The organism is Pelagibaculum spongiae (genome assembly GCF_003097315.1).
GTDB lineage: Bacteria > Pseudomonadota > Gammaproteobacteria > Enterobacterales > Pelagibaculaceae > Pelagibaculum > Pelagibaculum spongiae.
Window position 1 is genome coordinate 56974 of the sequence record NZ_QDDL01000005.1, and the last position, 57671, is coordinate 114644.

The 57671-nt window shown below is 43.0% G+C and carries 54 protein-coding genes (2 of these 54 only partly in view); 20 read left to right on the plus strand and 34 right to left on the minus strand.

The annotated features are described in order from the left end of the window. The 7 genes from aroE to DC094_RS12780 form a co-directional block, all read right to left on the minus strand. Nucleotides 1-168 carry the beginning of a shikimate dehydrogenase gene (aroE, locus tag DC094_RS12750; protein ID WP_116687757.1) on the minus strand. Its footprint begins 645 nt before the window's first position, so only the first 168 of its 813 coding nucleotides appear in the window; it begins with the start codon at nt 166-168; its stop codon lies off the left edge, out of view. A gap of 27 nt (nt 169-195) precedes the next feature. Then, nucleotides 196-1116: an oxygen-dependent coproporphyrinogen oxidase gene (gene hemF, locus DC094_RS12755; RefSeq protein WP_116687500.1), complete on the minus strand. Its 921-nt coding sequence runs from the start codon at nt 1114-1116 to the stop codon at nt 196-198. A gap of 156 nt (nt 1117-1272) precedes the next feature. Continuing rightward, a complete protein-coding gene (gene tsaC, locus DC094_RS12760) occupies nt 1273-1878 on the minus strand; it encodes an L-threonylcarbamoyladenylate synthase type 1 TsaC (protein ID WP_339374125.1) in 606 nt (201 codons plus the stop codon). A gap of 19 nt (nt 1879-1897) precedes the next feature. Continuing rightward, nucleotides 1898-2452, minus strand: coding sequence for a DNA topoisomerase family protein (locus DC094_RS12765; protein ID WP_116687501.1), 555 nt, complete (start codon nt 2450-2452; stop codon nt 1898-1900). A gap of 60 nt (nt 2453-2512) precedes the next feature. Beyond that, entirely contained in the window at nt 2513-2977 is a 465-nt protein-coding gene (locus tag DC094_RS12770) for a Smg family protein (RefSeq protein ID WP_116687502.1), read from the minus strand. 9 nt (nt 2978-2986) lie between these two features. Next, the gene (dprA, locus tag DC094_RS12775) at nt 2987-4120 is read right to left on the minus strand and encodes a DNA-processing protein DprA (RefSeq protein WP_116687503.1); all 1134 of its coding nucleotides are present in this window, start codon (nt 4118-4120) and stop codon (nt 2987-2989) included. Between the two features lie 20 nt (nt 4121-4140). After that, nucleotides 4141-5199 carry a LysM peptidoglycan-binding domain-containing protein gene (locus DC094_RS12780; protein WP_158527319.1) on the minus strand — a complete coding sequence of 353 codons (1059 nt, stop codon included), beginning with the start codon at nt 5197-5199 and terminating at the stop codon, nt 4141-4143. Between the two features lie 244 nt (nt 5200-5443). Here DC094_RS12780 and def point away from each other — a divergent pair, with 244 nt between their 5' ends. The 6 genes from def to DC094_RS12810 all read left to right on the plus strand — a co-directional run bounded on the left by def (nt 5444) and on the right by DC094_RS12810 (nt 13472). Further along, entirely contained in the window at nt 5444-5941 is a 498-nt protein-coding gene (gene def, locus DC094_RS12785; protein WP_116687505.1) for a peptide deformylase, read from the plus strand. Nucleotides 5942-6066: 125 nt separating this feature from the next. Then, the gene (fmt, locus tag DC094_RS12790) at nt 6067-7041 is read left to right on the plus strand and encodes a methionyl-tRNA formyltransferase (RefSeq protein ID WP_116687506.1); all 975 of its coding nucleotides are present in this window, start codon (nt 6067-6069) and stop codon (nt 7039-7041) included. Continuing rightward, a complete protein-coding gene (gene rsmB / locus DC094_RS12795) occupies nt 7041-8360 on the plus strand; it encodes a 16S rRNA (cytosine(967)-C(5))-methyltransferase RsmB (protein WP_116687507.1) in 1320 nt (439 codons plus the stop codon). The genes fmt and rsmB overlap by 1 nt, the downstream gene beginning before the upstream one ends. Nucleotides 8361-8408: 48 nt before the next feature. Further along, nucleotides 8409-9782 (plus strand): Trk system potassium transporter TrkA, encoded by a 1374-nt coding sequence (gene trkA, locus DC094_RS12800; protein ID WP_116687508.1) that lies wholly within the window; start codon nt 8409-8411, stop codon nt 9780-9782. Between the two features lie 82 nt (nt 9783-9864). Then, on the plus strand, nt 9865-11316 hold the full coding sequence (locus DC094_RS12805; protein ID WP_116687509.1) for a TrkH family potassium uptake protein: 1452 nt from the start codon (nt 9865-9867) through the stop codon (nt 11314-11316). Between the two features lie 440 nt (nt 11317-11756). After that, nucleotides 11757-13472 (plus strand): hypothetical protein, encoded by a 1716-nt coding sequence (locus tag DC094_RS12810; RefSeq protein WP_116687510.1) that lies wholly within the window; start codon nt 11757-11759, stop codon nt 13470-13472. A gap of 587 nt (nt 13473-14059) precedes the next feature. On the opposite strand, the gene DC094_RS12815 is transcribed toward DC094_RS12810, so the two are convergent. Continuing rightward, a complete protein-coding gene (locus DC094_RS12815) occupies nt 14060-16726 on the minus strand; it encodes a glycosyl hydrolase family 28-related protein (RefSeq protein ID WP_116687511.1) in 2667 nt (888 codons plus the stop codon). Nucleotides 16727-17775: 1049 nt separating this feature from the next. Here DC094_RS12815 and DC094_RS12820 point away from each other — a divergent pair. Beyond that, nucleotides 17776-18384 carry a DUF938 domain-containing protein gene (locus DC094_RS12820; RefSeq protein WP_116687512.1) on the plus strand — a complete coding sequence of 203 codons (609 nt, stop codon included), beginning with the start codon at nt 17776-17778 and terminating at the stop codon, nt 18382-18384. Between the two features lie 44 nt (nt 18385-18428). Here the strand turns inward: DC094_RS12820 and DC094_RS12825 are convergent, their stop codons facing one another. The 24 genes from DC094_RS12825 to DC094_RS12940 form a co-directional block, all read right to left on the minus strand. Continuing rightward, nucleotides 18429-18779: a hypothetical protein gene (locus tag DC094_RS12825; RefSeq protein WP_116687513.1), complete on the minus strand. Its 351-nt coding sequence runs from the start codon at nt 18777-18779 to the stop codon at nt 18429-18431. Nucleotides 18780-18899: 120 nt separating this feature from the next. Next, on the minus strand, nt 18900-20603 hold the full coding sequence (locus tag DC094_RS12830) for a zinc-binding metallopeptidase (protein WP_133245540.1): 1704 nt from the start codon (nt 20601-20603) through the stop codon (nt 18900-18902). Nucleotides 20604-20627: 24 nt separating this feature from the next. Beyond that, complete coding sequence (locus DC094_RS12835; RefSeq protein ID WP_116685345.1) at nt 20628-21767, minus strand: ISAs1 family transposase; 1140 nt, start codon at nt 21765-21767, stop codon at nt 20628-20630. A 43-nt stretch (nt 21768-21810) separates the two neighbouring features. Continuing rightward, complete coding sequence (locus tag DC094_RS12840; RefSeq protein WP_116687515.1) at nt 21811-23154, minus strand: carboxypeptidase-like regulatory domain-containing protein; 1344 nt, start codon at nt 23152-23154, stop codon at nt 21811-21813. Between the two features lie 354 nt (nt 23155-23508). Continuing rightward, nucleotides 23509-24120 carry a trimeric intracellular cation channel family protein gene (locus DC094_RS12845; RefSeq protein WP_241504044.1) on the minus strand — a complete coding sequence of 204 codons (612 nt, stop codon included), beginning with the start codon at nt 24118-24120 and terminating at the stop codon, nt 23509-23511. A gap of 78 nt (nt 24121-24198) precedes the next feature. After that, on the minus strand, nt 24199-25632 hold the full coding sequence (gene menE / locus DC094_RS12850) for an o-succinylbenzoate--CoA ligase (protein ID WP_158527320.1): 1434 nt from the start codon (nt 25630-25632) through the stop codon (nt 24199-24201). A 22-nt stretch (nt 25633-25654) separates the two neighbouring features. Continuing rightward, the gene (locus tag DC094_RS12855) at nt 25655-26749 is read right to left on the minus strand and encodes a hypothetical protein (protein WP_116687517.1); all 1095 of its coding nucleotides are present in this window, start codon (nt 26747-26749) and stop codon (nt 25655-25657) included. Between the two features lie 368 nt (nt 26750-27117). Further along, complete coding sequence (locus DC094_RS12860; protein WP_116687518.1) at nt 27118-27327, minus strand: hypothetical protein; 210 nt, start codon at nt 27325-27327, stop codon at nt 27118-27120. A 53-nt stretch (nt 27328-27380) separates the two neighbouring features. Continuing rightward, nucleotides 27381-28400, minus strand: a complete 1020-nt coding sequence (gene menC / locus DC094_RS12865) for an o-succinylbenzoate synthase (protein ID WP_116687519.1) — start codon at nt 28398-28400, stop codon at nt 27381-27383. A gap of 144 nt (nt 28401-28544) precedes the next feature. Beyond that, nucleotides 28545-29630 carry an OmpA family protein gene (locus DC094_RS12870; protein WP_116687520.1) on the minus strand — a complete coding sequence of 362 codons (1086 nt, stop codon included), beginning with the start codon at nt 29628-29630 and terminating at the stop codon, nt 28545-28547. 38 nt (nt 29631-29668) lie between these two features. After that, nucleotides 29669-30466 carry a TadE/TadG family type IV pilus assembly protein gene (locus DC094_RS12875; RefSeq protein WP_116687521.1) on the minus strand — a complete coding sequence of 266 codons (798 nt, stop codon included), beginning with the start codon at nt 30464-30466 and terminating at the stop codon, nt 29669-29671. 41 nt (nt 30467-30507) lie between these two features. Further along, the gene (locus DC094_RS12880) at nt 30508-30933 is read right to left on the minus strand and encodes a tetratricopeptide repeat protein (protein WP_133245541.1); all 426 of its coding nucleotides are present in this window, start codon (nt 30931-30933) and stop codon (nt 30508-30510) included. Between the two features lie 44 nt (nt 30934-30977). Beyond that, nucleotides 30978-31328, minus strand: coding sequence for a DUF192 domain-containing protein (locus tag DC094_RS12885; protein WP_116687523.1), 351 nt, complete (start codon nt 31326-31328; stop codon nt 30978-30980). Continuing rightward, nucleotides 31328-32218 (minus strand): type II secretion system F family protein, encoded by an 891-nt coding sequence (locus tag DC094_RS12890; protein ID WP_241504045.1) that lies wholly within the window; start codon nt 32216-32218, stop codon nt 31328-31330. Before DC094_RS12890 ends, DC094_RS12885 begins: the two co-directional genes overlap by 1 nt. Then, nucleotides 32211-33062 carry a type II secretion system F family protein gene (locus tag DC094_RS12895; protein ID WP_116687524.1) on the minus strand — a complete coding sequence of 284 codons (852 nt, stop codon included), beginning with the start codon at nt 33060-33062 and terminating at the stop codon, nt 32211-32213. The genes DC094_RS12890 and DC094_RS12895 overlap by 8 nt, the downstream gene beginning before the upstream one ends. Further along, complete coding sequence (locus DC094_RS12900) at nt 33059-34807, minus strand: TadA family conjugal transfer-associated ATPase (RefSeq protein WP_116687525.1); 1749 nt, start codon at nt 34805-34807, stop codon at nt 33059-33061. The genes DC094_RS12895 and DC094_RS12900 overlap by 4 nt, the downstream gene beginning before the upstream one ends. Before the next feature lie 4 nt (nt 34808-34811). Then, a complete protein-coding gene (locus tag DC094_RS12905) occupies nt 34812-36155 on the minus strand; it encodes a type II and III secretion system protein family protein (protein WP_116687526.1) in 1344 nt (447 codons plus the stop codon). Beyond that, nucleotides 36152-37225: a Flp pilus assembly protein CpaB gene (gene cpaB, locus DC094_RS12910; RefSeq protein ID WP_116687527.1), complete on the minus strand. Its 1074-nt coding sequence runs from the start codon at nt 37223-37225 to the stop codon at nt 36152-36154. Before cpaB ends, DC094_RS12905 begins: the two co-directional genes overlap by 4 nt. A 78-nt stretch (nt 37226-37303) precedes the next feature. Beyond that, nucleotides 37304-37540 carry a hypothetical protein gene (locus DC094_RS12915; RefSeq protein WP_133245542.1) on the minus strand — a complete coding sequence of 79 codons (237 nt, stop codon included), beginning with the start codon at nt 37538-37540 and terminating at the stop codon, nt 37304-37306. A gap of 53 nt (nt 37541-37593) precedes the next feature. Further along, nucleotides 37594-38319, minus strand: a complete 726-nt coding sequence (locus DC094_RS12920) for a hypothetical protein (RefSeq protein WP_116687529.1) — start codon at nt 38317-38319, stop codon at nt 37594-37596. A gap of 1 nt (nt 38320) precedes the next feature. Next, the gene (locus DC094_RS12925) at nt 38321-39184 is read right to left on the minus strand and encodes a hypothetical protein (protein ID WP_133245543.1); all 864 of its coding nucleotides are present in this window, start codon (nt 39182-39184) and stop codon (nt 38321-38323) included. After that, nucleotides 39181-40572: a pilus assembly protein TadG-related protein gene (locus DC094_RS12930; RefSeq protein WP_116687531.1), complete on the minus strand. Its 1392-nt coding sequence runs from the start codon at nt 40570-40572 to the stop codon at nt 39181-39183. The genes DC094_RS12925 and DC094_RS12930 overlap by 4 nt, the downstream gene beginning before the upstream one ends. Nucleotides 40573-40606: 34 nt before the next feature. After that, nucleotides 40607-41299, minus strand: coding sequence for a hypothetical protein (locus tag DC094_RS12935; RefSeq protein ID WP_133245544.1), 693 nt, complete (start codon nt 41297-41299; stop codon nt 40607-40609). Between the two features lie 49 nt (nt 41300-41348). Next, nucleotides 41349-41615, minus strand: a complete 267-nt coding sequence (locus tag DC094_RS12940; RefSeq protein ID WP_116687533.1) for a Flp family type IVb pilin — start codon at nt 41613-41615, stop codon at nt 41349-41351. Nucleotides 41616-42225: 610 nt separating this feature from the next. Between DC094_RS12940 and DC094_RS12945 the strand changes: the two genes are divergently transcribed. The 8 genes from DC094_RS12945 to DC094_RS12980 all read left to right on the plus strand — a co-directional run bounded on the left by DC094_RS12945 (nt 42226) and on the right by DC094_RS12980 (nt 49720). Next, nucleotides 42226-42984 carry a hypothetical protein gene (locus DC094_RS12945; RefSeq protein ID WP_133245545.1) on the plus strand — a complete coding sequence of 253 codons (759 nt, stop codon included), beginning with the start codon at nt 42226-42228 and terminating at the stop codon, nt 42982-42984. 202 nt (nt 42985-43186) lie between these two features. Further along, nucleotides 43187-43849, plus strand: a complete 663-nt coding sequence (locus tag DC094_RS12950) for an NAD-dependent epimerase/dehydratase family protein (protein WP_116687535.1) — start codon at nt 43187-43189, stop codon at nt 43847-43849. Between the two features lie 9 nt (nt 43850-43858). Continuing rightward, nucleotides 43859-44653 (plus strand): SGNH/GDSL hydrolase family protein, encoded by a 795-nt coding sequence (locus tag DC094_RS12955; RefSeq protein ID WP_116687536.1) that lies wholly within the window; start codon nt 43859-43861, stop codon nt 44651-44653. Nucleotides 44654-45043: 390 nt separating this feature from the next. Then, nucleotides 45044-46255: a Bcr/CflA family multidrug efflux MFS transporter gene (locus DC094_RS12960; RefSeq protein WP_116687537.1), complete on the plus strand. Its 1212-nt coding sequence runs from the start codon at nt 45044-45046 to the stop codon at nt 46253-46255. 151 nt (nt 46256-46406) lie between these two features. Beyond that, complete coding sequence (locus tag DC094_RS12965) at nt 46407-47009, plus strand: hypothetical protein (protein ID WP_133245546.1); 603 nt, start codon at nt 46407-46409, stop codon at nt 47007-47009. Nucleotides 47010-47242: 233 nt separating this feature from the next. Beyond that, nucleotides 47243-48685, plus strand: coding sequence for an IS66 family transposase (tnpC, locus tag DC094_RS12970; RefSeq protein WP_116687539.1), 1443 nt, complete (start codon nt 47243-47245; stop codon nt 48683-48685). 1 nt (nt 48686) lies between these two features. Further along, nucleotides 48687-49214, plus strand: a complete 528-nt coding sequence (locus DC094_RS12975) for a hypothetical protein (protein WP_116687540.1) — start codon at nt 48687-48689, stop codon at nt 49212-49214. Beyond that, the gene (locus DC094_RS12980; protein WP_116687541.1) at nt 49211-49720 is read left to right on the plus strand and encodes a hypothetical protein; all 510 of its coding nucleotides are present in this window, start codon (nt 49211-49213) and stop codon (nt 49718-49720) included. Before DC094_RS12975 ends, DC094_RS12980 begins: the two co-directional genes overlap by 4 nt. A gap of 286 nt (nt 49721-50006) precedes the next feature. Here the strand turns inward: DC094_RS12980 and DC094_RS12985 are convergent, their stop codons facing one another. Together DC094_RS12985 and DC094_RS12990 are read right to left on the minus strand one after the other, a co-directional pair. Then, nucleotides 50007-51140: a GGDEF domain-containing protein gene (locus tag DC094_RS12985; protein WP_116687542.1), complete on the minus strand. Its 1134-nt coding sequence runs from the start codon at nt 51138-51140 to the stop codon at nt 50007-50009. A gap of 166 nt (nt 51141-51306) precedes the next feature. Then, complete coding sequence (locus DC094_RS12990) at nt 51307-51549, minus strand: putative signal transducing protein (protein ID WP_116687543.1); 243 nt, start codon at nt 51547-51549, stop codon at nt 51307-51309. Between the two features lie 648 nt (nt 51550-52197). Between DC094_RS12990 and DC094_RS12995 the strand changes: the two genes are divergently transcribed. The 5 genes from DC094_RS12995 to DC094_RS13015 all read left to right on the plus strand — a co-directional run. Beyond that, nucleotides 52198-53334, plus strand: a complete 1137-nt coding sequence (locus DC094_RS12995) for an ImmA/IrrE family metallo-endopeptidase (protein ID WP_116687544.1) — start codon at nt 52198-52200, stop codon at nt 53332-53334. Then, complete coding sequence (locus DC094_RS13000; RefSeq protein WP_116687545.1) at nt 53331-53825, plus strand: DUF4411 family protein; 495 nt, start codon at nt 53331-53333, stop codon at nt 53823-53825. Before DC094_RS12995 ends, DC094_RS13000 begins: the two co-directional genes overlap by 4 nt. A gap of 314 nt (nt 53826-54139) precedes the next feature. Further along, nucleotides 54140-55078, plus strand: coding sequence for a glycine--tRNA ligase subunit alpha (glyQ, locus tag DC094_RS13005; protein ID WP_206605654.1), 939 nt, complete (start codon nt 54140-54142; stop codon nt 55076-55078). Then, nucleotides 55078-57156: a glycine--tRNA ligase subunit beta gene (glyS, locus tag DC094_RS13010; RefSeq protein WP_116687546.1), complete on the plus strand. Its 2079-nt coding sequence runs from the start codon at nt 55078-55080 to the stop codon at nt 57154-57156. The genes glyQ and glyS overlap by 1 nt, the downstream gene beginning before the upstream one ends. A gap of 162 nt (nt 57157-57318) precedes the next feature. Further along, a protein-coding gene (locus tag DC094_RS13015) for a lysophospholipid acyltransferase family protein (RefSeq protein ID WP_116687547.1) crosses the window boundary here: on the plus strand, nt 57319-57671 show its 5' end (the start). The gene runs 415 nt beyond the window's last position; the window shows 353 of its 768 coding nt (coding positions 1-353); it begins with the start codon at nt 57319-57321; its stop codon lies off the right edge, out of view.

A 57671-nucleotide genomic window follows, 5' to 3' on the forward strand; every position in this document is an offset into this window, starting at 1 on the left:
GCCACCTTGGTTAAAAAATTCAGCTAGTGCTTGGGAAAAACCATCAACCGGAGTCAGCGTTTTGTCATACACCAGCGCTTGATTGGTTTGCGCAGCAAAATGCCGATGAATCATCGGTGATTTGCTATGTTCAATCGGATTACCGAAAACCGTATAACGATCGCTCATGATATCCACAGCCTCTTTTTATATCTGTTATGCAGATGCTTCTGCTAACCAATCACGATGTGGCAGATAATTTTCATATAAATCAGCTTCTGGCGTGCCCGGTATTGGCTGATAGTCATAGCTCCATTTAACTGTCGGCGGCATCGACATTAAGATCGATTCGGTGCGACCACCTGATTGCAAACCAAACAAAGTGCCTCGGTCATAAACTAAATTAAATTCAACATATCGACCACGACGATGCTGCTGAAAATCAACTTCTCGCTGGCTATAGGAAATATTTTTTCGTTTGAATAAAATTGGCCGATAAGCCTGAACAAAGTTATCGCCAATAGAGCGTGTCAGCGCAAAACTTTTTTCAAAGCCCAGTTCATTAAAGTCATCAAAAAATAAGCCGCCAACACCACGAGCTTCTTGACGATGCTTTAAATAAAAATAATCATCACACCATTTTTTAAATCGTGGATAAAGGTCTTCTCCGAAAGGATCACAAGCATCTTTTGCCTGCTGGTGCCATTCAACGCAATCATCGTTAAACCCGTAATAAGGCGTTAAATCAAAGCCACCGCCAAACCACCAAACCGGATCTTCGCCTTCTTTTTCAGCAATAAAAAACCGTACATTGGCATGGGAAGTCGGTGCATAGGGGTTTTTCGGATGAATCACTAAAGATACACCCATCGCTTGAAAGCTTCGCCCAGCAAGTTCTGGTCGATGTGCTGAAGCCGATGGCGGAAGCGAGTCACCAAATACATGGGAGAAATTAACACCGCCTTTTTCAATCACATCACCGCAAATAACTCGAGTCCGACCACCACCGCCAGCTTCTCGTTGCCAGCTGTCTTCGTCAAATTTAGTACTGCCGTCTTCGTCTTGTAATTGACGGCAAATATTATCCTGAAGTTGTAACAGGTATTGTTTTACAGCCTCGATATCGACAGCAGACATGCTTTTCCTCGATTTTTATATTTAAATTGTGATCGACTTATAACCGACTCGATCAAGGCGGTTATTGGTAAAATAGCTTTCAATACTCGAGCTAGTAAGCTCTAGCGGTACTGCTATGCATTTTTATATTTTTACCAGAAAATAGTGTTCTATTTATCAACCTTTACGAAAAACCTTGCCGCTTATTGCATCGCGAATCTCGCTTGGTTTGTTATTTTTTCCCAGTTCACCAATAACAATATTGGCCAATTGATTGCCAAAATATTTTCTGACTTTTAACCGATTTTTTGCCGGTGGTAAACCAGCAGGGTTAGCACTGGTTGAAACCAATGGCCCGCCAAAGCGTTCACACAAAGCTGCAGCCACCGGGTGATCTGTCACTCTGACAGCCAGCGTATTGAATTTTCCAGTCAACCAATGGGGTACATTAGGTTTTACTGGCATTACCCAAGTCACTGGCATGGGGCCGCTTTGCCGAATTTGCTGCAATTGCAGCTCTGATAATTTAGCAACGTCGATTAATGGAGCAACCTGTTCAAAGGAAGCAGCGATTAAAATCAGCCCTTTTTCCACTGGCCGGGATTTAAGCTGCAATAATTTTTCGACTGCCTGCTCATCAAACGGGTTACAACCCAATCCAAAAACAGATTCTGTCGGATAGGCAATTAACTCACCGCGATACAACGCAGCAACTGCTCGTTCAATACTAAATTTATGGTGACTGGCGACCCACTCAAGTGCGGATCTACTCGGCATTTTCATTTCACTAACTTCCGCCTAGTTATGCCTCGCCAGCTTCACTGGCACTTAAATCTACCGCTTGACGATACTTACAGATTTTTCTGGCACAGACTAATTCTTTACCACGGCTTTTGTGGTCTTTTAGCAGCATCACTGGCCAGCTACATTCCGGGCAACTCTGATCAACCGGATGATCCCAAACGCTATATTTGCACTCAGGAAATTCACTACACGACCAGAAAATTTTTCCATGGCGTGAGCTACGTTCAACCAAAGCACCTTTTTTGCACTTGGGGCAGGCAATACCGGTTTCTTTGGGTTTATGCACAGAATCTATGTGCTTACATTGTGGGTAATTAGCGCAGCCAATGAATTTTCCATAACGACCAGATTTAACCTGCAATTCACCGCCACATTCTGGACAATTACTGCTGGTATCTATCTGCTGATGAAATAATTCAGGATCACCGCCTTGGGGGTAAATCAGAAAACTGCACTCGGGATAACCGGTACAGCCGAGAAAATGTCCGCCAGCACCCGATCGCCAATGCAATGGCTTGGCACACTCAGGGCAGACTTCAGGAATATCCTTCACAACGGTTTACTCCACAGCAACCACGTCAAAACAATTAAAACAGCTTCGCTTATTTGGCGATTACTGCATTAATAATTCGCGGCCTTCAAACACCATGTCTTCCATCCACGCTAATGCGGCTTCCTGCCCTGGAATTGAACATAACACTAATAAAGCGGCCCATTTAACATGCTCAACATCCAAAGAGCCGTCAAACGCCATTAAACGATCCATTACCATTTCACGAATCGCTGGGTCCAGCACACCTTCTTGCTCGAGAAACACCAGCATGCCACGGGATTCTGTATCCAGTCGCTGCTGTTCATAACCATTAAAAATACGCACGCTATTTAACGCAACCGAAGAACCCAGCATGGCTTGTTGGCCGTAGCTGTCTAGCCCATCAATCCAATCAAGGGCATGTCGAATGTCTTTTCCTGGAAATCCGGCCTGTTCTAATTCTTGAATTAACTGGTCATGTACCGGGTGCCATCCAGATTCACTTTCCATAAAGTGATCAAACAAATACATTAAGACGTCGAGCATAGAGTTCCTTCAGAAATAACTTGCGGGAGCGCGATAAAAGCCGCCGGGTGTTGCAATAATTAATCCCCTCAGCTCAAGGGTGAGAAGGATGGAGGAAACCACGCCCGCCGTCAATCCGCATAGCTCAATGATCTGATCGATTGCCGACACCTGGTCTGTCAGGCATTTCAAGACTTTGGCTTCTTCTTCAGCCAGTACTTGTTGCTGGGAATCTTCATTGGAAATTGGTTGGTTTTCAGCGGCACTCATCTGCTGCCATTCCAAGGTTTCTAAAACATCCCTACTATTTAAAACCAGCATCGCGCCTTGTTGAATTAATCGGTTATTACCGGCATAGGCTGGATTCCATGCTGGCCCAGGAAGTGCCATCACTTCACGCCCCTGATTCAATGCATGGGCCGCAGTTATCAAAGAGCCGCTTTTTTCTGCAGCTTCAGCCACTAGAACACCTAGCGATAAACCAGAAATAATTCGATTTCGTTTAGGAAAGTTAGCCGGAAAAGGTTTGGTGCCAGGGATAAATTCAGAAACTAATACACCATCATTTTGCAAAATTTGTTCTGCTAGCGCTTGGTGGCGCGCCGGGTAAATCACATCAACACCGGTTCCCATCACCGCAATCGTGGGCTTTCTCGCCTGCACTGCTCCCGAATGTGCAGCAGCATCAACACCCAGCGCTAGGCCACTGGTAATAACCAATCCGTGCAGGGCAATTTCTTCGGCTATTTGGGTGGTGAGATCTCGGGTCGCCTTACTGGCTTTTCGACTGCCAACTACTGCAAGCTGCGGCTGATTAAGTAGCTCACTATTACCTCGGGCAAACAGCAAAGGCGGCAAATCGGTTAAAGCACCCAGCGCACGCGGGTAACCATCTTGATCATGAAGTAATAGGGAAAGCTTCGATTGCTGGATTTTTTCCAGTACCGGATCGGCAGAACTCAGTTGAGTTTTGAGCAACAGCCGTACCAGTTTTTCCGAACACTGCTCAGCACGTAATTGAGCGCTGTCAGCTTGGACTGCGGTAAGTGCATCACCAAAGGTTTTTATTAGTGCCAGATAAGTTAACGGGCCAATCCCAGCGCATTGTATTAACGCCAGTCTGGCCCGTACCTCATCAGCAGAACATCCATGTTCGCCGATCATTGGTTATCTCTTTTCGTTACTTATGGCTTAGCAAAACGGTCATTCACGTGCATTGGACGTTCTGCTTTCATTACCAGCGCAAGGCTCACCCGATCGAAAGTACGGAATACCATAGCAACACCGGCTTCTTCATCAGGTAACTTAGTTTTTTCACGAGTTAGTGGATCTTTCACCGTGTCACCAACCTGGTGTAGAGCGAATACATGGCCCGCTTCCATACCGTCATTTTCACCCTTGCTCAGAACAATCACATTGTGCTGACCAATCAACTTATTGCCGCCGTAAACTGAAAGGATTCGACCGTTCAAATCTGCATTAGCTGTATGGGGCTGATAGTAAGGACGGATATGCTGTGCCAATGCTGGAACGATAATATCGCCCGGCTTAGCTTCGATCTTCGAGGCATTAATTCGCACAGTAACTAAGTCACCACCACGAACTACCGTTGCTTGAGCAACGTAAACCATTTCACGACCAAGCACTTCACCCGTCTCAGGGTCTTTATATTCAACACCTGGACGGTAAATTGAATAGCCCCGATTATCGGTATCAACCAAACCTTTTACATAACCCTTCTGTGAAGTCGACATGTAAAAGTTCTTTTCGCGGCCAGCGACCAAATGTGCGGCATTGGCAATTTCTTTATCGCTCATCACCACTGCGCCCACTAGGTAAGGCTGAATATCTTCTAGTGGAATGCTTGGAATAGCGCTATCGATTGGGCGAACTCGAATTTGTGGTTTGAGTTTAACGACCTTACGACCTTGGCTATCAACAGATACTTCTTTGCCGCCACTTGTTGGAGGATCAACCAAAAGTCGAGGCTGGCCATCCTTGTAAACCAGTTGAACATTATCCCCAGGGTAAATCAGATGCGGATTCTCAATCTGTGGATTTGCTTGCCAAATTTCTGGCCACAACCACGGATCTTGTAGAAATAATGCTGAAATATCCCAGAGGGTGTCTCCTTTAACTACGGTATAGCTGTCCGGATGATCTGGTTTCAGTGCGACGGACTGAGCCAGGGCACTGGCACTTATCATTAGTCCCATCGCCCACGCTAGACACTGCCTCTTCATAGTGATTCCCTTTTTGTGTTGTTGTATCGGCCTTTCCATTACGCTCGTCCTTGAAGTAAAACCTGTAAAACGGATGACAGGTAAGTCCGTCACGAACTCTGGATTAGGCCAGATGGTCAAATATCCAGTAACATATATAGCAGGCTCTGTCAGACGATAATCGCTCATTTCCCTCAAGATGGCGAGAAAAGTGTGATATCAGACAGGGTGTTATTCATTCACCAAGGCTCAGCTAAATAGATCAATGGCTAAATTAAACATTCTGCATTACCCGGATGCAAGGCTGCGAACTGTAGCAAAACCGGTAAAAACGGTAAATGATGAAATCCGCCAGCTGGTGGATGACATGTTTGAAACCATGTATGACGCTCCAGGCATTGGTCTGGCGGCATCTCAGGTTGATCAACACATTCGTCTGATGGTAATTGATATCAGCGAAGATAAATCTGAGCCGTTGGTATTTATTAACCCAGAAATTCTCGAAACACGTGGCATAGAGGAAATGGACGAAGGTTGTTTGTCTGTTCCTGGCTATTACGAAACGGTTCAACGAGCCGATTGGGTAAAAGTGCGCGCCTTAGATCGTAATGGTGAAGAATTCACCATCGAGACTGGCGATATGTTGGCAGTTTGCATCCAGCATGAGATTGATCACTTGGATGGCAAGCTATTCGTTGACTATCTGTCTCGCCTGAAACAGAGTCGCATTCGTAAAAAACTGGAAAAATTAGCTAAGTCTTAATTTGCCAGTTTTGAAAGTTTCTCAAACACCGGAGCCTTTCTCCGGTGTTTGTCATTTCTGCACCTTTCGCTTCTCTATACAGTTGCAACCTTGCACCCTGAATACCCAGTTTGAGTAGGAACTCCATGACCCAACCGTTAAGCATTGTTTTTGCCGGAACACCAGATTTTGCTGCCATCAGCCTAAAAGCCATGCTTGATGCAGGCCACAAGGTGATTGCCGTCTATTGCCAACCAGACCGACCTTCAGGTCGTGGAAAAAAACTGGCGCATGGCCCGGTAAAAAAATTAGCACTGGAGCATGAGATTCCGGTTTATCAGCCAAAAAGCCTGCGCAATGAAGAAGCGCAAGCTGAGCTGGCAGCACTCAATGCCGATTTAATGGTGGTTGCTGCATATGGTTTGATTCTGCCTCAAGTAGTTTTAGATACGCCAAAACATGGTTGTATCAATGTTCACGGCTCCTTGTTGCCTCGCTGGCGCGGTGCTGCGCCAATCCATCGGGCAATTTTGGCGGGCGATAAAGTAACTGGCATCACCACCATGCAAATGTCATTGGGGCTGGATACCGGCGATATGCTCGATGTATTGCAAACTGAAATCAGCCCGCAAGACACCGGCGCCAGCTTGCACGATCGAATGGCAGTAATGGGTGGCGAATGTTTATTAGTTACCTTAGAAAAGCTGAAAAACGGCCAGATGCAGCCACAAGTGCAAGACGATTCACTGGCTAACTACGCCAACAAACTCACCAAAGAAGAAGCGCAGCTGGATTGGAATCAATCCGCCGCTGAGCTTGAGCGCACGGTGCGCGCCTTCAATAGCTGGCCAGTTGCTTTCACTAAGTTGAATGATTTAACGGTGCGAGTTTGGCAGGCTTCAGTAGTAGAAACGATTGCTTCAGAACAACCCGGAACGATTATTTCTGCCGATAAATCTGGCCTAACCATCGCTTGTGCTAAAAATGCACTGCGGCTGGAAGTGCTGCAATTACCGGGCAAAAAAGCCCTGTCGGTTGATGACATTCTGCGAGGCCGAGCCGATACCTTCACGGTCGGTACTCAATTCGCTGAAGTGATTAACCCAGGAGCAAACAGCTAATGGCTGATAAAAAAACTGCACCTGAACTAACCAATGCTCGAGCGATTGCCGCTCAATTAATTCAGCAAGTGATTGGCAATGGTCGCTCACTCAGCCAATTGCTCGATCAGCATACTAATGCCCAAGACTCAGGATTAATTCGTGAGTTGTGTTACGGCGTATTACGCCACCACCGCTATTTAAACGCCTTAGTTAAACCGCTCATCAGCCAACCTTTCAAAGGCAAAGAACGCATTGTTCAGCAATTAATTCTGGTCGGTGTTTATCAGCTAGAATTTACCCGCGTACCAGAACACGCTGCGGTTTCAGCAACCGTCGATGCCTGCCACAACATGAAAAAACAGTGGGCTAGTAAGGTAGTTAATGGCGTATTGCGAAGCTACATGCGCCAAGCCGATGAGCTGAAAAAACAGGTGCCAAAAAAGAACCTGTCGATTATGCACTCCTTCCCAGACTGGCTGACCGCAAGCTTGAAAAAGGGCTGGAAAACCCAGCTGGCAGGCATTATGGCGGCATCGAACCTGCAAGCGCCGATGACCTTGCGAGTCAATCAGCAGCATAATTCTCGTGACCAATATTTAGCCAAACTGGTTGAAGCTGAAATCCCAGCAATTGCCCATCCTTTTTCGCCAGTGGGTATCACGCTGGAAAAACCGGTTCAGGTTTCGGTACTGCCCGGCTTTACTGATGGTCATGTTTCGGTACAAGACGGCTCTGCTCAAATGGCCGCGCCTTTGTTGGCACCACAAGCCAGTATGAAAGTCCTCGATGCCTGCGCCGCACCCGGTGGAAAAACCGCCCACTTGTTAGAGCAACAACCAGAGCTGGATTTGATTGCACTAGATAGCGATGCCAAGCGACTGGAGCGGGTTAAAGATAATTTCCAACGGCTGAAGCTGAACGGAAAAATTGTCGCCAGCGATGCCAGCGATTTGGATAACTGGTGGGACGGCCAACCATTTGACCGAATTCTGTTAGATGCGCCTTGTTCTGGCACCGGTGTGATTCGTCGTCATCCCGATATTAAATGGCTGCGACGCGCCGAAGATATTCAGCAGTTGACCGAAATTCAGCAACTTTTGCTGCAAAAATTATGGTCTTGCTTAAAACCCGGCGGAAAAATGCTTTACGCTACCTGCTCGATTTTACCCGCAGAAAACAGCCAACAAATCGAAAAATTTCTAGAAAATACCAGCGATGCTAAAGAGTTACCGATTGAAGCCGCATGGGGACAAAGCTGTCAGCATGGTCGACAATTGCTACCGGGAGACCAATATCTTGATGGCTTCTATTACGCACTGCTGGAAAAAGCGCAATAATAACCAGAGTATTTACCAACGAAGCTGCATTAGGCTTCGGAAATTAATATGAAAATCATAATTCTCGGTGCAGGCCAGGTCGGCGGAACTCTTGCAGAAAACCTGGCGAGTGAAGCCAACGACATTACAGTTGTCGATACCAATCGTAAATTACTGCAAAGCCTGCAAGATCGACTCGATCTTCGCACCATTTGTGGCTATGCCTCGCATCCCACTACCTTGCGTAAAGCCGGTGCTGAAGATGCTGACATGCTGATTGCAGTCACCAACTCTGACGAAACCAATATGGTTGCCTGCCAGGTGGCTTACACCTTGTATCGCACGCCAACTAAAATTGCCCGGGTTCGCTCACAGCAATATATGACCCGTAAGGAATTGTTCGATGAACGCGGACTGGCGATTGACTATGTCATCAGCCCAGAGCAGTTGGTGACCAACTATATCCGTCGTTTGATTGAATATCCGGGTGCACTTCAGGTGCTCGATTTTGCTGGCGGCAAGGTTCAGCTGGTAGGCGTAAAAGCCTATTACGGCGGACCATTAGTTGGTCAGGAAATCAAGGCGATTCGTCAACATATGCCTTCAATTGATACCCGCGTTGCTGCAATTTTCCGCCGCGACCGGCCGATTGTGCCCCATGGCGATACCATCATCGAAGCCGATGACGAAGTGTTCTTCATTGCCGCGCGTAATCACATCATGATGGTGATGTCTGAGCTGCGCCGACTGGAACATCCTTACCGGCGGATTATGATTGCCGGTGGCGGTAATATCGGCCATCGACTGGCACACACTTTGGAAGATCGTTACAACGTCAAGCTGCTGGAACGCTCACCGGAACGTGCCGAAGCTTTAGCATCTGACCTGCACAAAACCATTACCTTAATTGGTGATGCGGCCGATGAAGAATTGCTACAGCAAGAAAACATCGAAGATATCGATATTTTCTGCGCGGTCACCAACGATGACGAAGCCAATATCATGTCATCGATGTTGGCCAAGCGAATGGGCGCACGTAAGGTAATGGCGCTGATTAACCGCACCGCTTACGTCGATCTGGTTCAGGGTGGCGAAATCGATATCGCGATCTCACCGCAACAAGCGACGATTTCGGCACTACTAACCCATGTTCGTCGTGGTGATGTGGTTAACGTTTATTCGTTGCGCCGCGGTGCTGCCGAGGCGATTGAAGCAATTGCCCATGGTGATAAACGCTCATCTCGCGTGGTCGGCCGTCGAATTGATGAAATCAATTTGCCTGCTGACACCACCATTGGTGCTCTGGTGCGCGGCAGTAAGGTATTTATCGCCCATGATGACCTAGTCATCGAACAGGACGACCATGTCATTTTGTTCCTGCTGGACAAAAAACATGTGCATGAAGTCGAACGGCTGTTCCAAGTCGCAGTGACTTTCTTCTAACAAAAAAAACATGCTACAGATTGAATTGCTTTAGCTGCCGCAGTGGCGGGCAATTCAATCGGCACAGGGAGACAGCCAGTCCATGCAATTGGCGACCATAATTCGAATTCTCGGCGTATTGCTGATGTTGTTCAGCTTTACCATGCTGGCGCCCTTTGCGGTGTCTTTGTGGTACGGCGATTCGGCGATGACCGCATTCGGCGCCGCTTACCTGCTGATCTTGATTAGTGGTTTTATCCTATGGCTTCCTTTCAGGGGGCATCGACGAGAACTCAGGGTTCGCGATGGCTTTTTGATTGTAGTGCTGTTCTGGACGGTTCTCGGTGCTTCTGGTGCCGTGCCTTTGATGCTGGCAGATAATCCCGGCATGAGCCTTACCGATGCGATGTTTGAGTCTATTTCAGGCCTAACTACCACCGGTGCAACTGTGATTACCGGCATTGATAGCCTACCTAAGTCGATCTTGTTCTACCGCCAGCAGCTGCAGTGGATGGGTGGCATGGGTATCATCGTTTTAGCCGTGGCAATTCTGCCCATGCTCGGTATCGGTGGTATGCAGTTATATCGAGCTGAAACACCCGGCCCGATGAAAGACTCCAAACTCACCGCACGGATTAGTGAAACCGCTAAAACCCTCTGGTATATCTATGTCTGGCTAACGGTAGCCTGCGCACTGGCTTATTGGCTGGCGGGCATGGATCTGTTTGATGCGATTTGCCATAGCTTTTCGACCATCGCGATTGGTGGCTTTTCAACCCACGATGCCAGCATGGGCTATTTCGATAGCGCATTAATCGACTACATCGCGATCTTCTTTATGGTGGTAGCTGGGGTCAACTTCTCATTGCACTTCGTTACCTTTCGCAGTGTTTCACTCGGTCATTACTGGCGAGATCCAGAACTCAAAACCTATTTGATGATTCTTGGCGCAACCTCGGCACTCGTCATTGGTGCACTGTCATTTACCAATGTTTATGACGGTGAAATGGATACCTTCCGCCATGCATTATTCCAAACCGTTTCTATGGCGACCACTACTGGCTTTGCTACTCAGAATTTCTCGGCCTGGCCAATTTACCTGCCAGCGTTATTAATCTTTGTTTCGTTTGTCGGCGGCTGTGCTGGTTCTACCGGCGGCGGCATGAAGGTGATTCGGATATTACTGCTGTTCAAACAGGGCATGCGGGAAATTCGCCGACTGATTCATCCTAATGGGGTTTTCCTAATCAAGATTGGTGGCAGCCCATTACCAGACCGAATTTTAGAAGCGGTATGGGGCTTTTTCGCCGCCTATGTACTGCTGTTTGCCATTATGATGGTCATGCTGATGGCGACCGGTTTAGACCAAGTCACTTCGTTTTCTGCAGTAGCCGCCGCATTGAACAATCTCGGCCCGGGTCTGGGAAGTGTTGCAGCCCATTACGGTGAGATAAACGACTTCAGTAAATGGATTCTTAGTTTCGCCATGCTAATGGGACGTTTGGAAATATTTACGCTGCTAGTGCTATTCACGCCAACTTTTTGGAAGAGCTAGGCAACGACAATTGGACTAGATTAATAAAATTAAACATTAGCCATATAAAAATAATCTATGAAACCAAGTGTGATTAATATGCTGTAAGTTTGTATGCATCTCAAGCTTACAGCCAATCCAGTAAACTTTTTATCTATTTTAAATCTCAATGACATAATAAATTAGCACTGCTATGTAGGCATGGATTCTAACTTTTTCATATTTTAAGATTAGTAACATTCACTGTTAAACATCAATAACACTAAATAATCCACGTAACCTCACAAAACTCTAAATTTATAAACACCGAAAGCAAACCTTCATTCATTACTCATTTCTTTGATCTAATATGAAACCTAGCTATTCTTTCTTGACAAGAACAATATTGTTTAGATTGTCTTGAACTATAACAAATTCACTGTTTTTTGAATATATAAAATTATGTGCTAAGGGACTACATCATGGATCAAGGTGACAAAAAAAATCTATGCAACAGGCTGAATATTCTTGACAGCAGTAATGATTATAAACTTCCTGCAAGGATTCCATTTCAAGTAAACCCTCTCCATCATTCATTGGTTGTAAGGGGTGGCTCAGAAAATTATGCACATGTCAGAACTGTTTTTCGATTTTTTCAACAATGGATTGCAGGTACTTGGATTACCTACATGCTCGGATTTGGTGTGGTTTTGTATTCAGTATTCTATGCTCTCGATTTAGAGACAAGTCAACCAAATCCCCGGCCAGCAGTAATTTCCGTACTCCTCATGATGCTAACATTAGCAGGTTTTTTTCACTTTGGAGGTGGTGCAGCAGCAGGCAAACTTACACGTGCGAAACTTGCTCATGTACCGCGAGGCGGAGCGCTAGAAAGAAAAATATATAAAGACGTATTGAGAGGCTTTGCAATGCAAGGTAATTGCCCTAAGGCAGTTACTGAAAGCATAATGCAAATGTCTGAAGATATGGATATTCGATTAGATCAGCGTTTTTTAACTGGCAGACTAAAATTACCTACATTATATGAAAGTGGTAATGTTCGAGATTTAATGCTTTCAGCTTCAGAAAATGATATTGCATTTGTTGGATTTACCGCTTGGTATACTTTATGGGATTTTCTTAAAGTTGCAGAGAGTCTAACCAGTGAATCAGCCGCAGGTAGTGCTCCAGCAAATACTACATCATCTATTAATTTGGGCGGAGATCCAACAACTCAAGCAATGACAACAGGTATTCCTTCAGCAGATCAAGCATTTCCTTCACCAGCAGAGACTATTTCTTCTAGAGGAACTCGAATTATGGTTGCCGGTGCGGCATCTGCTGGAACATTTGTCTTGGGTAATTTTACACATAAAGTAGTCGAGCACAGAATTAGACATAAAATTGCAATCAACAAATTACGATCAGTTAAATCACAATTACTCACACAAATAATGCAAAGTAAAGATATAATTTCACAGAATCCAAATAGTGAAGATTCCGTACGTATTCTTGATACTTTTGTGCAGGAACTAATGAAAATCGATATGGTACTTGCAGCATACGAAAACGCAGTAACAATAAATCAGGAAAGTGCTCTACTTGATTTAAAAAAATATTTTGCAGCATTTACATCTCTTGAGAATGCTATCGACGTCGCAGGAAGAATGTGCAGCATGGTGCCTGTTGCAGCATATCTTGCATTTGCAAGATCCAGTTATGGATCAGAACACGGTACAAAACAAGCAGCCTACCTTGGTGAGATCATTTTAATTATGTTGGGTTGGTGGTGGAGAAGGGCAATATCTTCTGTCATAACAGCACCATTAAGGGCTATGGACATTATGCTTCACAGAGTATTTTCAAAACAAAAAGCAGGTGTACTAGCAACTGCTGATGATGGTGATGGTGAAGCAGCTCTGGACGGTATAAAGTACCAAAAATCTACACTAGAAAATATACCAGAAGATTACAAAGGCTTAATACATTCTCTTGAACGTGCACAAACGCCTAAAGCGTTTTTAAATTTAGTTAGTACATTTGCCTTACAAAATAAAGGCAACCAAGTTGAACAAAAAGTTTTTCATAGTATGATTGAGAGTTTAGATTCCGCAAAAAGAGATCTTCAAACCAGCTATTCGGAAGAGGATATGGAAGCAACTTTAACAGAAATAAAAAATAAATTAAAGCCAGCATAAAAACAAAGATAAAATAAGAAACCATTGGCGTTAATCGATTCAAGTAGTACCAAAAGTAAATTTATGGCTCAATTTGTTAATTCTTTAGGTAGAGACGGACAATTTTTTTCATAAGATTACCTGTTGGAATAGGTCTACTTATTCGTAAAAGTGCTGAATAAGTCGTCAGCACTTAGAATTTTTAAGATAAATTTCACTTGCGTGGTAGAAAAAATTAGAGAGCGGCCGCTACAGTTTCTTAACTATATTCAAGAGATTGTCGAACTCGCTTCACTGGCTTGTCCCGCACTTAGTAGTACCCAAAGCTATACCACAATCACTGCGGATATAGTTCGTAAGCAATTAATTTCTCAATTTAAATGCAAATCACTCTCTTGTTAAATAACAATTTTAAGAAAGAAAACAAACTAATTGGATTATCACTCTGAAACTTTTAAATGGTCACTAATAGTTGCATGTGTTTTTGCACTATTTAACTGATGTGGCATATGTAGAATCAGCTGCGTTAACCAAATTAAATTTGGTGATTTTAACTTTAAAATTAAAAAATAAATTAGCCACTAAAGATAGTGGCTAATTTGTATTTATTATTGCGAAGTAATTGTTAATGGAATCTGTAAGTCCAGTACATCCATTAAATCTTCAGGAATTAACACTTGAGCTGCATCACTAGTGATTTCATTAAAGTGATTACTAATGAAGTTTGTTGCTACTTCTGAACAAGTATCATTAGGAGATAACTTAAAATTATCTGCTGAATTAATAACTCGCCAAGTTCCATGAACGGCAACAGCGTCAGAGTAACAATTATCATGAACAAGAATCAACGGTATGTTAGCAAAAATATCTAGGTTATCAACAAAGTAATGCCAGTAATTAATAGCACTATTATGAAGCCGGTTATTAATAAAATAAGCAGGTCCAAAAACATTTGACGGTGCGCGTCCAGAATTCACTCTCAATGCAAAATTAGTAAAGTTAATATTATTTCCAGCAAAGATTGTATCTCTAGCATCCCAAAACCTTATTTCATTTCTCGAGTTATCATCAAGACCAGAAAAATAGTTTTGTGTTGCTACCAAACGTTGATATTTTGCGTGAACAAAGATCCATGATTTATTAATGCTGTACTGTTCATCGTCTGGATTATACAGTCTCTTACTTGCAGAGCTTGTTACGTAATTTTTATTAAAATTAAAGCTTGTTCCTCTTATTGAAAACCATCCTTTTCGATAACTGCTTTGAAACTCATCTAAAACACTACCATCACGATTAGTTAATTTTTTAGCTTCTCTTAATCGTATATTCGCAGAACTATCAAGAAATCCTTGAACAGACGAAGTATTTTCAGCAGTGAGATCCCCTAAAAAATTATTAGTAACATTGGTAGTTTTAAGTTTGTATCCATGAAAAACATCTCCAGGGTAATCATTTCCCCGTAAGTATATATTACGATTTACTTCATATCTTCCATGAGTTATAGACATCTGAGCATGTAGAGATTTTGTGTTATAAAAAATATTATTAGAAATATCTATATTATCTTTTATTCCATAAAACAATACCCTAACATTTTCAAAAGATAGGTTTTGTATGACTTCACTATTGTATCTATCAAAATAATGAACATTACCAAGAAATGGAGTGGTTTCAGAATAGCTACCATCTAATATACTCAATCCATTTTCATCACCAATTATACTATTTCCATTTTGTAAAATTAAGTTATTATCCATTCTGTAACGCCCAGGCGGTAAGTAAAGCGGCCTATCCATTGCAGCTAATTCGGTTAACACTGTTTGAATCGCTCCACCTTGATCTTCTTCTGGAAATGGTAAAATCCCTTTGTCTGCGGCACACACAGGCGTTCGGTCAGCTACAATTACAGGCATTTGATGACAATAGAAATCATTCGCTAACCTGAAATCAATGCTGTCTTCATAAAAACGATACTTGCTACAACTATTAACATTACAAGCAGTTAATCTTAAAGAACTAATACCATTGTTTATTTTTTCACTTGGAATTATGAACTCAAGTCCAGAAGAAATGTTTCCATATAAGTGATCTCCTTGATGAAATTCAACCGAAATATGGTAATTGATTGCTGAAGAAACGTCTTTCCAGCGAACTGTCACGTCTTGGTTTTGATCAGTTGTAAAATAAATAGGCGCATCACGAGGAATAATTGGAGCATTTAACACTGGAGCAAAGCTATGAAAATTTCTAACTTCAAAGTAAGTTGAAGCGTCAGAGTTATTCCAAAATCCATCTTCTGAAACGTCAGATTTATCGCCCATACCTACAAAAACTTGCTGATCAGGCGCTTGGCAAACCGTATAATTACGATATTCAAAGGTACGGTTCTCACCGCGGTAGAGCTCCCAATTCTGAGACATATCAGTACAAGCAAGTGCACTGTGGATTAGAAGGTCACCCTGTGTTCGTCCTTCGCCGTTAACAGAAGTTGCTACAACTCGCTGGCCAGAGGCTGCGCTTGTTTGTTCCCAGAAATGACTAATTAACGTACTGTGGCACGGTAAATCATATTGCAATATTTCAGCTGATCCAGAATCTTCCGGATGACCAGAAGTGAATTGATTACCATGAGTTTCGCAGCTACCATCCACATCACGAACACCATGCGCAGCATGAATATTGGCAGGATTATTCTCATGCTGGATAAAAATACGATCTGTATCTAAAGCTACATAGTCAGAGGGCAAAGTATAGCGAGCGATATTCTGATTACGCTGGCTATTAGCACCGCAATAATCTTGTGAATTATCCCAGCGCCCATTTCGTGTACCACTACAAACATATTGAACATCGCCCTGCACAGCCCATCCCTTATCAGAATCACTTATATCATTAGTCACATATTCACTTCCTCCAGTGCGACCAGATAAGCTTTGACTTGAAAGAATACTTAAGAGTGGAACAGAATTTGCGATATCATTTTGAACTTGTGCTTTTGTTCTTTGAGACAAATCACCTCGAGCACACGTGCCAGAATAATGTGAAGAGTGATTATATGCACCATCAGAAGAGCTTGCATGAACTTCACACATTGAATTACTAGTATCTCGGTATCTTTTAAGCGTCAGAGTTATACCATCACTTCTTTGCAAATTAACTTCTGTGCCAATAATTGAAGTCCAAGAATTGTTTATTGGCTCTTGATCTTGTGCAATACTCTGCTGACTTATTAATGTCAGCATTAAAAATACAGAAAAACTCACAAGCTTATTCATTTAAAACTCCTATTAAATACCCATTTATTTTTGAAGCAATACTAAAATCTATATCTTCTTTAAATTCTGGCCTACATCAGTAATAATTATATTTTTCACTAACTTACACTTTCCCAGACTATATGTGACAACTCACTGTTAAAATCAATATACTCAGCATCTTAAGCTAGCAATTGAGGTGTGAATTATAAAATCATTCTAAAAAATATTTAATCTTCTTTAATAGATACTATATAGTTGTTTGATTTTTTATCTTGGGACAATAAGGTCACATATAATTAATTATTCAATAAAAAATCATTTTGGCAGGGGTTTCTACACTAGCGTGCAATTTACATAAAACACATTAATAGTTTAAGACGCAATGAATTTAATTATCTATCATCACAATAGCGTATCCGTTTCTATTTTCAAATAGATTGTTTTTATAAAGAGAACTACTAGACATAATCGACTCTCTAATTTTACTAGTAGACCAATAAATTTTATCAGACTTGTTTTTACTTGGGTAAACTAGGTATTCAATTTCAGGTTTAATTTTGCACTACAAACTGAAAGATATCGACCTCAAAGAGGTTAAACTAAAATCCAAATATTCAGTAATCAACGCCTTCTTTAACTACAAGTTAACCGATAGAGTAAAACCCTGAACTGTTGTTCAAACTATTGCTTTTAAAGAATATTTTTATTAAAAATCCATATTTTATTTTTAATATTGAAACTAGGTATGAAATCATGCTTTAGGAAGATTGGCGGAAATTTGCCGAATAACTATCACATTCGATAGACGTCAACCTCCATTGGCTTTTTGATCGACATCCCAAAGAAATATGTAGCTTTCTATGTTTAAGTTACTGTTGCTTGCTAAACCTCAGCTAATGAACAATGAACGGTTGTAATTTCACGATAACAGGATAAAAAATATATCAATCGTACTTATGATGCTGATATTTGACTGATAATCGGTCACAATTAAGCCACAATAGGTATATCAATATTACAGGTTTCAATAAATAATGCTTTTAAATAAAAGCCAACGAATATATTCAATGACCAATCATCCCTTTTCTCAAGCCTGTCTTAATAACGCTCCGTTCATATTGGATGTATTGAAGAAATACCTATCAGAACCTACAAGTGAAAATCATACTATTCAAATGCTTGAAATAGGCTCGGGTACTGGCCAACATGCTTCATATTTTTCTAGTGAGTTTCCATGGTTGAAGTGGCAAACCAGCGACCTACCCGAAAACCATGATGGTATCCGTAACTGGATTGAATATAGCCAGCAGAACAATATCTACCAACCGATCGTTCTTGATGTGCAAGATATTTGGAACCTCGGCAGTTATGATTTTTTTTATAGCTCAAACACCGCTCATATCATGAGTTGGCGAGAAGTGGAGTGCTTTTTCGAGAAAGCTCGAGTGCATTTAAAAGCTGGTGGTTTGTTCTTTTTATATGGCCCATTTAAATACAATGGTGCATTCACTAGTGAAAGTAATGCGGCCTTTGATAAAAAAATTAAATCTGATGTATCACATCGAGGAATACGAGATTTCGAAAGCATTCGTCAGCTTGCAGAGAAATCTCAGCTGCCTTTAATCGAAGACTGTGAAATGCCGGCTAATAATCGTTTATTAGTATTTGAAAAATAATTTATACGCTCATTAATTTGGGCGTATTTTATTTAAATACTCGATTAATCTCCACCATCACCATCTCCACCGCCATCACTTCCTCCATCAAAAAAATCAAATTCAAAACCACCATCGCCCCCACCGACTCCAGATCTTGAATGATGATTCTGGCCAATAAGAAACAACACAGCACCAACGCCCATCAACCCCATAATTAATGGGTCGAACTGATTGTGATAACCATATGCCGCAGAAGCGCCAAACATAACCAGGCCAGCTCCTAAAAAATTGATGCCAGACATTTTGGAGAGAAAGCCGCCGACAAATAGCAAAACACTACCAACAATTAGCTGGTTCTGCTCAAGCAGATAGCCACTGAAACATAAAATAACCAGCCCTAGTAATTGCAGCACCACAAGATTCCTTTTGTTATTTTTTAGCTATCAAACCATAGTGATCGCTTTTTCTCCAGCACAAAAAAACGGCCTCTAATGCAGAAGCACCAGAAGCCGCGATTGGAACCGCTCTTAAAACTATTTCACTTCGATAGGTTCAAAAATGACTGTGTCAGTAAAATCATACTCGGCTTTATTGCCAGCTTTATCCAACAGGGTCATGGAAATCACACCCCACTTACCAGGTGCAGAACCCACCGGCAGTGTTTGGGTAGTAGTGTATTCCTTCCAAGCAGTTGGATCACCGTTGAAAAACAAAGTATCCATGTTGTCGTGATAAGCGTAATAAAGATACTCATCACCTTGAGGATTTCTTAGCTTGTAAGAAACCGTCCCCAAACCAGATTTATCATCTTTAGCCCAATAAGTAATAGTTACCTTGGTCTCACCATTTGGCTGATCAGGGTTGGTCGGTGTTGCAACAACCTTAATGCAACGACTGTCATCAGGAGCATTACAATTACTGATGTTCAATTCAGGCGCTTCAGTATCCACATTGGCACCGATTGGCAAGCTCTTTTCAGGTGAAGCCTCCAACTCGGAATTTCCCTTGGCAAACCGCTCACTTTGCCGATTTAACGCCCGATCTTGCATAACGATCTGTGCCACAGAGTATTTTCCAGAGCGATAATATTCAGTTGTCACTAACTGCACTGAACAGCGACCATCAATTTCGCCATTTACCTGCTGGGTAAATTCACCATATTCATCTGCCGAATAAACGCTGTAATCCTGGTTAGCAAAGCGAGAAAAACAAGCAAAGTCTTCTCGCATTCCTACATCTTCATCAACATCCCACTGTGCAGTAATGGTACGAATTTCACGGCAATCTGCTTGGCCGATGCAACCTTCTGGATATGTGCCCACCCGCTTTCCCAGAGAGATTTTTGCAGCAATTGGGTCACTTAACTCCAACATCATTGATTCATCAATATATTGAGGTGCAACAGTATCTTCACCTGGATTGTTGATAAACATTTGCCAGCCATAATCAGTACTGCGCTGGTAACGCTCATTACCTAATGGATCGGTAATGGTAATTTGTTCCGGTGCCCACCAGCCATTCTTGGCTGTTTCTGGCAGGGTAAAGCTAGCCTGCAAGTGATCAGAAATGCGGCCACCTACTGGACGGAAATAAACATCTTTATAGGTATCGCCCTGAGAGAAGATTCGAGTGAATGCCGAAGACGCGCCTTCTAAACACTTGTCCAGCTGACAAGTAGATTTAGTGGTATGTAGGCGTAAATCGATAGTTACTCGTTTGCTTTGACCCGCTTCGCCGTTAACGGTCACTTCTATCTGTTTGATTTTCCCCGGGTAAATATAATCCGGGTGCAAGTTCAAAACTTCAAAAGTCAAATCATCGCGAATGCTTTGTAAATAGAAAATACCGCCCATAATTCGATTACGGATAAATTCATATTTTTGTGGTGCACGTGAACGCAGTTTATCTGGGTTATTTAAGAAGTAAGAAATACTTTCAGCCATATCCTCATTAGGATTTTTCAGCTGTGCATAACCAGAAACAAAATTAGTGGTTTTTACTGCAGACCAACCATCACTTGCATCAACCGAGATGTTTTCAAGGTCTGGGTTATATTCCGTGCCATGGCTATGGCGAGGACCACTCTCTACTACTTCGCTGCTGTAAGGTGGTAAAGAAAGGTAGTCGTCAACACTTTCATCACTATCAACCCGATACCATTGGGATAACTGCAACCATTCTTTTTTCATCTCACTGGAAAAAACATAGTGCCATAAGAAGTGCGCCTTCTCATGCAATACCAATCCAGGGCAAACGCATGATCAGGTATTTAAAAACAACAGCTTCTCAAGGTAGCTTTCATTCATGCAAGCTACCAGCCGTTTTCTTTTCATGCTGAGCCTTGGTGTCTTATCGTGCTTCAATAAATTCATTGATACTTGCCGCATAATCGTCATATTTTCTGCACTATAGTCTTTTCTAGCACGTTGTTCGTCTTCTCTGAAACACATGTCCAGCGTCCAGTGCATGATTTCCACCTGCCAATGCTGCCGGGCTGCTGAAAGAACCTCTTCTGCTGATAACTGATTGTTACTGCAAATATAATAATGTGTTTCGAAAGATGTTTTTTCATCGATTGTTCGGCTTCTATCTATCCGGACAATGCTGTTTAGCGATGTCCATTCTGCTCGATTTGGTATTAAGTCAGAGGCATCTGCCACCCAGCAACGACGAATTTCATCCCGGTTTCGATTCTTTTCACTACTTTCAAAAAAATTAATCTCTGGGCGCCTGTAAGCTTTGGGTTTCTTTTTTTCAAAATAATCATGAATATACTCGTGTAATGTAGGCTGATTACCTTTTACTGCCAGCAAATAATCTGCGCCCGATTCAATACACGCTTGAGTGATATCTTTTTGGCAATTTAGCGCATCTGCAGTAATGATACTGCCTTGTGCGTCGATCAATTTCAGTAGGTCGGGTAATGCAGTAATTTCATTAGTTTTTTCATCTACCACTAATTGCCCCAGCACGAGCTGATTTGCGCAACACCAGGCATTCATCATGTGCATTGCGCTCTTGCTATTTCTTTTGTCTTGGCTTCTTCGGGCTGTTTTCCCATCGAGTGCAATGACAGACAATGTTTCTTTATCTACATCTTTGTGTTGTTCAATAAATCCTTGAACCCACTCAATAAAGCATTGCGTGAACTGCTCAGGCCGTATTCTTGAGAATACTCTTCCAAGGGTGTCGTGACTGGGAACGCCATCACTCATATCAACAAACTGACCAAGCCATGCTTGTTTATTTTCAGCAAATGTTTCAATGGTCTCCCAGTCATCTGCACCGCATAGCATGCCGCATAGACTGATCAAAAGAATTTTATCTAGGGAATGAGTGACCTTACCTTTTTGGCGAGGATCTTCGATATCTGAAAAGTAATCAAGAACAGTAGGTGACATGGCTAAACACTAAGATTAAAAATGCCTGTATTCTAACATTTTTTTATGCGTTTGCCCTGAATACCAATCGCTGCATATGTTCAAGGTTATTACCCTTGAAAGCTTTTTCCATGAATTCGATATAACCTGCACTCGGCCAGGCAACTGCAGGTGCATCGGGATATAATGGATGATCATGGCCATTAGCACGACGCAATAATTGCTTTAAACCACGGCTAGAATCGTTTTTATCACGAATAATATGCAAACCAGTCGGCATTTCTTCCAGCTGGTTAATCACAACCATAATTTCTTCAGGTGTGAATGATTGCCATGCTGAAGGCTGGCGGTCCTGAACACCAGTCACTGGGGTGTTGGAATAGAAGCTTCCCATACGGTGGTTGCTGCCATTACCGCGCTGGTCGATAGTGACGCCAAAGCGCTCCTCTAAAATATAATTGGCTGCAATCAGGTTGGTGCCACCAGTAGTTAAATAATTAACCACGGCATGGTGCAAATTTTTAGAATAAAAACGACCACGCTGACCATCAACATTTGCAATTTGTGGCTCTGCATAACTAAATGCATCAACACTAATGTTTATCTGTTTGCCATCAATCGCAATGTTTTTATTGATCGGATCTTTATCTAAAGTCCAACGAGTTTCTTGTACATTATTGTCATTTGGTTTACACGGAAGCGCCTGAACTAATTCATTAAATGAACAATGCTTTTGCGGTAACTGTCGCATGGTTTCCAGCAAGCGATAGGCATGGGCTTGAGTCCATGGCAAGTCACCTGCATCATCAAGTACCACTCGATAATCACGATAGAGCATTTGTGCAGCAGCAATATTAGGGATTTCTTTTTCCAGCCCTTCTATTTCAACAGTAATGGGATGGTTGACTGCTGAGGCGTATTCTAAGCCACTGACACTTTGACCGTCGTCTTGCCAAACATAATGGAATTTCCCATCTAGCTCTGGCGTTGGTTGGCTGTCGACTACTAAATTGGATGCTTGGTTACTTGGCTGTTCAAAAGCAGTAGATTGCTGGCGATAACCCCTTGCCTGAACTTTGAGGCTGTAATTTACACCGGGCGTTAAATCAGCAAATACATACCCGCCATCCGCAGCAATTCTTTGTGTGTGTAATTCTCCACCACCTGATGCAGTAATAACTACATTTTCTGCTGCGACCAAACCACTAACCTGCCCTTGAATATTATTAGCAGTTGGATCTGGTGTAACGACTGGAGGCGTTGGGTCTGGTGTAACGACTGGAGGAGTTGGAGTGGTCGTTCCAGTAGTCGTATCTGTACTTGAATCACTACTGGAACTGCCGCCACCGCCGCAACCAGCTAAAATAATAGATAGCACCGCAGCGCTGACCAGATGTAACTTTTTCATCCCGATTCTCTCTCAAGTATTACTGTTACTTAATGCTGGAAAACAAATAACCAACAAGACCATTCGGCCTTAAGAACTACCAAAAATATTGAATATTTTGCGTTTATGGCAGTGTTAATTTTTAGCAAATACAACATGCCCTGCTTCAGCAGCAAATTCCAGCCAAGCTTGCTAATATGTGAGAGAGATCAAACTATTATTTACAATCCAAGAAGGTGAAGAAAAATTTTATACTTTATTTTAATGACTAATTTAAATGAATGTTTGTCACGTTTTTTAAGAAGGGGCGTAATCTATTTAGTCAGCAGCAGTTTGATAAAACAGCAGCAACAGTTTGCTGCTGTTTTTTATAAATTAGAGCAGGAAGCTGGGAAGAGAAAGTGAACGTCTTAATGCAACTAGGCGCATACCCAAAACAACCGCCATACAGATGATTGCTGAAATGCCTACTGGAATTTGTACATAAAGCAGTAGTTGGTAAATACCGGCACCGGCAATAATCGCTGTCGCATAAATATCTCGATAAAAAATCATCGGCGACTGTCCAGCAAGCACATCACGAATCAGACCACCGCCAGCACCTGTCAGTACGCCCATCACCACTGCAACTATCGGCGCACATTCAAAAGATAACGCTTTATCAACACCAATCACGGTGAAAGCTGCCAAACCGAGGGCATCGGCCAACAGAAGCCATTGCTGCTTGGATTCTATTCGTGTGCGCATTGCCAGGGTGATAATCGCTGCGGCAACTGCAATCCATAAATAGATTGGCTGCTGCATCCAAAAAATATCGGTACCTAACTGCAAGTCACGCACAGTACCACCGCCCATAGCGGTAACGATGGCTAAAACGAATGCACCAAAGACATCCATACCCTTACGGCAAGCAACCAGAGCGCCTGAAATGGCGAATACAACCGTACCAAAAAGATCAAGAAACAGCATGGCATTAACAGCAGACATAAAAATCGGTCGCGAAGTATAACTACAATGCTAAGCCATTGCTATAGATGAATTTTTATAAACTTTTGGTGAATCAATTCAACTTTGTTGTTGTTTGCAGTTACTGGCCTGCAATGACTCAGCGATTACTGCCAGCGCTTTTCTGTCTGGCTTCATGCCGGTCATTTGCTCAGGCCACGGCAGAAATACATCGGGCAACATAAAATTAGCCAGTTGTGGTTTTAGCTGAATGATTAAATCGGCTTGGCTAAGTTGCTTTTCCTGATCAGCCCATTGAATAAAAGCGACTGGTCGCTGGCCCCACTGCTGATGGCTAACCCCGACTACCACCGCCTGAACTACTCCAGATAGCGATAACAAACATTGCTCAATTTTCTGAGGTTGAATATTTTCACCACCAGAAATCAACATTTGATCTTTGCGGCCCAGTACTTTTAACCAGCCATTTTCTAACTGGCCCAAATCATTGGTATGGAACCAACCTTGCTCATCACAGGCTGGGTCAAGCTGACCTTTGCTCCAATAACCAGCAAATAAGGTATCGCCCTTGAGCAATATTTCACCATCATCGGCCAAGCGCATTTGCCGACCTGGCAGTAGTTGTCCCGACAAACCTGCTTTCGCTCGACCACTACAAACCTGAGAAGCCATTTCGGTTAAACCATAGCTAGTAAAGGCTTCAATTTGCGGATAATTCTTTAGCTGGTCAAGCAAATCGTCAGACACAGGCCCACCGCCTAATAGCACGCGCATTTGCCGTTCTGGTAATTTGGGCTGCTGTTGTAGCAAACGAAAAAGCTGAGTATTGACCAGAGATAAATAATTAATCGGGTAGCGCGCTAATAACTCAGGCAATGGAGTTTTAAAGCTATCCAACACGATGGTCGCACTTGCCACAATACACCGCGCTACCAGCGCATAACCGCCAATATGAAACAGTGGTAAAGAGGCCAGCCAGTGGTCTTGTTGTTTCAATGGCAGCACTTTTCGGCTCCCCATCGCACTAGCCAAATGATGCCCAATTGAATGCAGCACTGCTTTGGGAGATCCAGAACTGCCCGAAGTGAGAATTAAACTGGCTGGTGCATCAATCGATACCTGAGGAGCAACCTCATTCTCGCTTTCAATCTCAGCCCGCACCTCAAAATCGATATTAACCTTATCACCAGAAAAACTATCTAATCTGCTAGTTTCTGCGCTCCAAAGTTGCTTAACACCCATTTTTTGGCACAAGTCGATAATTTTTTGATCAGGAAATGCAGGATTTATTGGAAAGAAAATTCGACCACAATGCAACGATGCCAATGACAGCAACAGCATTTTTAAAGAATTTTCTGAAACTACCGCGATCGGTGTTTCAGGTAAGACTTGCTGCTCCACTTGCAATGCAATACCACAGACATTCTGATACAGCTGTAACCAGCTAATGGCATAACCATCAGCCAGTATGGCCGTTTCATCTGGACGGCTTAATGCATGTTGATAAAGCGGGCAACCGGTCCAGTCTGTCATCAAAACCTTCTTTCTAAAACAGTTAAAGTGAGACTTTAGCATCCAGAATCAAGCGATAAAAATAGCTCTGATTCTTGAAATCATGTTCATCTTCTACATGTCGATATAAATATAAATCTTGTAACTGCTGGCCAACCCATAGCGCTTCGGACTCTGTAATAGCGCAATGGCGCACTAAAGCCGTTACCGCCTGATCTCCAGTAAAGCAACGCATGAACGATAAACCACGCCAATGGCGATCTTGAAGTTGGAAGATTTCTTCGATTTCTTTAGCTAGCAGAGTAAAGTCCAACTTTGCTGTTGCATGCGATACCGATTGATATCGGTAGAACCATCCGTTTTTATCAAATGGCTTTTCACGCGTTACGTGGTCAATCAGCCGACAGTGTAATAAAAGATTACCAACATCAACCGCTTGATCGACTGAAATTCTTAAATAACCCGCAAGCCAATTGGCTGCTTCACTGCCCAAAAAGCATTGTTGATAAAGCTTCAATCGGTAGCGACGATTAGCAACTGGTATCTGCGGGTTGCTCGCAGCCATTTTAGCCATCAGCTGCGCCGGTGAAATATTCATTTCATCGAGTAATGCCCAGGCTTGCTGTTCACTATCTCTAGGATCTTTGGTCGGGTCTTCGCTAACCAACATACCGCTGGCATAACTTTTTAATTGCACAGCGCTATATTGCAAATCAAATAGCTTGGCAACACAGTCCATCAGAGGTGTAACACTTGCAACATAACGCCTGCTAGACAAACGACCAATCAATTCTAATCCGCCAGCCTGCTTGACCCATTGAACCGTTTGAGCTTGCGGCAACATCATTTGGCTGTTGGTGGCAATCAAGCCGGCATGGGGAATTTGGCTTTTAATTTGCTTGCAAAAAGCCGTCCAACTTAGGTTTTCCTTAGCTAAACGAGCCAAATCAGCACAAATCAGCAGCGGTCTGTTTTTGGCGTTGCCAGAAGTGAGCATTTTCAGCTGTGAATCAATTGGATCGATAACCGATATTTTTCGAACCCGCAAGCTCATAGATTGCAGCGCGGTAGCGATTAACTTTTCCTGAATCGGATCAAGTTGCAGCAAAATAACAGTAGCGTCAGCAGCAGTAGACATTTATCCCTCGAACATCAAAATGCTCGAATTATCATTCGAGCTCACATGACTTAAATTGAGTACTTAGCCATAATCTACTTTTGGTGATATTTCTTTCAATATTTAAGATGGGTTGTCCGGCCACCGGGTGATCTTTATTGCTGTGAGGTAGTTCTAGAGTTTTTTAAAATGATTTTAGCGAGTTAAATGGTCTGACAAGTTGTTATAAAATACGGCTAAGAGCGTGTATACCCATCATATTCGAAGGTGCAGGGACGTTGATTATAAAGATGAGAGAAGAAAATAAACGTGATAAAGGTTCAGCTTCTAATTAAAAGCTGAATCCGCATAATTTGTTGGATAACTAAAGTCATCACTCCACAATTTTTTCAATCAGATAGCCAGCAACCATTTTTCAAAGGCATCGATCCTTCGACATAACGTACCTTGGATGTTGCTTCACCACGCATCGGCATCACCATGCTGCGACGGCCTTGTCGTAATTGCTGCTCTTGCTCCGATAGCTCTCGCTGACAACTCGATGGCTCAGATTTTACCGTAGAACTATCTTCAGCGGCTTTGGTTTTCTGCTCTGTCATAGTTAACTCCGAACGGCTACAAAAAAATGAAGAGATCGATAACAATTAAAACTTTATAACAAATCGAGCAATTCGGGCTCTAATAAAAAGCTATGTTGCTCGGTTGTTTCGGTTAGCTCGGCTAAATCAATCAATCGCTTTTTACTGCCTGGCCATGGCCGTAATAAATCACAGTCAAACCGGCGAAGTGTGTCTAGCCCAGCTAGCTCGTGTGGTACTAAATGCTGTGCCATTGCAGCAATTTGCCCCACCGCTAATGAAGATTCAAAGCTGCTGGAAAAAATAACCTGTAATTGTTGTTGTAACGCTTGTTCGGCTAATGAACAGCAGCGGCTAATACTTCCCACCAGCGTCGGTTTAATCACTAAAGTTCGCAAGCCTTGCAACATTTGCAGCTTAAAACCTGACTGTTGCACTGTCTCATCTAAAGCAAAATGCATTGCAGTTTTCTGATAAAACGCTTGTAACTGAGCATACATCCGCTCAGTGTCAGAAAAATTTTGTAATGGCTCTTCTATAAAACTAATCCGCTGAAGCGGCAGGTCTTTGGCAAACTGTAATGCTTGTTCAAAGGTCCACTGTTGGTTGGCATCCAACCTGACTTTTCCAGGAAAATACTGCAACAGCTGCAATAGTTTTTGCCGATCTTCCGATGGATCATTGCCAACTTTCAGCTTCACCTCACCCAGCTCAGTCCAATGCTGTAAAAGTTGCGGGTCAAACGGTTTATCAACCAATAGCTGGTCTTTCAATAACAAAGGGCAACACTGAATATCGGCCGGAGCGGTTAGCTCAGCTTGCAGCAATTCATTGACGGCCGCAGATAAACCAAAACTGGCAGATGGGGGAAGTTCGACTTGTTGAGGGTTTTCTAGCCACTGTGCCAAACGCTCGGGAATATCCTGAGCTCGCTCTTGGCTAAACCCCGGTAAGGGCGCGATCTCGCCCCAGCCTTCACTATGTTCGTCTTGCAAACGAACCAACCAACCATTTCGACGCTGTAATGTGCCACTTGCTAGTTTTAGCTCAGGAAACAGATCTAACTGATAGGGAAACAGCGTCAGAATAATCATAGTGACACTCGTTGGATGCGGTGGGTGTGCAACAATTTTATGGCCTAAAACTGCTACTGGCTATGAAAATTGCACATTGCCAGTTAAAAATTCTTCTATCAGCAGCCGAACTAACTTCGGCTGCCAACCTAGAAAAACTACAAATTATTCAGATTGTGTAGTGATTATTTTTTGATCAGATTCCGGCTGTGCTTCTTTCGCCATTATCTGAATCTGCTGAATTTCAACTCGGCGATTGATCTTGCGGCGATCGGTTCGATTGTTTGCTGCTATTGGCCCAAATTCACCGGCGGCATGCAACTTCAATCGCTCAGGATTAACACCATAATGATTGACCAACCTCTGATGAACCGTCTGTGCACGCCTTTCAGATAGCTGATTATTATGTGCTTCTTCACCTGTGTCGTCGGTATGGCCGACAATTTGAATTTGCGCCTGTGGATTTTTAACTAAATATTCTGCTATTTGCCGAATCGCTTGGTCTGAAGCAATCGTTAATTGGTCGCTATTAAATTTGAAAAAAACTAGCGGAATGCTGGTCTGCCCAGTCAATTCAACCGAAACATTTTCCGCTTGCGATGCAACATCTGCAGTTTGCGTGGTTTCAGCAACCGGACGCCCTTTAATTACATCAACCACGCTGCGCGGAATGCCGCCAATATCATTGGTATAAACAGCAACAAACCAATCTTGGCCACGGTCAATCGGCCCACGCGCTAGCAAGTAATGCTGGTTTAAATCATTACCATCAATTCGCGGTGATAAGAACAATGACCATCCCGCAGTATCACCGCAATCTTTGCCGCTACATTGGTACAAAATATCAAAGCCTTTTTGCTTTAATTGATCCAATGTTTTCTGGCTAATTTGCAATGCAGTGTCTGCTTCGGTGTAGTCCCAAACGGTACGTTGCAACTCACCCAACAGCTGAATTTCACTGGTCAGCGTATAGCCTTCTTCTTGATCTTCAGTAACTTGATCTTGATAAATAATCGGCCCAGCAATTGCCGGGTAACGAAGGTATTTTTTATATTCAGATTCAAACTGGCTGGCACCTTTAATCATCGAGCCATTAATGATGCTGCCATTAAATTCTGTCAGCGATGATATGACTAATTGTGATTGCTCTGATGATTGTGCATACGCCAAATTAATCCCGCTAACCGCCACCGCTCCTGTGAAGATCCATGCGGCAGCCCTGCTTGCCCAGTTCGTTATTGCTGGATTCATAAAACTATCCTTTTTTTATTTCTGTTTTATTTTTATTTTTACTGCAGGTTGTCGCAGTTGCTGCCGCCACGTGGATTATTTTCACAGCGTAATGGACTTTGCATTCGCACTACGCTGGTACTGGTTAAAGGTATCCAATAGTCATGTCGGCTAATAACCCGCCGATTACGACATGCGGTCCATTGCTCATGTTGATAGCCGCCATCTGCGCGAAAGGTTTTCATCGCCTGATAAATAATTGCATTAATAAAAGGCACTCGCAGTGGATAGCACCAAGTGCTTTCTATTTTTAATAAATTGGCATCTTGCAGGTTTATCGGTCGACCATTGATGCTTCGCTGTGCATCGCTATACACATTCAAATTATCATTGGGAATTTGCCAAATCGGTTGGCTTTCCCGAAACTTGCCACCGCTAGGACAGCCGACGCCACGGCAGGGTTCTAATGTTCTAACCCGCTGACGAAATGAATCAAACATTTGCTGGGTTGGCGACAACACATTAATTTTTACACCACCCGCACCAGAACCTCGAATGGTTTCGTTAAACCGAAACAATTGCTGGAAGGCAAAATACGACAGCATATTTGGATCTTCATTTGGTTTAACTCGATATTCAGCAGGCGCCAAAGTCTGCGCCAAAGCGTTACGCATTGGGTTTAAAAAACCATTTTCAGTAGCGCCAGCTCTGGCAGCCTGCACCGTGGCATGATTAAGGGTTGCCTTGGCTTTGTACATTTGAGCAACCTGAATTAAACCCATAATTAACAGCACTAGAACAGGCATTAAAATGGCTGTTTCAGTTAATGACTGCCCCCGCTGCTGTTTTTTATTCATTATTTTTGCTCAGGGTAATTATTTTATTTAACGACTTTTGATTATTTACTAACCAGTTTGCTGAGCAGTTTGCTCATCTGCTGATAACCAGGATCACTAGCATCCGACATGCCAACTCCTTCTTCCAAGGTCGATATAGCCTGACGAATTCTGGTCAGCGCCATATTATTCCAGCCTTTACTTTTTTCTGGTGAAAGCTGAATACACTTTTCAAAGGCTCTTATTGCCGCATCTAGCTGGCCAGTGCGCACATAAATATTACCGAGCCGAAACCAGGTTTCATACAAGGTCGGGTTTTTATCAACAATCTTTAAATAATAAGCTTCCGCGTCGACCAATCGCCCTTGCCGATATGCCTGATCCGCTTTGAGCAATATATCGGTATCTAGCGTTTTCTTAGCTGGCGCTGAACTACAACCGGCAATAAGTAAAGCCATTCCGATTGCCATCATTATTTTTTTATTCACGCGAATACTCCACTGCTTTTATTATTCGTTGGCTAGCTACTGCTTTAACCTTTCGAATATTGATCATGCAATATGCCGATACGATCTACCGTACCCGCCGCTACTTCAATCACCGAACGCGCTTTCAAACAAGTAGCAAAATGCCAGGGTTTGAAGTCTCGATCGATTCGCAGTATTTGTTGGTTTTTATCTAGCCAGATTAGATCTAGCGAAAACTTCATAAACAAGCTGTGTACCGAGTTACACGGGATAATCCACAGCCCTTTATTATCGGTTAGGCCAGTTTGCCCCAGTAGCCCTTTCATTCGGCTCCAAGGTTTATCTGCCAACTTTAAATCCAGTATTTGTAATAAATCTGGTGAGTTGTATTGGTCGATTTTACTGGCGGCCTGCATCAGAACGACTCCAACAACATCATGCCAATCGGGAAGAAAATGATGATAAAAGTCACCGGGAAAATAAACGCAACCAATGGAAAGATTAATTTAACCGGTGCTTGCATTGCTTGTTTTTCTGCAATCTGAAAACGCTCGGTCCGTCGCTGGTCGGCTTGAATTTTTAAAGTTTCACCCACACTAGCGCCTGACTTTTCAGCTTGAAGCACTGCGTTTACAAAAGTAGTTACTGGCCCCATATCTAATCGATTAGCCATGGCACGCAAGGCATCGGGCCGGGACATACCAGCACGCGTATCGCGCACTACTTTAGAAAACTCCGACTTTAAAGGCCCGTCAGGTCCTTTTTCTACCGCCTGAATAATCGCCCCTGAAAAATTCATACCGGCCTGAATCGCCATGGTCAAGAAATCCAGATAAGTCGGTAATGCCTTGATCATCTGTTTTTCTCGTTTATTTCTCAGATCATTAATTGACAGCATCGGCATAAAATAACCAAGTAATGCAGCCAGACCTAACAATAACGGGTCACTGATTTCCAGCATTGCCAAGCAAAGCCAGCACACTAGCATTACCAAGAGCGCTGAGGTCATTTGCAAGCCTACCAATTGTTCTGGCGACATCAAATAACGCATTCCGGCGCGATTGAGCTTTTTATTTAATCGTTCGATTAATTCAACCGGTAAAAAATCTCCCACGTAATGAGAGAAAAAACGAACCAAAGGCCAGATCAATCGCATTTTTCCGGACAGTGGATCGAGGTATTGCCGATCTTCTCGTTTAATTCCTGCCGCCGTTTGAGTGATCGCCACGACCAAAAGCACTATTGCTAGCGGCAATAACAGCATAAACATCAGCTTTAGAAATTCTGGGTTATATGATTCAGACATCGATAGTCACTATTTTTTTGATGAAGAAAAAACCCTGCAACTCCAGCACAACAATCACTGCACATGCTGCCCATCCCCAGGCAGTATCAAACAACTTGGCCATTGCTTGGGGTTCCATTTGAAACAAAATCACCCCCAAAGCGAATGGCAACAAAGCCATCACATATCCTTGCGCCTTTCCCATTGCCGTCAGCGCGTTAATTTTTCCTTCCAGTTCTAATTTACGGCGGATGGTCTCTGCTAACCGAGACAAGACTTCTGCCAAGCTGCCACCGACTTCACGGGAAATTTTCATCCCGGCAACCACCATTTTGAAATCATCCATTGGCATGCGTTCAGCCATGTTTTCCAATGCGTCTTCAAAATCGACACCCACACGAATTTCTTTTAATAGCAGCCCAAATTCCTGGCGAATTGGCCCTGTAGATTCAGCCACTAGCATTTCCATCGCCACCGGAGTACTGGTACCGGCTCGCATCATTGACGACATTGAATTCAATGCATCGGGTAATTCCAGCATAAATTTATCTTGCCGCTGTTTGCGCAAAAATTGATAAACTGCTCTAGGGAAAAATGCCATTAATGAACCACCGATAATCGCTGGCCCCCAATGTCCGGCGACTAACCAGATAACAAAAAAAGAAATAAACATCGCAACCAAGTTTAATAAATATAACCGGCTGGGATCGATAAAAATAAACAGCTCTGCCAACCCCACATTGGCAGTTTCATTCACCGAACTTTGATAGCGATCGATTAAATGTTGTGAGCCTTGGTAGCCTAGGTAGAGCAACAGCAATACCGAAACAAAAATACCACCGCCCATTAAAATTATCTGAGTCATAAGCGATGGCCTTTTTCAAATAACGAAAGGTCAGTTTCTAAACCACGGCGCTTCATATCTTCACAGAAATCTGGAATTAATCCGGTAGCTTCAAAATATCCACGCACCCTGCCATTTTCATCAAAACCATCTTGACGAAAACGGAAAATCTCACCCAATTGAACAATTTCACCTTCAATACCATTCACTTCACTAATGCTGGTCACCCGGCGGCTACCGCAAGAAAAACGAGTCTGTTGAACAATAATATTCACTGCCGATGCAATTTGCTCTCGAATGGCTTGCACTGGTAATTCCATACCAGACATCAACACCAGAACTTCCATTCGGGAAATACAATCACGGGGAGAATTTGAGTGAATCGTAGTTAAAGAACCATCGTGACCGGTGTTCATTGCCTGCAGCATGTCCAGTGCTTCACCGCCACGACACTCACCAACCACAATTCGGTCTGGGCGCATTCGCAAACAGTTTTTCACTAACTCTCGAATCGCTACCGCACCTTTACCTTCCTGGTTGGGCGGTCGAGCTTCTAGAGAAACCAAATTAGGCTGATAAAGCTGCAATTCCGCAGCATCTTCTACGGTAATGATTCGTTCATTGTCTGGAATGAAATTGGAAAGCACATTTAAAAGCGTGGTTTTACCAGAACCGGTACCACCAGAAATCACCAAATTTTGTTTATGTGTCACACAGGCTTGTAAAAAAGACACCATTGGCTGACTTAACGAACCAAAGCCAATCATGCGATCGGCAGTTAAGCGCTCTTTCATAAACTTTCGGATGGTAATACTCGGGCCTTTTAATGCCAGCGGAGGAATCACTGCATTAACACGAGAACCATCTTTTAAGCGACCATCAACCATCGGTGAGCTTTCATCAATACGACGACCTAAAGGCGCCACTATTCGCTCTATCGCAGAAATAACTGCTTTGTCATTGGTGAAGGTAATCGCTGATCGAATTAGCTGCCCGTCTTTTTCGAAAAAGATCTGGTCTTTGGAATTGACCATAATCTCGCTGATAGCATCGTCTTCTAATAAATCTTCCAGCGGCCCAAGACCAATCGCTTCATTTAAAACCTGACGCGATAATTCCTGTTTATTAAGGTGCGTTGGAAAATCATTAAATCCAGATAATATTTGTTGAATAGTATTGTTAGTAAATTTGCGTAACTCATCATCTCCCATTTCATTGAGATCGATACGCCGCAAATCCATAAATTCAATCAGTTTGTCGTGGGTTCGCTTTCGCCACTCGTTGAGTAGTTCAAGGTCAGGCAAAGCCTCTGATGTCGGCGTTTGCACTGATTTTTCTTTCTTGCCTTGGCCAGATGTCGACGATGATTGAGACGTCGCTGCCCTTGTGCTAGTCGAGATGTTCTGCTCACGGCTTTCCCCAAAAAGGTTACCCGCTAGATTGTTATTAACAGGTATTACAGGCGAAAGTTCGGCTGTAATTTTGGTTTGAATCAGATAATCGCTGATTTGAATAATATCTGATTCACCGACCGGGCCATAGTTTTTTATCTTTTCGCCATTAACTTGAGTGCCCGTTCTTGATTCAAGATCAAACACATAAATACCATCTTCCTTTAGGCAAATTTGTGCATGACTACGTCCGACCTTCCAACCATGTAAAACAATCAGGTTATTTTTATCTTTTCCCAGCGTGCAGTGATCACTTTCACAGTGTAAATCTGCAACGCTGGTCCCTCTTTTGGTGGTTACCCGAACTTCAAACATCAGACTACTCCATTAGCGCCTGATTCAGGCTGAATTTACCGTCAAAATCTTCAATCCATTTATTCGCTTCATTAAGTAATTGCTTATTTTTATCGCTGGATGAATTAACCAAATGAGGGGTGACGGTAATCAATAAATCTTTGGTGCGGCTGCGTTCATTTTTAGAGCGGAATAACGCACCAATCCATGGTAAATCACCAAGGAACGGAACTTTATCGGCACGGCTGGAAGTGGTGCCATAACTTAAACCGGAAATAACCAAAGTATCGCCACTGGTTAAATTAATGTCAGTCTCTGCAACATCTTTAATTAAACCGGGGGTTCCTTGAGTGACCACCGAGAAATCAATGCTGCTGACTTCAGCTTTAACCATGGTGCGAATTCGGTCACCAGATACTTGGGGCTTAATGTCCAAAATCACCCCATATTCTTTAAACTCAACCGCAAAACCGTTATCGGTTCGAATCTGATAAGGAAATTCACCACCAGAAGCAAAATGCGCTTTTTCACCACTTCTTGCCATTAACTTAGGCGAAGCAATCGAACGCGCTTTACCTGCTTCAGCCATTAAATCGAGTGTTGAACCTAAGCCGGTGGTAATGCCGAAATACTTATAGAACTTATAATCAAATCCAGTTATGGCACCTGAAATACCTTCTGCAATACCGTCATTATTTTCTGAATAATTCCTGAAAGTTCCGTTATTTACAAAAGATTTATGCAAACCAATTGCCGGGCCACTAGCGGTAGTATTCCAACGAATACCCAGCTTTTTAACATCATCAATACTGACTTCAAGAATGCGTACATCCATCCGCACCATTGGCTTGTCAATAAAGCCATCCAGTCGAGTTAAATCGACTGCATTGGGAAAAATCTGGATTAATGATTTAATTCTGGTTTCATCTGAAGGCGCGACATTACCAAAAAATGCGATGTTATCGCCTTGCCTAACAACGCTCAGTCCGGGCACCTGCTTAGATAGTTTTTGCGCATTGGCTAAGTCATTTTGAGTATTAGAACCCGACACAGCGACTCGAACTACTGACTCACGATCGCCCTTTTGCCAAATATGAACATCGGTGTTGCCGATTTCACTGGCAATTAACAATAACTGGCCATTTTCCAAGCTACGATAATTAACAATTTTTCCGCTACCCACTGCCACTCGAGTGATATTTTTAATATCCATGACTCGAACTTGGCCAACCACCATTTTCACAGTAGGCAAACGTTTAACCGAAGCCTGCACAGAAAAGGCACAGCTTAAGCAGACTATCAAAACCAAGGTTTTTATCACAGCGGCTTTAAAGCTTTTCAGCGCTAAAAATGATTGATTTAAAATCATGAATCATCACTCCCTTGAACCGATTTTGCATTCAGCGCCGTCTCTAAAGGAGAACTGTTGTTGCTACTGGAATTAGGCTCTTTATTTTCAGTATTGGTTTTTATTGTTTTTGCTCTAACCAGCGGCAAAGTATTATGTGTTTGCTGATGACGGCTAGAAATTAAGCCGGTACCGGGCGTAGCAGTATTATTTTGAAATTTTTGATATTGACGGCTGCTATCAACCAATTGCTGTTGCCACTCTCTACTCGGCATCGTTCTAATCGCTTGCCCTGAAGATTTCAAAACACCATTTTCTGCTTTACCGCCAACAAAACTTTCCACTACTGCAAAACTGCTATCAGCTCGCTGATCGGGGTAGCGCCCTTTTGCCTGATCTTCTGGATTACGCAACAAGAAGCGCAATTCTCCATTTTCATTGGCCAGAGAAACACGCGGGATATCACGCATATTCAAACCCAGTGTGATCGAACGATAATCACCCTGCTGTGAATTGCCTGATGTATCGGTCATTCCGGCATCTGCAATGGTTTGCTTACCGGTTGCTAAAACCAACACCTTATCTAGCAGATGATTGAAACTAGCAGACTGCTTCTTACTACCCGCGGTGACCAGCGCTAAATCTATATAATCTCCAGTCTGAATAAGACCTTCAATTGAACTCAAGTTATCGACTTCCAGCGTGATCGCTCTTTGGCCTTTTTCCAGTAACTCAGAAAAACTACCAACACCACTAACGCCGCGAATAAAATGGCGCATTAACGGCTTACCAAAAGACACTGGCTCGCTGAGCATTAAACCTCTGACGTAATCAAAATCAGCCGGGGTTAAAGCGCCATCAGGTACGAATTCAGTTGGAATTTTTCTAACTTGTAAAGTGTCAGAAGAAAGATGATCACCGGCCACTAGATCTCTGGAAGCAACCAGAACTTTCATTGGCCTTTTTTCAGCCTCCAACTCCGCCCGTAAGGAATTTTCCTTCTGGCGTAGATAAGAAGTACCACTCCAGGTTGCAACACCGGCCAGCAGAACTGCAACCAGTAGCATAGCCAGAGGCTTAAGCTTCTCCATGTAATAGCTCCTTGAATCCCTGTATTTGTTTTTGTTATTTTTTTCAGGTTATTTTGAGTAGCTTTCTGCTGGATGACATCAGCTGGGAAGCGATGAAGCATAAATATACGCTGAATGATTCGCCTTGAATGCAGCAACGATATAATCAAGCAGGCTCATATTGTCCAACATGGGTAATGGCGTAATAAAAGCGATAATCAAAACGCTGGTCGCCAGCACATATTCATACATTGCCTGCCCCGATTCTCTTGCAGGTTTTCTACTGCATGGGCTTTTCAGATTGTAACGCTGCTTTTGTTGCAGCTTTGTTATCACAGACTTAACCATTACTTTTTAACTCAGTTTTAAACGGTTATTGTTTTTATTTTCTAACCATCAGTCGTTTCAATTACTACAATCCTGGTTTTTCCTCTTTCCCGGATCATCGCCAAGTTGACGATCTTGTTCTTATTTCGATAAACCGCGCCTTCATTAATTAAACCCTGCCGTTGCCAGCCTTTTTGCTGGTAGTAGCTATCATAAAAACGCGCGACCGTTTTCAGCGGGTGAGCACTTTCCATAATCAAGGTTCTAGAAAAAACATCACCATCGGTAGATTCGATATCATTATGAACTTGAGTTTTGCTTGGCTTGGGGAAGTGTTTTCCTAATCGAGGTACGCCCTTGAGAGTAGGTAGATCGCTGATTGCCAGCATCCCTTCACTGCGCTTTTTACCTTTTCCCTTAACCTGCACTGTAATCAGGTAATCACCGTCAAGACGGCTAATAACCTGCCATTCTCCTAAATTACTTTCTACAAAACCCGGTGCATTTTGCACCGCTGGCTCTTGCCATTGATCTCGATAAAACTGCAATGTTTGCTCAACTGACTTAGGGAAGTTGGCTTTCCAAGCAGACATTCCAACCTTGTTTAATTCGATCCCATCAGTAACTACCGTGATAAATGTTCTTTTGGGCAGTGGAATATTTTCTAGATCAAACCCTGACGTAGCAGCAGATAAAGTGCTAGTAAAAGAGCTCATGAACAATAACGCAGCAAATAAAGCAGCAATGTATTTTTGAGATAGCTTCAGCAAAATTATTATATTTTTCATATTAACAAGCACCACTACCCGATTGACCGCCAATCCTTTCACAAGGCACCAGATTAGGATCTATTTTTCCTGGTTCAAACCATCCTAGTTCAGGAAAAATATTACCGGCAAAATCAAGAATACGCCGAGTAACATCTCCAGATAACAACGAACCAGGAACCACTAAAGGCCGACTCAAATGATTTAATGCATCATTTGGACCTGACGCATTCCAAGCACCCACCTGAATCGCGCTGGCCACATTGGAGCGAAAAGGATCAACCGGTAGATCATCCAATCGGTCCAATTTCATTAGTTGCATTCCGACTCGACTGCGGTGAACCCCTTCATTGTTCAAATCCAAAACATTGGCAACCGTGTTATATACACCGGTAAGCGCCGCAGTATTTCTACCCACCGAAGCCTGCATCGTCACCAAATTATCTAATGCGCCGCCAGAGTTTAAAGCCACGGGTTCAACTACTTGAGTTTTTACACCTGATGACTGAAATGAGCTGTACAACATCGGATCTAAATCAAAAGTCGAAGGTAGCGTTACTCGGCTGTCTTCGCGACTATTAAATCGGCGCTGATTCTGTGAAAACAAACGCACGGATATTTCTCGAGTGATTTGTTGATCACTTTTGTGATTGGTTGCTGCAGCATCACGCTTCCAAACCGTTCTTTCCCAACTGGAATATCTGGCAGCTTGCATGAGTTTATGCCGGCTCTCACCGACATTGGCCAGATAATTCATACCGATTAATAAAGGCACTAAAATCGCACCAGCGGTGACTAGAAACCCTGCTAGGCTTTGTCCTTTTTGGCTCGATAGACCTACTTTATTTGGCTTCATTGGGCAGTTTTTCATAAGGCGTATGCTCATAAACCTACTCCCAAAGAAATACCGGCAATCGCCTTATCTGCCGCAGTTAAAGCCGCCAGTTTTGGTTGCCAATAAGGGTTATATAAATTGCCATATTCGCGTCGGTCATCGGTAGCACTTCCCAAATTAATTAAATGACTTTTGGGTCGAGCATAATAAACTGTCGCTTTAGACCATGACGCTGAGCGACCGTATAACATATTACTTTCTGACTGTAGATCGAGGCCATCTGGCGTAGCGTCATTATTAACTGTGCCGGTAGTGCGAATTTTATCTTGTGGTTTAGTCGCTACCAATACAATACCCGGCCCAGTTTCTACATAGCCATCTTGCTTAATATCATTGAAATCAGCCAAGCCACCATAACCACGGTTTCCGCCTATTAGCGGCGCAGTTCGAAATTCAAGAACCGCTAAATTTGAAGCTCGGCTATTGCTTGTAAAATAGTCTTCCCGACGGTGCGTTCGAAGGTTTTTTCGTTCGCCGGCTTGCGCGGCACCCCAACCAATTGGGACTTCAGTGTCGTGCCAGCCAAAAAACCAAACACCAAAATAAGCTGATAACGTATCCATGCCGGACCAGGTATAATAAGGTGCTCGGCTATTCGGGCCATAAAATTCAGTGCCACCGGCTCGTTTCATTTCAAATCGTGCAGGGCCAATAGTGATTCTAGGAATTAAGTTATAAAGATATTTATCACTGAATTTGTCACGGGATTGCAAAGTGATATTTCGAAATGCATCGGCACGTACTTTATGGTCACGCCAATTGCGCCTGCCATCGCGTACTCGATCTGGAGAATATCGCTGGGTAAATAATAAATGTTGTTGGACATAGGTTGTCCAGGTTGCCAGATTAAGCCCGGCCCAATCAACATCTGGATCATTCTGATTCAAGACCCTACCTAAAGAATCATAAGCAACCGTAATATTTAAAAAGTGCATTAACTGTTGCGCGACCGATATAACTCTTATCCAACCATTCAATATTGGCACTAAAATATTAGCGCCCGTTTCAAAAACTTCTTTTATCGCATTAACACCTTGTTCCAGAGCTTGTACAGCGGTGCCTAAATAAGGTATCCAGCCGGTAACTGCCGATAAATTTCTAGCAGTGTTATCTAGAAATCGAATCCACGACAACATGCTAACAACTTGGGCTACTGCAACATGGTTCGCCACCATGGCACGGTTGGTATAAGACATAAAATTCAGATCACGCGCTTCAATCACCGCCACTGAATAAGCAGCATTATCGATGGTATTTTGCAGGCGGGTTTTTTCGTTACTAACTTGATAACTATTGAAAATATAAGCAGCAGACAATAGCACTGCAGTCATCATTAACAATGCATAAACCATTGCCTGACCAGATTGTTTTTTTACCATAGTAAAAATCCGTTTTAGTTGACAACTGTTACTGCTATTTCCTCAATGAGGAGTCGATTGGCTTTCCAACGTAAGTCGCTTCAAATAAGGGCTTAGAAAAAATATCGTTGGTAAAGAAGCCCGGGTTGGCACAAATATTAGTCAGTAAAACAATTTCTTGGCGCATTTGTATTCTGGCAATGTAATCGGCATTGAATACCCAAAGCACTAAAAACTTTTCTGCTTTGTAATAATTTTTATATTTTTTTAAATGCTCAATCGTTTTCTGAATTTCTCTGAGCGTATTTGTTTGGTAACTGGAAATACTACCTAAGCACATATCATCGATTTGAGGTAATCGCTTTAGCTTAGATATCAGATTTTTTTCCAGACTAACTTCTTTTTCTAGCCACTGAATAACATCTGTCGCTAGATCATTTTCAATATGGGTGAATTTACTATCAATAATTTCTGCTGCTTTTTGACTGCTAGAAGTAAAAATTTTGTTGATATCTAGCGTTGTCATTTCCTCAGGCTCACCTTCAACCTTCGGTATCGCTTGAATGTGACGTATAAAGGGTTCCAGTAACTGCTCAGCTTGAGTGCTTCTTATTGCAATATCGGCATCACTGGTTTCTTCAATGACTAATGCTTGAACAGGCATGCTGGCAGTCACCATAAATGATGTCAGCAATAATCCACCAGATAAGTTAGCCCTGATACGGCCAATCCATGACGAGTTTTTCATAATCATCAACTAAAAAAGCAGCCATTGAATTCAATGGCTGCTTTTTAAATTAGTTATTACCGGTAAAGTCGTTCAAATTACGTTGAGTCTGGCCATCAGTATCTGCTTGGCCTGCTGCTGTAGCTGCTGCTGCCTGAGCTGCAGTACCATCTTGACCACCCAGCTCCATCGCCATAGCGGCAGTTTGGCCACGAACCGTGTCACCAAATAAACGATAAACACCGATCGCTGCAACCGCGATCAAGGCAACAATAATGATGTATTCAGTCATACCCTGACCAAACTGACGACGAGCAGAAGTTCTGGTTAAAGCCATTGGAAACTCTCCCTGTGAGCACTTTTATATTTGATATTTTTAATCGTGCTTTTGTTTTATGAACCATTACCAGAACAATCTCGATCAATCTTACTTCCACCGTTAAAAAGCAGAAGCCCAACATCGCAACTGAACCGGGTCAACACTTGCATCGAACAAGTTACTTGCACTGCATGAGTGTTTTACAACTCCCTCATTACAAGGCTATGACCAAACCAAACGACTTAGTAAAAAGTGATAAGCTTTGGCCACATATAGCTATCTCTAGCTATTAATCTCTTGAATCAAAAAGCCTATTTGCAGAATAATGCCAGAAGCTAATCAGAAAGCTAGCGATGATTTTCAGCCATTGATGGTTTTTTTACCGAGCGGGTAACGCGATAACAGGGATAGGTTACAAAGTGTATTTCGAATGTGTTTTTATGAAGCAATATTTCGCTTGATCGAGTAAAACATATGGCGTTTACTGTTTTTCTCTCATTTATATAGCACCAAGCCTGATTGAAAAAAATTAGCAGAACCGATTATAGTAACCGACATGGCAGGCTTGCTGATAACAAAATTCAAAAGAGCCAAAAAACCAGCTCAAAATAATTACAAGGATCACACCATGAAAAAAATAAGCGGGCTCATAAAAATTATTACCACGGCATCATTAACACTTGCTGTCGTTAGCGTTGCAGCCGTAGCCAATGCCGATAGCTTTGGCCGCTATCTGGTCAACAGCAACTTCAAATATTTTAACTATGACCAAAGCTGTACCAATCTCAGCGAAGATCAGTTCTATGACATTTATGACAACTGTTTGGCCCAAATCGACCCAGATGGCAACGATGTATCGAATAGCCAAGCCAGCCAAATGCTGCAGCAACTTAAGCAGTGCATGTCTGCTAAAGGGTTAAGTGTTAAAAGTCAGCAGCGCTGCATTGCAATGAGTAAAGGCGACCAACAAAACGCTATTGCAGCAATATCTGGCGCACTCAAACAAGTCGCCAACAGTCGCGGCACCCAACAAATTACCTTGCCGTTACCGCCTAAAAGCCAGTTAATTAATCATATGTATCCAGAAGACCTCGGTGGCAAACTGGGCAATATGAAACTCACCTTGGCTTCAGCAGTTTTTCAAAGCGATGTCAGCATTCAGGAAATGGCCGCATATTACCGCGGTAAAGTCGGTGAATTTCTCGAATATCGACATAGCAATGGCGATATCAGTTTTATCAAAGGTGCCGGTAAAGAAGTGAAGCAACCCCAAGCATTATTCAAGGCACAAATGGAAAAGCCCAATATTAAGATTAGTAAAAAAGTGAATATGATGACCGGCAAGCCAGTAAAAGGCAGTCAGATTACTATTTTTTATCAGCGGTAAATTTTTATTAATTTTAATATGGCCAGCAAGCTACTTACTGGCCATATTTTTAAAAAAAAATAACTCATTAATAACACTTTACTTAGAATATTTTCAGAAGTCCTAACATCACCCATGATGCCTTCTTATTAGCAAAACCATCGTTTGTTTTTCAAAGTGCCTGCCGTTATGCTGCTGAGGCCCTTAATCATTGCGATTCATTATGAGCAAAACCGCCTTAATTGTTGGTGCCACTGGTGCAGTCGGCAGCCAACTACTTCCTCTGCTTTTGCAGTCTGACCATTACAGCCGTGTGATTTATCTAGGGCGGAGCCGTTTACAGGGCAGTCTGGCGGATAATGAAAAGCTAGAACAGCATATTTTACCGATTGCTGACTGGCAAAACTTCTCCAGCCAACAGACTATCGATCTGACCTTTTGCTGCTTGGGCACCACGCTAAAGCAGGCCGGCTCAAAACCGGCTTTTAAAGCGGTCGATCTGGATGCAGTGCAAGCGCTGGCGCAAATTGTCCGGCAAAAAAACCACTGCTCACATTTTTCAGTGATTAGCTCATCAGGTGCTGGAGGAAAACTGCCGGGGTTTTATTTACAAATTAAAACTGAAATGGAGCGACAATTAAGTCAGCGCGGATTTAAAACCTTGCAGATTTTCCGGCCGTCATTGCTCAACCGGCAAAAAAGCCAACAAGATGCCGATTTTCGATTGGGCGAATCATTGGCGCTAATGCTGTTTAAGTTAATCAATCCATTAATACCTAAGCAGCTAACCCCTGTGACGGCTTCATCTGTTGCTAAGGCGATGCTTGATGCTGCCGATAATGCCAGCGAAGGTGTGACGGTTATTCAACGAAATCAGATGGATTAACAAAACCCTGTGAACACGTTAAATCAGCCTCAAGCATCAACTGCAATTCGACTTAAACTCAAATGTCGGCGATTGCTGTGGCAAACGATCTGGTTATTAGCGGCGCCTTTATTACTGGTTGCCTGGTGGCAAGGAAAAAAATTAAAACAACACGCCCTTCGTTTTCCCGAAGCTAAAGGCAGCAGGAATGGTTTGATTGTTCAACCTGAAAAAAATACCCCGTCGTCATCAAACAAACAACCCGCGCTGTGTATTTGTATTATTGGCGAATCACCAGCCGCGGGTGTCGGCATCGACCAATTTCATCACAGCCTAGCGCCGAATATTGCACAGCAATTTGCCTTGAAAACATTTCGGCAAGTTCAGTGGCAGGCCCTTGCTAAAAATGGCAGTACGCTCCAGCAACTGATCGAACAGCAAGCCGGTTATTTTCAACCACAAGATATATCACTGGTGATTATGGGCGTTAATGACGCGACCGGGCTGACCAGTAGCCGACGCTGGAAACAACAGCTACGCCAACTCATCGAATTACTTCGTAACAGCCAAAGTCAGCAAATTGCTTTTTCTGCGACACCTGCCTTGGAGCAATTTCCAGGCATGCCAAAACCGCTTGGATGGATAATGGGTATTCGTAGTCGGATTATTAATTTGTCGTTAGGCGAAGTGTGTTTGGAGCAAAACTGCCATTGGATTACCGGTGATTTTCAGCTTGAAATTGGCATGATGGCGGTTGATGGTTTTCATCCTTCTAGATCTGGCGTTAAAGGCTGGGCGCATTCACTGGTAAGCGCATTCGATTAATTTCTTAGCGTTGTGGAACATAAAAAATAGCCCGCTTCAGAGTCACCTAACTTTATGTTACATGTAAGTTTGATAAGCCTTCGGCGCAATCAGACATTTTTGGAATGTACTGCCAGATGTCTGATTTCGTTAACACTCACCAAACCTACAGTGTCCAGAGCAATTTTAAGCTTAGAGCCCATTCCTGTTTACCCACCATCTCTTATTCTGCTTTCTCTTATTTTTTTCTATAGCCATGCTTACATTTATGCAATGGTCAGCTGCATCTATGGCTATCCGCTTTTTTCAGTCGCTATGAGATAATCCGCTGCTTTGCTACAGGCAATGTTTTTTATCTGCCTGGCAAAAATCAAACTCGTTGATTGATTGACCATTTTTTAGAGGTGCCGTTTGCCACAACAGATTCCCAGATATCAGCTGATTATTGTTCTCAGTGCCTTAGCAATGCTTGGGCCATTCACTATCGACCTGATTTTACCTGCCTTTCCGGCAATGGCTGCTGACCTTGCCGCCGACCCACAGCTGATTCAGTTAACCATGACCAGCTATTTTGCCGGCTTCTCCATCAGCCAATTATTTTTTGGCCCGATGTCAGATCGCTTTGGTCGTTTGCGGATCATCTTTTTTGGTTTGATGAGTTATGTCATCGCCAGCATTGCTTGTTATCAGGCTCAGTCTGCTGAATCGTTAATTTTCTTCCGCTGCTTACAAGCAGTGGGCGGCGGCGCAATCATGGTCACCATTAACGCGGTGGTTCGTGATTTATGCCAGCGCCAGGAAGCCGCACGCTTATTATCTATTTCGATGTTGGTAGTTTTAATTGCACCGCTAATTGCACCTTCAGTTGGCGGCTTTATGTTAACCCTTGGTAGCTGGCGTTGGTTATTTATTGCCCTAGTGGTACTGGCAATGATTAGCAGTTTAATTACTTTGCTCTGGTTGCCAGAAAGCCTGCCTAAAGCAAAACGTAAAACCCCAAATTTTAGCCAGTTGATGGATGGCTTTGGCCAAATCCTCAAACACCGAGCGGCGATGAGTTATACCTTCAGCGGCAGTTTGGCTTTTGCCGGTATGTTTGTATTTCTTTCTGCTTCACCGTTTGTTTATATCGAGCATTTTGGCGTGACTGAGTCAGAATATGGCTTGTTGTTTGCCTTAAATATTGGCGGCATGTTGTTGCTGACTTTACTCAATGGTCGCCTGTTAAAATATTTTGACCTTAGCCAATTATTACAGGCCGGTATTGTATTAATGGTCGGCTCTGGCATTGCCATGAGTATTTTAGCCGCCAACCACGCGGGGCTTACTGCATTAACTTTTCCATTGGTATTATTTATTGCCAGCATCGGGCTCATAAGTGCTAACAGTAATGCCGGTGGCATGGCTTATTTCTCGTCTGATAAAGCCGGTTCAGCTGCCGCGATTATGGGTTTGATGCGTGGATTAATGGGAACACTCGGTAGCGCAGTAATCGGCTGGATGAACACCGTGGAACCCTTGCCAATGGCACTGGTGATGCTGGTGTGTGCTTTAGGTGCTGCCGTCAGTGCACTTTATGGTCGCCAACAATTAATTGCCGATAGAGCTGCGGAAGTGGTTTAAATAAATAGAATTAAATGGTTGGCCTGTGCATTATCTTTGCCTTGCGATCATTGGTATTGATACACAACTTCGTAATGGTAACCTTGCAGAACATGAAGCCGCTGCCGCGATCTCACAACTTTTGTATAATCGCGGGAAAATGGACAGGGCTGTGAGTAGTGAGCAGTTTTTGCTTAATGGTTTTGGCAATGAAAACATTGGTAGCTATGAACAAGCGGATAATTTGACCAAGCGATTCCTGATGAACCACACCGCAGCCAGTATGTTGAACGATGAGTTTGCTGGGATAGATAAAGGCTATCAAGCTGGAGTTTTTAATGCTGAAAGGGTCATTGCCTGGAAGTCACTTCATGCTGCAAATAGCGCAAGTAAATTGATTGATGCAGGCTTTTCTGGCGATGATCAAGTGTTCTTGGGTGCGTTTTTTATCGATGCTCCTCGGTTACCTGAGCTTTCATCTTTGCAGCTAAGTCAGCCGACCATACCAAATATGGATATGCGAAGTACCTTGCGTCAAATGTCCATCGGAGGTAGTGGCACCGAGGCAATGACTAATGTGCAGTTGTATGGGCTTCAACATGGTGGAAATTTGCCACAAAATGATGATCAGCTAACAGAGTTTTCCAAGTATTCTCGCCCAGCTACAGCGCTTGAAGCGCTAGACACGGTAGATAGCATTCTGACTGGTGTTGCCGTAGCGTCAGGTGTAGGCACGGGTATTGCCGCTGGAAAAATATACTTGAAAAATAAGTAACCATTCAGCACAATTTAATATAAAAATCGCTTGACAGGTTTTTTTATATTTTCCCGAATTTAAGCACCTCTTTCAGAATACCACTTAAACGCCGCATTAAACTGCTATTAACACACCTGATTATCAATGTTTTTTGCTCAGAATAGCGCATCAGCATTCCGCTTCTAAAAAGTCGCCACAGTAAGCCTCAGAGACAAAAAAACCACCCTGAAAACCTGTGCGATAATAACCGCATGGACTCAATCGAAATTAATAAAACAATCGCTGAAACCGAGCGATTGTTAGCCAAAAGCAAACGCTTACCGCCCGAATTGGTGGCGATGGTTCGTATGCTGATGCTCGTCGTTAAGATATTGCTTGATAGCAAAGGGCTAAACAGCAAAAACTCCAGCATTCCGCCATCGGCAGATCCTAATCGAGAAAAGAAATCGCGCGCCAAAAGCAATAAAAACCCAGGCGGGCAGCCTGGCCATAAAGGCAGTAATTTATCACCGGTGAAAGACCCAGATGAAGTGCTGGATATTACGATTGATCGTAGCCAATTGCCGAAAGGAAAATACCGTGTTGTTGGCAGTGAAAGCCGCCAAGTAGTTGATGTTCGTATTACCCGATATGTCACCGAATATCGGGCGCAGATTCTACAAGACGAGCAGGGTAACCAGTTTGTTGCTGAGTTTCCGCAAGGGGTCACTCGGCCAATACAATATGGCAATGAGTTTAAAGCCAACGCGGTTTATATGTCGAGCTACCAGCTGATTCCTTATGAACGGACTCAAAAGCACTTCGCTGAGATATTGGATGCGCCAATCAGCACCGGTAGCCTTGCCAATTTTAATCAGGAAGCTTTTCATCGACTGAAGCCATTTGCTCAGTTAGTACCGGCTATTTTGCGTGCTGGAGATTTGATTCATGCCGATGAAACCGGCGTCAATATCAATGGTAAACGAAAGTGGCTACATGTCGCGAGCAATGACCGCTGGACGTGGATTGAAGCGCATGAATCAAGAGGTATCGAGGCAATGGAAGCGATCGACATCTTGCCTAAATTTACCGGTTTATTGGTACACGATCACTGGAAAAGCTACTACCGATTTGTGCTGTGCTTGCATGTATTGTGTAACGCCCATCATGTACGTGAATTGGCGCGAGCCCATGAGCAAGATGGCCAGCAGTGGGCCAAGGCAATGGAAGATCTGCTTTATGAAATGAATACAGCAGTCAATGAGGCGGGGGGTGAGTTGGATGAAAAGCAGTGTCAAAAATGGGTGAAGCGATATCGAAAAATATTAAAAGCAGGTGATTGGGAATGCCCGGCACCTGAGCCAAAAAAAGCGGATAAAAAAGGTCAATTAAAACGAGGGAAATTAGCACGAAGTAAATCGAGAAATTTATTAGAACGGCTGCGGGATTTTGAAGCAGACGTGCTGCGGTTTATGAGTAATACCCGAGCACCGTTTACCAATAATCAGGGTGAACGGGACTTCCGTATGAGCAAGGTTCAGCAGAAGATATCAGGCTGCTTCCGCTCATGGGATGGCGTGAAAGCGTATTGCAGAATCCGGAGCTATATATCGACCTGCCAAAAAAATGGGGTCGGTGTTGGGGAAGCTTTGTCGTTATTATTTGCGGGTAAATGGCCGGACTTTATTCAGGAGAAATTGGATCGGTTGGTGTGACATGCTGAATGGTTACAAAAATAAAATTAAAATTAAAAATGAAATTAGAGACTATTACAAAGAAAAATTAATTCAAAAAGCTTACAAGGAATTGTCGCGTGCAGATTATAAAAAATTTAAATCCACTATATCAAAATCAGACGATTGGAGTATGACAAGAAATTGGGACATTACCCAAGATGTGGCGAAATTGGATAAAATTAAAAAGCTAGGCACCGCAGCGACCTATGCAACATTGCTTTCTCAAGGAGCCAGAGCTTTTTCTACAAATGGCGACCAAAGAACCGATGCGTTTACAACAGCGGGGGTTGCGGGAGCGGTAGAAAAATTAGGAGATCGTTTAAATGCATTTAAAAGTGTAAAAACACCAACCTCTGCAGCAGGCTTTGCGGTCAATGCAGCATTAGGTGCGCTTGCTTACTTTACTTCAGATTACGCCGGTAGCAGCGGGGTTGACTCTGAAGGAAAACCCAATAGTTTGTTGGATATTACCGGCCATGCCAAATACTGGGTGAGGGAGCAATTATGATAGTATCAGCTCTTAAGCGGACTGGGCTATTATTTACACTTCCTATGATGGCTATATTAACGGCAGAAGGGGGGAAGCTCCTATATTTTTTACCAGTGATTATGGGAGTTTATGCCCATACTTTTTATGACCGTTATGAAATGTGTGTGTTTAAATTCTTTTACCCAGGTCACTATAAGGCCATGTACACTAGCTCCCTTTCTTTAATGGGCATCGCCTTGGCTACCAATGTCGTGGCATGGGTGTATGCATACGCAATCGACATTTCTTTTGTTGAAGGTCTCCATTTTTTTTTCGTATCAGTTCTGGGGACTTTTTTTCTATGTAAGTTGTATAGGTTCTCGGTATATAAGCACTTGGACCGGCATGATGATTCTGGCAGAAAAAAGAGTGAGCGCGAACAGATTGTTGAAGCATGCAAGCTAATGGGCAGGCCAAACCCCTTCCCAAAGGAAGTCAAAATTCCAAAAGAAATCAAAAGCAAACGTAAAAAGAAAAAGCACTAGCTTTTCCAAAGCCGCCTTGCTCATGAAGTTTAACAAGGCGGATTTTTTATTTTAAAACAGACGTCAGCTAAAATTTTAACCCATTAATATTGCTGTAAATAAATAACGCCACTCAGTATTACATTTACATTTACATCCAAATAAAAACATTCAATTTCTCATTCGGTTGCAAGTGATTTAATATTTGGTAACCGTTGAAGTTTGTAGATGGCTGGTTTTCAACATCGCCCACAGAAATAATTAAGGCTGCCAATTGGCAGCCTTTTTATTTTTATCAATCTAAACCTTAGGCAGTTTTTAAATGCACGCCCTGGATACAATTTTTACCTTGTTCTTTGGCTAAATATACTTTTTTATCTGCAGCTTTAATTAGGTCTTCAAAACTAATCATATTTCGATCACGTTCTGCTACGCCAATGCTGGTACTCCCCTTCCAGTGACATGTTCCAATTTCGTCATCGGCAAGTTCAATCGAGAAATCTTTTACTTTCTGATGTAAATTTTGTGCCAGATACAAACCACCTTCGGCATCAGTATTTGGGCACAGCACCATAAATTCATCGCCGCCTAACCGACACACCAGATCATCGGTTCTCAGCGCATGTTTTAGTACTCTCGATAGTTGCCGGAGCACCTTGTCACCGGCATCATGGCCAAAGGTATCGTTCACTTGTTTAAAGTGATCAACATCGATCATCATGCAAAATAATGGTGTGCTGGAAACGGTCGATTCTCGCCATAATTCCGAAGAACGGCGAATCGCGTAACGCCGATTGGGTAGGCCGGTTAATTCATCGGTCATGGCAATTTCTTTTAATTGCTCATAAGCATCGGCCAGCTCTTTGGTGCGTTCCTGAATTTTTTCTTCCAACGACTTGTTCAGCAATGTCAGCTCCATATTTCGAGCAGAGACTTGACGGAATAAGGCATTCAAAGCGGCCAGAAGTGGCTCGGTGGCATTGTTGGTTTTCTTTTCTTCTGCTTGGTAAGCATCGTCTGGCGACATGCCCTGGCTAATCGCTTTTATTTGCCGCGACATGTTTTGGTCCATTCCCAAAATATGATAGGCCAGCCAATGGGTCAAAAAATCTAATAATTGCTGTAATTCTTCTCGATTATCAAGCGAAGTTAACTGATAAAAAGCTTTTACATCAACCAGAAAACCATGGTGTTCTAAAATATGCTTGTCGCAATGCCGAGAATCGACACCCTTCGACAGCATCGATTGTTCTTCATCGGTAAAGTGATATTGGGCGTATTCAAACAGCTGCTGAAAAACCTGTTCAATAAACTCAGCTGAAAGGTCATTCTCTTTAAGGTGGGCACCATAGCTATTAATCAAATCCACCAGGTTTTTATGTTGAAAATCAACCTCATCTAACCCTGTGGTGAACTGCTCATTCCAACAAAATGAATCCATCAATACTTCTCCTAAGCAGCCAAAACGCTATATAGGTTTGATCATACTCATCGATTTTATGATGCAAACGACATATATCAGTTTTGTATTGATCAAGCATCGGATTGTTATTGATTTTTTTATTGGGTCTATCGGCATATTATTGTCATCAATTTATGCCGATGAACTACTCCTCTTCTAAATCATCGAAATTTCCAGAGTGATCTGCTTCAAGAATTTCAACCGCATCTGCCACTTTGTAATCTGGCACTTGTAATTTAATTCCACCAACTGGAATATTCAAAAGCCAGTCAGTTTGAATTAAATGCTCATCTTGTAACCTGCACTCAATGCCAGAAGTTTCTAGCAGCCCCATCGCGATATGCGCTTCAGGGATCATTTCATAAGTTTTGATGGTAATAAAATTCAAAGTAATGCCTCGGCTGGAATATCGAATAGCTGAATTACAGCAATAGGTTTTAACAGATAGAAGATTGGACTAGTCACAGACACTTTGGTTTAGCTTTTTATTATCTACTGGCTAGCTGACATTAGTTGCATGCTGCTAAACAGCCTAGCCAGCTTTGACTGAACTGTCTTGAGCCAAGCGTGCTCTTTAGGGTTAACGAATCAATACTGCGGCTATCTGGTAGATATTAGCAGTAAAAATGGCAAATTTAGTAGGCAAAACTCAAGTTCAGCGAGGCTTGCTTAGATAACTGGATGAGCAACCGCCATAGCAGCTTTAAAAAGGCTTATTACTGGACCAAACCCATAAGACCTCAATTGAGTTATGGCGTTGACGATCTTTGAAGAGGCCCTTGCACGCGCGTGCTTCGGCTAGCAACACAGAAAGATGGCCTACATGAATAATTTCTATTAAAGGAGGGCTTTTAAAAACTCCCTTCTAGCATCCTAAGTGGGATTAGAAGCAATTAATGAGATTTATAACATTAGCTATTAGGCTTGTTTCTTTGATCAATAACACATGTCACACTTGCGTAAAATAAACAAAGAGGTAAGGTGCCCTGCATCCGCTTATACTGAAGTTTAATTTCACAGGGTTTGGTTTCACACCATGAGTACAGCAAACATCAACAGAGCTATGCTTAGCTGGGCGAGAGAGCGCTTAGGGCAAACTGTTGCTGATTTTGCGGCCAAAATGAATCAACCGGAAGATAAAATCACAGCTTGGGAGTCTGGCGCCAAAAAGTTAACTTTTATCCAAGCAATGCGGTTTGCTGAGAAATCCTATATTCCATTTGGTTACCTTTTCCTACAAAAACCTCCTCAGGATCACTTACCAATCCCCGACCTTCGGACTGTAGGAAATAATGGAGTACCAGAGTTAAGCGCTGAACTTTTCGATTTAATTAAATTAATGATCGAAAGACAAAGCTGGTACAAGGAGTACATCCAAAATAACTTACTGGAACCTTGTTTAGCGGTAGGCAGAAAATCTATCGACTCTTCTGTAAAGAATATTGTCGAAGATATCCGAAAATTTCTCAAAGTCGCTCCTCACCCTACTAGAGGAGATTGGGAGGAATACTACAGAGATTTAGTCAAGCGTATTGAGTCTGTTGGGATACTTGTCATGCGACAGTCTCATCTTGGGCATTATACCCGCCCCCTAAAAGTAGAAGAATTCAGGGGCTTCGCTATCGTAGACAAAATGGCACCTGTCATTTTTGTTAACCAAGCTGATGCTCCCGGGGCACGACTGTTCACTCTGATTCATGAACTATGCCATGTGTGGATAGGTCAGTCTGGAATCTCTGATGGAGCAGCCACTACTAACAGGCAAGAAGAAATTCTATGCAATGCTGTTTCTGCTGAGTTTTTAGTTCCAGAAATTGAATTTAAGAACTTATGGCAGCATAATATTGATGATTGGCAAAAAAACCTCACAATACTTGAAGGTCACTTTCATGTAAGCAAGTGGGTATTGGCTAGAAGAGCATTAACGCTCAAATTTATTAGCAATGAAGAATACGAAATATTTATTCGCAAGCTCATCGCTAGTTATAAAAATAGAGAGAAAAAAGGCGGGCCTAGTTATTGGACGACTAAAAACTCCCAAATCAGCCAAAACTTTTCTAAAGCTGTCGTAGAGCAAGCTATCAATGGTCAAATACTCTTACGTGAAGCTAGTACTCTGTTGGATGTAAAACCATATAATATCAAAAAATACGCACGGGAACTTGGCATTTGAAATACCTTCTTGATGCAAACACCTATATTCAAGCTAAAAATCAATATTATGGTATGGATATTTGCCCTGCTTATTGGCAATGGCTTGACGAACAGTTTCAAAAGGGTGCTGTTTGTAGTGTAAATATGATTGGAAGAGAGTTACGGGATGGTAACGACGAGCTTGCAAATTGGGCGAAAGAAAGGCCCGAACATTTTATAGAAAATGATGACCCTACAACCCAAGAAATTTTTGCCGAAATTGTTCAAAATGTAATGTCAAAAGATTACACCCCTGCAAACAGAGACAATTTTCTAGCCAAAGCAGATCCATGGATTATTGCAAAAGCAAAATCAATAAATGCTGCGGTTGTTACTCATGAATCTTCTCTTTCCCACAGCACAAAAAAAGTTAAAGTTCCAAACGTCTGCCGACAGTTTGATGTCCGGTGCATTAACACATTCCAGTTTCTCCGAGAATTAGAAGCTAGGTTCATTCTTGAAACGGCCTAAGCGCCCCATTAGAATTTTTTCAAAGTTTTTCCTCAGGTTCTCTGAAGGATACTTGCTAATTTAATCATCAACTTTTTATGTATCAAATTTCAGTAAGTTCAATACACAAACACCTTTTTGTACAGTTCGCCATACGCAACAGAATTGAATAACACTGCCATGCAAGTACAGCCACTTCCTAGTTATGTTTAATTTTGCTGAACTTCACTCATAAATGATGAACCCAAAAAACTGACCCACGTCTTTTCTTCATTCAGCTAATGTTGCCAAAGCGCATCTATAGGTATAATGCTCTTCAATTCTTATGAAGTGTGATGAGGCTAGAGCCAGTGGCAAGTAACCACGATGTGAAGACCCTCCAGGGCATGATCTTCGCCCTGCAAGAGTACTGGGCAGAGCAAGGTTGTGTTCTGATACAGCCATACGATATGGAAATGGGCGCGGGTACTTTCCACTCGGCGACCTTCTTACGCGCGATTGGCCCAGAGCCATGGAGTGCTGCCTACGTGCAGCCAAGCCGCCGTCCTACCGACGGTCGCTATGGTGAAAACCCTAACCGTTTACAGCACTACTACCAGTTTCAGGTAGTGATCAAGCCAAACCCTAAGAACCTGCAAGAGCTTTATTTAGGTTCATTGAAGGTGCTGGGTATTGATACCGATGTGCATGACATTCGTTTTGTAGAAGACAACTGGGAATCGCCTACTTTGGGCGCCTGGGGTCTGGGTTGGGAAGTCTGGTTGAATGGTATGGAAGTGACTCAGTTCACTTACTTCCAGCAAATTGGTGGCCTGGAATGCGCACCGGTAACCGGTGAGATCACCTACGGCATTGAACGTATGGCAATGTATTTGCAAGACGTTGAATCGGTATATGACTTGGTGTGGACTGATGGCCCATTGGGTCGCATCAGCTACGGCGATGTGTTCCACCAGAACGAAGTTGAGCAATCAACTTATAACTTCGAACACGCCGATGTTGATTATCAGTTTGGTTATTTTGACCAGTGCGAAAAAGAAGCGCACCGGTTAATCGAATTGGGCTTGCCGTTGCCTGCTTATGAACAAATCCTAAAAGCATCTCATGCATTTAATATGCTGGATGCCCGCCATGCGATCTCGGTTACCGAGCGTCAGCGTTATATTCTGCGGGTGCGTACTTTGTCCAAGGCTGTTGCCCAGGCTTATTACGATGCCCGTGAAAAACTTGGCTTCCCAATGGTGGAAACGGTCAAGCGTAAGGAGAGTGAATAATGAGTCAAACAGCCGATTTTCTGGTTGAATTGGGAACCGAAGAGCTTCCTCCCAAGGCGCTAAAAAAACTCTCTAAAGCATTTACTTCAGGTGTGGTTGCTGGCTTGGATAAAGCCGGTCTGAAGCACGGCGAAGTGACTTCTTATGCCGGCCCTCGTCGTTTGGCGATTATGGTTGCTGCATTGGAAGTGCGTCAGGCTGATCGGGTTATCGAAAAGCAAGGCCCAAATGTAGCTGCTGCTTTTGACGCCGAAGGCAATCCATCGAAGGCGTGTCAGGGTTTTGCCCGCAGCTGTGGTGTTGAAGTTGCTGATTTGATTAAAGTTGAAACGCCTAAAGGCGAGAAGCTGGCTTTTCGAGTTGAACAGCCAGGTGAAGCTGCCCAAGCTTTATTGCCAGCAATTGTTGACCAGTCTTTAGCTGCATTACCGATTCCAAAACGAATGCGTTCAGGTGACAGCCGAACTGAATTTGTTCGTCCGGTTCACTGGCTGTTAATGCTGCTAGGCGAGCAGGTAGTGGATGCGGAAATTCTTGAACTGAAGTCTGCCAATCAAACTTTTGGTCACCGTTTCCGCGCACCAGCTGCTTTAACCATTACCAAGCCAAGCGAATATGCCCAAGTACTGCGTTCGCAAGGTAGCGTCATTGCCTGTTTTGCTGAGCGCCGGGCAATGATCGTCGATGAAGCCAACCGTGTAGCGGCTGAATGCGGCGGCACACCAATGTTCGATGAAGATCTGTTAGACGAAATGTCTGGCTTGGTGGAGTGGCCATTTGGCCTAGCACCTAGCTTTGAACAGGAATTCCTTGAAGTACCGCCTGAGTCTTTGATTTCTGCAATGCAGGAACATCAGAAGTGTTTGGCGATTTTAGATAAAGACGGCAAGTTGCTGAACCGTTTTATCACCATGTCGAACATCGACTCAAAAGACCCTCGAAAAGTCATTGAAGGTAATGAGCGGGTAATGCGCGCTCGTTTGGCTGACGCAGCCTTCTTTTACAAGCAGGATTTAAAGCATCCATTGGATGATCTAGCCGCTCAGTTAGGTAGCGTGATCTTCCAAAAGCAGCTGGGCAGCGTGGCTGATAAGTCACACCGGGTTGCACAGCTGGCGGGTTCAATTGCTGAGAAAGTTGGCAGTAATGTTGAATGGGCCAAGCGTGCTGGTGAGTTATGTAAAGCCGATTTGCTTTCAGAAATGGTATATGAATTCACCGATCTGCAAGGTTTGATGGGTCGTTACTACGCCGAAGCACACGGCGAGCCAGCGGATGTTGCGGCGGCTATTTACGAGCAATACTTACCTAAGTTTGCTGGTGATGAACTGCCAAAAACAGCAACCGGTCAAGCAGTTGCCTTGGCAGATCGCCTCGACACATTGGTTGGTATTTTTGGTATTAACCAGCCACCAACCGGTTCTAAAGACCCCTATGCACTGCGTCGTGCAGCATTAGGTGTTTTGCGAATTATTGTTGAAGGCAAGCTGGAACTGGACCTGGTTGATTTAATGACTCAGGCAGTAGCCGCTTACGGCGATAAACTGAGCAATGATCAAACGGCTGAGCAAGTGGTTGCCTTTATGCTAGAGCGTTTCCGCGCTTGGTATCAAGACGAGGGCATCGACACCAATGTAATCAATGCGGTAATGGCACTTAAGCCAACCCGTCCACAAGACTTTGCTGCACGAGTGCAAGCAGTACAGGCATTTATACAGTTGCCTCAGGCCGAGTCATTAGCAGCTGCCAATAAGCGTGTGGGTAACTTGCTGAGCAAATCAGCTGGTGAAGTAAGCATTGGCGAAGTGTCTGCAGAACTGTTAAGTGATGCAGAAGAAAAAACATTGGCTGAAATGCTGGCGGCCAAGCAGCAGCTGGTTGCACCGTTAATTGCCGCAGGTGATTATTCAACCGCACTAGAAAAACTGGCTGATTTGCGTGAGCCAGTCGATGCGTTTTTTGACAATGTACGCGTAATGGCCGACGACGAAGCGGTTAAAAATAACCGTTTGAGTCTGCTAGGTCAGCTGCAAGGGTTATTCTTGCAGATTGCTGATATTTCGTTACTGCAGTCTTGATCATCTGATCAAAAAAAACCGGGCCACTCGCTATTATTATTTTAGTGGCTCGGTTTTTTAATAGATAAATATCGTTTTACTGGTTTATTAGGTTAATTCAATCTGGGTTTTCTTCCTCGACCACTTTCTCAACGACCATCGCGTCATTAAAGTAAATATTCAATGAGTCGCTACCAAAAGCCATTAACTCCATTAGTGATTGTTCGCACATTAGTATTTCATTGCTGGCTGGTTCTATCAGCTGTCTTCTGGCTATTGCCCGGTGTATTAATTGGTGCGCTATTACCTTATCGACCTCGCTATAGATTGGTATCCAGTTGGTGTTGGCTGGTTGTTTGGGGGGGGCACTTTATTTGCGGCATGCGTTACCAGGTTGAAGGGAAAGAAAATATCGATCCTGAAAAATCAGCAGTGATTATTTCTAAACATCAATCAGCTTGGGAAACCATCGCGTTTCCAACTATTTTTTCTTACCAGACTTGGGTATTAAAAAGGGAATTAATGAAGATTCCGGT

Excerpts from the sequence above, each read along its gene's own strand:
- DC094_RS12890 (WP_241504045.1), bottom strand. The coding sequence starts at position 32,218 with ATGTCTGAATCATATAACCCAGAATTTCTAAAGCTGATGTTTATGCTG.
- DC094_RS12810 (WP_116687510.1), top strand. The coding sequence starts at position 11,757 with ATGGATCAAGGTGACAAAAAAAATCTATGCAACAGGCTGAATATTCTT.
- DC094_RS12855 (WP_116687517.1), bottom strand. The coding sequence starts at position 26,749 with ATGTCTACTGCTGCTGACGCTACTGTTATTTTGCTGCAACTTGATCCG.
- DC094_RS12940 (WP_116687533.1), bottom strand. The coding sequence starts at position 41,615 with ATGGCTTTAACCAGAACTTCTGCTCGTCGTCAGTTTGGTCAGGGTATG.
- DC094_RS12935 (WP_133245544.1), bottom strand. The coding sequence starts at position 41,299 with ATGAAAAACTCGTCATGGATTGGCCGTATCAGGGCTAACTTATCTGGT.
- fmt (WP_116687506.1), top strand. The coding sequence starts at position 6,067 with ATGACCCAACCGTTAAGCATTGTTTTTGCCGGAACACCAGATTTTGCT.
- glyQ (WP_206605654.1), top strand. The coding sequence starts at position 54,140 with ATGAGGCTAGAGCCAGTGGCAAGTAACCACGATGTGAAGACCCTCCAG.
- menC (WP_116687519.1), bottom strand. The coding sequence starts at position 28,400 with ATGATTATTCTGACGCTGTTTCCCTATCAGTTAGATCTGTTTCCTGAG.
- def (WP_116687505.1), top strand. The coding sequence starts at position 5,444 with ATGGCTAAATTAAACATTCTGCATTACCCGGATGCAAGGCTGCGAACT.
- DC094_RS12875 (WP_116687521.1), bottom strand. The coding sequence starts at position 30,466 with ATGAATAAAAAACAGCAGCGGGGGCAGTCATTAACTGAAACAGCCATT.
- DC094_RS12900 (WP_116687525.1), bottom strand. The coding sequence starts at position 34,807 with ATGTTTGAAGTTCGGGTAACCACCAAAAGAGGGACCAGCGTTGCAGAT.
- DC094_RS12925 (WP_133245543.1), bottom strand. The coding sequence starts at position 39,184 with ATGAGCATACGCCTTATGAAAAACTGCCCAATGAAGCCAAATAAAGTA.
- hemF (WP_116687500.1), bottom strand. The coding sequence starts at position 1,116 with ATGTCTGCTGTCGATATCGAGGCTGTAAAACAATACCTGTTACAACTT.
- tnpC (WP_116687539.1), top strand. The coding sequence starts at position 47,243 with ATGGACTCAATCGAAATTAATAAAACAATCGCTGAAACCGAGCGATTG.
- DC094_RS12835 (WP_116685345.1), bottom strand. The coding sequence starts at position 21,767 with ATGTCACCTACTGTTCTTGATTACTTTTCAGATATCGAAGATCCTCGC.
- menE (WP_158527320.1), bottom strand. The coding sequence starts at position 25,632 with ATGACAGACTGGACCGGTTGCCCGCTTTATCAACATGCATTAAGCCGT.
- DC094_RS12845 (WP_241504044.1), bottom strand. The coding sequence starts at position 24,120 with ATGTCTGCTGTTAATGCCATGCTGTTTCTTGATCTTTTTGGTACGGTT.
- DC094_RS12905 (WP_116687526.1), bottom strand. The coding sequence starts at position 36,155 with ATGATTTTAAATCAATCATTTTTAGCGCTGAAAAGCTTTAAAGCCGCT.
- dprA (WP_116687503.1), bottom strand. The coding sequence starts at position 4,120 with ATGATCGGCGAACATGGATGTTCTGCTGATGAGGTACGGGCCAGACTG.
- DC094_RS12780 (WP_158527319.1), bottom strand. The coding sequence starts at position 5,199 with ATGAAGAGGCAGTGTCTAGCGTGGGCGATGGGACTAATGATAAGTGCC.
- DC094_RS12930 (WP_116687531.1), bottom strand. The coding sequence starts at position 40,572 with ATGGTAAAAAAACAATCTGGTCAGGCAATGGTTTATGCATTGTTAATG.
- DC094_RS12975 (WP_116687540.1), top strand. The coding sequence starts at position 48,687 with ATGCTGAATGGTTACAAAAATAAAATTAAAATTAAAAATGAAATTAGA.
- DC094_RS12920 (WP_116687529.1), bottom strand. The coding sequence starts at position 38,319 with ATGAAAAATATAATAATTTTGCTGAAGCTATCTCAAAAATACATTGCT.
- rsmB (WP_116687507.1), top strand. The coding sequence starts at position 7,041 with ATGGCTGATAAAAAAACTGCACCTGAACTAACCAATGCTCGAGCGATT.
- DC094_RS12820 (WP_116687512.1), top strand. The coding sequence starts at position 17,776 with ATGACCAATCATCCCTTTTCTCAAGCCTGTCTTAATAACGCTCCGTTC.
- DC094_RS12840 (WP_116687515.1), bottom strand. The coding sequence starts at position 23,154 with ATGAAAAAGTTACATCTGGTCAGCGCTGCGGTGCTATCTATTATTTTA.
- trkA (WP_116687508.1), top strand. The coding sequence starts at position 8,409 with ATGAAAATCATAATTCTCGGTGCAGGCCAGGTCGGCGGAACTCTTGCA.
- DC094_RS12980 (WP_116687541.1), top strand. The coding sequence starts at position 49,211 with ATGATAGTATCAGCTCTTAAGCGGACTGGGCTATTATTTACACTTCCT.
- DC094_RS12950 (WP_116687535.1), top strand. The coding sequence starts at position 43,187 with ATGAGCAAAACCGCCTTAATTGTTGGTGCCACTGGTGCAGTCGGCAGC.
- DC094_RS12885 (WP_116687523.1), bottom strand. The coding sequence starts at position 31,328 with ATGCAGGCCGCCAGTAAAATCGACCAATACAACTCACCAGATTTATTA.
- tsaC (WP_339374125.1), bottom strand. The coding sequence starts at position 1,878 with ATGAAAATGCCGAGTAGATCCGCACTTGAGTGGGTCGCCAGTCACCAT.
- glyS (WP_116687546.1), top strand. The coding sequence starts at position 55,078 with ATGAGTCAAACAGCCGATTTTCTGGTTGAATTGGGAACCGAAGAGCTT.
- DC094_RS12860 (WP_116687518.1), bottom strand. The coding sequence starts at position 27,327 with ATGACAGAGCAGAAAACCAAAGCCGCTGAAGATAGTTCTACGGTAAAA.
- DC094_RS12870 (WP_116687520.1), bottom strand. The coding sequence starts at position 29,630 with ATGAATCCAGCAATAACGAACTGGGCAAGCAGGGCTGCCGCATGGATC.
- DC094_RS12985 (WP_116687542.1), bottom strand. The coding sequence starts at position 51,140 with ATGGATTCATTTTGTTGGAATGAGCAGTTCACCACAGGGTTAGATGAG.
- DC094_RS12805 (WP_116687509.1), top strand. The coding sequence starts at position 9,865 with ATGCAATTGGCGACCATAATTCGAATTCTCGGCGTATTGCTGATGTTG.
- DC094_RS12770 (WP_116687502.1), bottom strand. The coding sequence starts at position 2,977 with ATGCTCGACGTCTTAATGTATTTGTTTGATCACTTTATGGAAAGTGAA.
- cpaB (WP_116687527.1), bottom strand. The coding sequence starts at position 37,225 with ATGGAGAAGCTTAAGCCTCTGGCTATGCTACTGGTTGCAGTTCTGCTG.
- DC094_RS12895 (WP_116687524.1), bottom strand. The coding sequence starts at position 33,062 with ATGACTCAGATAATTTTAATGGGCGGTGGTATTTTTGTTTCGGTATTG.
- DC094_RS12995 (WP_116687544.1), top strand. The coding sequence starts at position 52,198 with ATGAGTACAGCAAACATCAACAGAGCTATGCTTAGCTGGGCGAGAGAG.
- DC094_RS12945 (WP_133245545.1), top strand. The coding sequence starts at position 42,226 with ATGAAAAAAATAAGCGGGCTCATAAAAATTATTACCACGGCATCATTA.
- DC094_RS12815 (WP_116687511.1), bottom strand. The coding sequence starts at position 16,726 with ATGAATAAGCTTGTGAGTTTTTCTGTATTTTTAATGCTGACATTAATA.